48 protein-coding genes and 2 pseudogenes (1 of these 50 cut by a window edge) are annotated in these 57,413 nt (G+C 72.6%); 22 read left to right on the top strand and 28 right to left on the bottom strand.

The window, feature by feature from the left end:
* The 7 genes in view from ABD332_RS01335 to ABD332_RS01305 are tightly spaced (at most 57 nt apart) and all read left to right on the top strand, a layout consistent with a single transcriptional unit that may run on beyond the window.
* On the top strand, nt 1–168 hold the 3' portion of the coding sequence (locus tag ABD332_RS01335) for an aromatic ring-hydroxylating dioxygenase subunit alpha (protein ID WP_344498582.1). The gene continues 1,023 nt to the left of window position 1, outside the view; only the last 168 of its 1,191 coding nucleotides appear in the window; the start codon falls outside the window, past its left edge; its stop codon occupies nt 166–168.
* A complete protein-coding gene (locus ABD332_RS01330) occupies nt 168–893 on the top strand; it encodes a hypothetical protein (protein ID WP_344498580.1) in 726 nt (241 codons plus the stop codon). Before ABD332_RS01335 ends, ABD332_RS01330 begins: the two co-directional genes overlap by 1 nt.
* Nucleotides 890–1,822: a hypothetical protein gene (locus tag ABD332_RS01325; protein WP_344498578.1), complete on the top strand. Its 933-nt coding sequence runs from the start codon at nt 890–892 to the stop codon at nt 1,820–1,822. The genes ABD332_RS01330 and ABD332_RS01325 overlap by 4 nt, the downstream gene beginning before the upstream one ends.
* A complete protein-coding gene (locus ABD332_RS01320; RefSeq protein ID WP_344498576.1) occupies nt 1,819–2,574 on the top strand; it encodes an SDR family oxidoreductase in 756 nt (251 codons plus the stop codon). The genes ABD332_RS01325 and ABD332_RS01320 overlap by 4 nt, the downstream gene beginning before the upstream one ends.
* A complete protein-coding gene (locus ABD332_RS01315; protein WP_344498574.1) occupies nt 2,571–3,188 on the top strand; it encodes a hypothetical protein in 618 nt (205 codons plus the stop codon). Before ABD332_RS01320 ends, ABD332_RS01315 begins: the two co-directional genes overlap by 4 nt.
* Complete coding sequence (locus ABD332_RS01310) at nt 3,185–3,928, top strand: maleate cis-trans isomerase family protein (protein WP_344498572.1); 744 nt, start codon at nt 3,185–3,187, stop codon at nt 3,926–3,928. Before ABD332_RS01315 ends, ABD332_RS01310 begins: the two co-directional genes overlap by 4 nt.
* Nucleotides 3,929–3,985: 57 nt before the next feature.
* Nucleotides 3,986–5,320 (top strand): MFS transporter, encoded by a 1,335-nt coding sequence (locus ABD332_RS01305; protein ID WP_425552128.1) that lies wholly within the window; start codon nt 3,986–3,988, stop codon nt 5,318–5,320.
* A 10-nt stretch (nt 5,321–5,330) separates the two neighbouring features.
* Here the strand turns inward: ABD332_RS01305 and ABD332_RS01300 are convergent, their stop codons facing one another.
* Together ABD332_RS01300 and ABD332_RS01295 are read right to left on the bottom strand one after the other, a co-directional pair.
* The gene (locus tag ABD332_RS01300; RefSeq protein ID WP_425552102.1) at nt 5,331–5,531 is read right to left on the bottom strand and encodes a ferredoxin; all 201 of its coding nucleotides are present in this window, start codon (nt 5,529–5,531) and stop codon (nt 5,331–5,333) included.
* Nucleotides 5,531–6,787: a cytochrome P450 gene (locus ABD332_RS01295; protein WP_344498568.1), complete on the bottom strand. Its 1,257-nt coding sequence runs from the start codon at nt 6,785–6,787 to the stop codon at nt 5,531–5,533. Before ABD332_RS01295 ends, ABD332_RS01300 begins: the two co-directional genes overlap by 1 nt.
* Nucleotides 6,788–6,922: 135 nt before the next feature.
* Here ABD332_RS01295 and ABD332_RS01290 point away from each other — a divergent pair, with 135 nt between their 5' ends.
* The 4 genes from ABD332_RS01290 to ABD332_RS01275 are packed head-to-tail and all read left to right on the top strand — an operon-like array spanning nt 6,923 to nt 9,093.
* Nucleotides 6,923–7,240, top strand: coding sequence for a hypothetical protein (locus tag ABD332_RS01290; protein ID WP_344498566.1), 318 nt, complete (start codon nt 6,923–6,925; stop codon nt 7,238–7,240).
* Nucleotides 7,240–8,166, top strand: a complete 927-nt coding sequence (locus ABD332_RS01285; RefSeq protein WP_344498564.1) for a WXG100 family type VII secretion target — start codon at nt 7,240–7,242, stop codon at nt 8,164–8,166. The genes ABD332_RS01290 and ABD332_RS01285 overlap by 1 nt, the downstream gene beginning before the upstream one ends.
* Nucleotides 8,163–8,510 carry a YbaB/EbfC family nucleoid-associated protein gene (locus ABD332_RS01280; RefSeq protein WP_344498562.1) on the top strand — a complete coding sequence of 116 codons (348 nt, stop codon included), beginning with the start codon at nt 8,163–8,165 and terminating at the stop codon, nt 8,508–8,510. Before ABD332_RS01285 ends, ABD332_RS01280 begins: the two co-directional genes overlap by 4 nt.
* Nucleotides 8,500–9,093 carry a hypothetical protein gene (locus tag ABD332_RS01275; RefSeq protein ID WP_344498560.1) on the top strand — a complete coding sequence of 198 codons (594 nt, stop codon included), beginning with the start codon at nt 8,500–8,502 and terminating at the stop codon, nt 9,091–9,093. The genes ABD332_RS01280 and ABD332_RS01275 overlap by 11 nt, the downstream gene beginning before the upstream one ends.
* A gap of 89 nt (nt 9,094–9,182) precedes the next feature.
* On the opposite strand, the gene ABD332_RS01270 is transcribed toward ABD332_RS01275, so the two are convergent.
* Nucleotides 9,183–10,361, bottom strand: a complete 1,179-nt coding sequence (locus tag ABD332_RS01270; RefSeq protein WP_344498558.1) for a glycosyltransferase — start codon at nt 10,359–10,361, stop codon at nt 9,183–9,185.
* Nucleotides 10,362–10,540: 179 nt separating this feature from the next.
* On the opposite strand from ABD332_RS01270, the gene ABD332_RS01265 reads away from it, so the two are divergent.
* Both ABD332_RS01265 and ABD332_RS01260 read left to right on the top strand, forming a co-directional pair.
* Nucleotides 10,541–11,569 (top strand): AI-2E family transporter, encoded by a 1,029-nt coding sequence (locus tag ABD332_RS01265; protein ID WP_344498556.1) that lies wholly within the window; start codon nt 10,541–10,543, stop codon nt 11,567–11,569.
* 89 nt (nt 11,570–11,658) lie between these two features.
* Entirely contained in the window at nt 11,659–12,177 is a 519-nt protein-coding gene (locus ABD332_RS01260; RefSeq protein WP_344498554.1) for a hypothetical protein, read from the top strand.
* A gap of 195 nt (nt 12,178–12,372) precedes the next feature.
* On the opposite strand, the gene ABD332_RS01255 is transcribed toward ABD332_RS01260, so the two are convergent.
* The 13 genes and pseudogenes from ABD332_RS01255 to ABD332_RS01205 all read right to left on the bottom strand — a co-directional run bounded on the left by ABD332_RS01255 (nt 12,373) and on the right by ABD332_RS01205 (nt 32,126).
* Entirely contained in the window at nt 12,373–13,689 is a 1,317-nt protein-coding gene (locus ABD332_RS01255; RefSeq protein ID WP_344498552.1) for a hypothetical protein, read from the bottom strand.
* Nucleotides 13,690–13,694: 5 nt separating this feature from the next.
* Nucleotides 13,695–14,312: a neocarzinostatin apoprotein domain-containing protein gene (locus tag ABD332_RS01250; RefSeq protein WP_344498550.1), complete on the bottom strand. Its 618-nt coding sequence runs from the start codon at nt 14,310–14,312 to the stop codon at nt 13,695–13,697.
* A gap of 11 nt (nt 14,313–14,323) precedes the next feature.
* Nucleotides 14,324–14,446, bottom strand: coding sequence for an ABC transporter ATP-binding protein C-terminal domain-containing protein (locus ABD332_RS60000; RefSeq protein ID WP_425552127.1), 123 nt, complete (start codon nt 14,444–14,446; stop codon nt 14,324–14,326).
* A 147-nt stretch (nt 14,447–14,593) separates the two neighbouring features.
* Nucleotides 14,594–15,064, bottom strand: a pseudogene (locus ABD332_RS59995) (ATP-binding cassette domain-containing protein); the annotation flags it as partial.
* Nucleotides 15,065–15,328: 264 nt separating this feature from the next.
* A pseudogene (locus ABD332_RS59990) lies at nt 15,329–17,068 on the bottom strand (ABC transporter permease subunit); the annotation flags it as partial.
* Entirely contained in the window at nt 17,065–17,796 is a 732-nt protein-coding gene (locus tag ABD332_RS01240; protein ID WP_344498546.1) for an ABC transporter ATP-binding protein, read from the bottom strand. The pseudogene ABD332_RS59990 and the gene ABD332_RS01240, both read right to left, overlap by 4 nt.
* Nucleotides 17,783–19,150 carry a type 1 periplasmic-binding domain-containing protein gene (locus ABD332_RS01235; RefSeq protein ID WP_344498544.1) on the bottom strand — a complete coding sequence of 456 codons (1,368 nt, stop codon included), beginning with the start codon at nt 19,148–19,150 and terminating at the stop codon, nt 17,783–17,785. Before ABD332_RS01235 ends, ABD332_RS01240 begins: the two co-directional genes overlap by 14 nt.
* The gene (locus tag ABD332_RS01230; RefSeq protein ID WP_344498542.1) at nt 19,137–20,459 is read right to left on the bottom strand and encodes a hypothetical protein; all 1,323 of its coding nucleotides are present in this window, start codon (nt 20,457–20,459) and stop codon (nt 19,137–19,139) included. Before ABD332_RS01230 ends, ABD332_RS01235 begins: the two co-directional genes overlap by 14 nt.
* Nucleotides 20,456–21,430, bottom strand: a complete 975-nt coding sequence (locus tag ABD332_RS01225; protein WP_486303836.1) for a hypothetical protein — start codon at nt 21,428–21,430, stop codon at nt 20,456–20,458. Before ABD332_RS01225 ends, ABD332_RS01230 begins: the two co-directional genes overlap by 4 nt.
* A 62-nt stretch (nt 21,431–21,492) precedes the next feature.
* Complete coding sequence (locus tag ABD332_RS01220; protein WP_344498540.1) at nt 21,493–23,145, bottom strand: hypothetical protein; 1,653 nt, start codon at nt 23,143–23,145, stop codon at nt 21,493–21,495.
* A gap of 432 nt (nt 23,146–23,577) precedes the next feature.
* A complete protein-coding gene (locus ABD332_RS01215; RefSeq protein WP_344498538.1) occupies nt 23,578–24,105 on the bottom strand; it encodes an SMI1/KNR4 family protein in 528 nt (175 codons plus the stop codon).
* Between the two features lie 290 nt (nt 24,106–24,395).
* Nucleotides 24,396–24,986, bottom strand: coding sequence for a hypothetical protein (locus tag ABD332_RS01210; protein ID WP_344498536.1), 591 nt, complete (start codon nt 24,984–24,986; stop codon nt 24,396–24,398).
* Nucleotides 24,987–25,055: 69 nt separating this feature from the next.
* On the bottom strand, nt 25,056–32,126 hold the full coding sequence (locus tag ABD332_RS01205) for a polymorphic toxin-type HINT domain-containing protein (protein ID WP_344498534.1): 7,071 nt from the start codon (nt 32,124–32,126) through the stop codon (nt 25,056–25,058).
* A 424-nt stretch (nt 32,127–32,550) separates the two neighbouring features.
* Between ABD332_RS01205 and ABD332_RS01200 the strand changes: the two genes are divergently transcribed.
* Nucleotides 32,551–36,804, top strand: coding sequence for a ricin-type beta-trefoil lectin domain protein (locus tag ABD332_RS01200; protein ID WP_344498531.1), 4,254 nt, complete (start codon nt 32,551–32,553; stop codon nt 36,802–36,804).
* A 134-nt stretch (nt 36,805–36,938) separates the two neighbouring features.
* On the opposite strand, the gene ABD332_RS01195 is transcribed toward ABD332_RS01200, so the two are convergent.
* The 3 genes from ABD332_RS01195 to ABD332_RS01185 form a co-directional block, all read right to left on the bottom strand.
* Nucleotides 36,939–38,933, bottom strand: coding sequence for a DUF4132 domain-containing protein (locus tag ABD332_RS01195; protein ID WP_344498529.1), 1,995 nt, complete (start codon nt 38,931–38,933; stop codon nt 36,939–36,941).
* A gap of 238 nt (nt 38,934–39,171) precedes the next feature.
* A complete protein-coding gene (locus ABD332_RS01190) occupies nt 39,172–41,934 on the bottom strand; it encodes an FtsX-like permease family protein (RefSeq protein WP_344498527.1) in 2,763 nt (920 codons plus the stop codon).
* A gap of 58 nt (nt 41,935–41,992) precedes the next feature.
* Nucleotides 41,993–42,433, bottom strand: a complete 441-nt coding sequence (locus ABD332_RS01185) for a helix-turn-helix domain-containing protein (RefSeq protein WP_344498525.1) — start codon at nt 42,431–42,433, stop codon at nt 41,993–41,995.
* Nucleotides 42,434–42,506: 73 nt separating this feature from the next.
* Between ABD332_RS01185 and ABD332_RS01180 the strand changes: the two genes are divergently transcribed.
* Nucleotides 42,507–43,328, top strand: a complete 822-nt coding sequence (locus ABD332_RS01180; RefSeq protein ID WP_344498523.1) for a class I SAM-dependent methyltransferase — start codon at nt 42,507–42,509, stop codon at nt 43,326–43,328.
* Between the two features lie 10 nt (nt 43,329–43,338).
* Here the strand turns inward: ABD332_RS01180 and ABD332_RS01175 are convergent, their stop codons facing one another.
* A complete protein-coding gene (locus ABD332_RS01175; protein ID WP_344498521.1) occupies nt 43,339–44,037 on the bottom strand; it encodes a pentapeptide repeat-containing protein in 699 nt (232 codons plus the stop codon).
* Nucleotides 44,034–45,287, bottom strand: coding sequence for a PQQ-dependent sugar dehydrogenase (locus ABD332_RS01170; RefSeq protein WP_344498519.1), 1,254 nt, complete (start codon nt 45,285–45,287; stop codon nt 44,034–44,036). The genes ABD332_RS01175 and ABD332_RS01170 overlap by 4 nt, the downstream gene beginning before the upstream one ends.
* Nucleotides 45,288–45,454: 167 nt before the next feature.
* Here ABD332_RS01170 and ABD332_RS01165 point away from each other — a divergent pair, with 167 nt between their 5' ends.
* Nucleotides 45,455–45,817, top strand: a complete 363-nt coding sequence (locus ABD332_RS01165; RefSeq protein ID WP_344498517.1) for a hypothetical protein — start codon at nt 45,455–45,457, stop codon at nt 45,815–45,817.
* A gap of 74 nt (nt 45,818–45,891) precedes the next feature.
* On the opposite strand, the gene ABD332_RS01160 is transcribed toward ABD332_RS01165, so the two are convergent.
* Both ABD332_RS01160 and ABD332_RS01155 read right to left on the bottom strand, forming a co-directional pair.
* Nucleotides 45,892–46,677, bottom strand: coding sequence for a siderophore-interacting protein (locus ABD332_RS01160; protein ID WP_344498515.1), 786 nt, complete (start codon nt 46,675–46,677; stop codon nt 45,892–45,894).
* Nucleotides 46,674–47,666, bottom strand: coding sequence for an ABC transporter substrate-binding protein (locus tag ABD332_RS01155; protein ID WP_344498513.1), 993 nt, complete (start codon nt 47,664–47,666; stop codon nt 46,674–46,676). Before ABD332_RS01155 ends, ABD332_RS01160 begins: the two co-directional genes overlap by 4 nt.
* Before the next feature lie 111 nt (nt 47,667–47,777).
* On the opposite strand from ABD332_RS01155, the gene ABD332_RS01150 reads away from it, so the two are divergent.
* Genes ABD332_RS01150 through ABD332_RS01140 form a run of 3 tightly spaced genes read left to right on the top strand, consistent with a single transcriptional unit; the run spans nt 47,778 to nt 50,582 of the window.
* On the top strand, nt 47,778–48,755 hold the full coding sequence (locus ABD332_RS01150) for a FecCD family ABC transporter permease (RefSeq protein ID WP_425552100.1): 978 nt from the start codon (nt 47,778–47,780) through the stop codon (nt 48,753–48,755).
* Nucleotides 48,752–49,753: a FecCD family ABC transporter permease gene (locus ABD332_RS01145; protein WP_344498511.1), complete on the top strand. Its 1,002-nt coding sequence runs from the start codon at nt 48,752–48,754 to the stop codon at nt 49,751–49,753. Before ABD332_RS01150 ends, ABD332_RS01145 begins: the two co-directional genes overlap by 4 nt.
* Nucleotides 49,746–50,582, top strand: a complete 837-nt coding sequence (locus ABD332_RS01140; RefSeq protein ID WP_344498509.1) for an ABC transporter ATP-binding protein — start codon at nt 49,746–49,748, stop codon at nt 50,580–50,582. The genes ABD332_RS01145 and ABD332_RS01140 overlap by 8 nt, the downstream gene beginning before the upstream one ends.
* A 196-nt stretch (nt 50,583–50,778) precedes the next feature.
* Here ABD332_RS01140 and ABD332_RS01135 read toward each other — a convergent pair whose 3' ends face one another.
* Complete coding sequence (locus ABD332_RS01135) at nt 50,779–51,249, bottom strand: NUDIX hydrolase (RefSeq protein ID WP_344498507.1); 471 nt, start codon at nt 51,247–51,249, stop codon at nt 50,779–50,781.
* A 54-nt stretch (nt 51,250–51,303) separates the two neighbouring features.
* Between ABD332_RS01135 and ABD332_RS01130 the strand changes: the two genes are divergently transcribed.
* Nucleotides 51,304–52,581, top strand: a complete 1,278-nt coding sequence (locus ABD332_RS01130; protein WP_344498505.1) for an alpha-hydroxy-acid oxidizing protein — start codon at nt 51,304–51,306, stop codon at nt 52,579–52,581.
* Nucleotides 52,582–52,595: 14 nt separating this feature from the next.
* Here the strand turns inward: ABD332_RS01130 and ABD332_RS01125 are convergent, their stop codons facing one another.
* The gene (locus tag ABD332_RS01125; protein WP_344498503.1) at nt 52,596–53,588 is read right to left on the bottom strand and encodes an ADP-ribosylglycohydrolase family protein; all 993 of its coding nucleotides are present in this window, start codon (nt 53,586–53,588) and stop codon (nt 52,596–52,598) included.
* A 24-nt stretch (nt 53,589–53,612) separates the two neighbouring features.
* Nucleotides 53,613–54,197, bottom strand: a complete 585-nt coding sequence (locus ABD332_RS01120) for a hypothetical protein (protein ID WP_344498501.1) — start codon at nt 54,195–54,197, stop codon at nt 53,613–53,615.
* Between the two features lie 203 nt (nt 54,198–54,400).
* On the opposite strand from ABD332_RS01120, the gene ABD332_RS01115 reads away from it, so the two are divergent.
* Nucleotides 54,401–54,604: a cold-shock protein gene (locus ABD332_RS01115; RefSeq protein ID WP_344498499.1), complete on the top strand. Its 204-nt coding sequence runs from the start codon at nt 54,401–54,403 to the stop codon at nt 54,602–54,604.
* Nucleotides 54,605–54,673: 69 nt separating this feature from the next.
* Here the strand turns inward: ABD332_RS01115 and ABD332_RS01110 are convergent, their stop codons facing one another.
* Nucleotides 54,674–55,561 carry a cobalamin-binding protein gene (locus ABD332_RS01110; protein ID WP_344498497.1) on the bottom strand — a complete coding sequence of 296 codons (888 nt, stop codon included), beginning with the start codon at nt 55,559–55,561 and terminating at the stop codon, nt 54,674–54,676.
* 228 nt (nt 55,562–55,789) lie between these two features.
* Between ABD332_RS01110 and ABD332_RS01105 the strand changes: the two genes are divergently transcribed.
* On the top strand, nt 55,790–57,040 hold the full coding sequence (locus ABD332_RS01105) for an acyltransferase family protein (RefSeq protein WP_344498495.1): 1,251 nt from the start codon (nt 55,790–55,792) through the stop codon (nt 57,038–57,040).
* Here ABD332_RS01105 and ABD332_RS01100 read toward each other — a convergent pair.
* Nucleotides 57,012–57,323, bottom strand: a complete 312-nt coding sequence (locus ABD332_RS01100) for an STAS domain-containing protein (RefSeq protein ID WP_344498493.1) — start codon at nt 57,321–57,323, stop codon at nt 57,012–57,014. The two genes, ABD332_RS01105 and ABD332_RS01100, sit on opposite strands and share 29 nt — an antisense overlap.
* Between the last annotated feature and the right edge of the window lie 90 nt (nt 57,324–57,413).

The raw sequence follows: 57,413 nt of genomic DNA, 5'->3' as shown, positions 1-57,413 counted from the left end.
GACCGCATCATGGGCGACGTCCCGCGCCGCGAGGCGACGGTCATCGCCTCCCCCGCCCGCCGGGAGAACCCGGAGCTCGCCCGCGCCTGGGTGCACAAGGCGAAGGGCGAACACCCCACGGTCGCCGAGGCGGAGCGTCTCGGGCAGGCCCACCTGGAGGAACAGTGATGTCACTTCCGTTCGCGCTCGCCACCCGGGTCGTCGACGCGCTGCGGGCCCTGCCCGTCGTCGAGGTCGGCTCGCCCTACCGGGAGCTGCGCTCACCCATGTCCCCGGCGCCCGTGGGCACGATGCGGGTGTGGGAGGGTGACGGCGAGGTCAGCCGGGTGGTCTACGTCGGGCTCGTCGTCCCCCCGATCAACCTCGACAGCCACATGGTGTTCGCGTTCACCGCGCCGAAGTCCGGGATCCCGCACTTCACGCTCGACTCCGTCCACGGCGGCGCCTACTACGCCTACCACCTCGACCTCATCCCCCGGGCCGAGCTGTCCTCCCACCTGTCCTACATGGACACCGCGTACCACCCGCTGACCGGCCTGTACGAGGAGGCGTCGCAGCGCGAAGGGCTCAGCCGCGCGCACATCGGCCCGCGCCAGCACGCGCTGATGTCGCCGTGGATGCTGGTGCACCGCGCCGACGAGGCCGCCTTCCGGGGCATGGACGCGATCGTCGACCAGTACGTGTCGCACTGGCTCGGCCTGGTCGAGGCGGGCCTGCCCGCCGACGTGGTCGCGTCGCTGGGCGACACCGACCTCGCCGCCCGCGACGCCGCCGTACGCGCCAACCTGTTCAGCCCCGCCGTCGACCCGGTCTGGGCGCAGGTCTCCCGCCTGCTCGGCGAGCCCGCCTCCGACGAGATCCGCGAGGTGCTGATGGGCGGGCCGATCGCATGACCGCCCCCGCTGAGCCTTCGGAGTGGCAGCAGCGCATCGCCGGTGAGTGGCACGGGCGGCCCAGCCTCTTCGACGCCGACGGCACCTGGCGCGGCTACGAGGACATCCGCCGCTCGTCGGTCTACGAAGACGGCGTCACCACGTACTACATGGACGGCGGCCTCGAGGGCGGCGGCCCGCTCGCGGGGCGGTTCCGGCTCGGCGCGCCGTTCGCGTTCGGCGTCGTCGACTCCGACGCCGACCGGATCTACACCGGGCCCGACTTCTACGGCACCGGCCAGCCGTACGGCACGTTCGTCGACGCCCACTACTACGGCCCCGGCTGGCAGGTCGACCTGAACACGTGGAACCAGGTGCTCGGCGACGACACCCAGGTCTACTCGTCGATGCTGTACCAGGGCCCGGCGGTCGTCGGCTGCTTCAACGGCGTCTACAAGCGCGGCGTCTCCGCGGCCGAGCTGCGGGAGCATCTCGCCGCCGAGACCCGCAACGGCCCCGTGCCGTTCATCCTCCCCACCAAGCAGGCGGGCGTCTACAGTGGACGCTGCGAGCTGTGGGGCGCCGACCAGAAGCTCGCCGGCCCGGTCGACGTGTCGATCGCGCTCGACCCGGTCGACCTGCTCCGCACCCGCCTCACGGTCACCTGGACCGGCGCGCTGGACCGCTCGTACACCGTGGACTGGCGCCGCGACGGCTTCCGGTCCTTCTACGAGGGGCCGCAGGCGTGGGGCAACGCGGTCGCGTTCGGCCGCGCCAACTACCCCACCGTCCACTTCACCGACGTCGTGAAGGTGACCGGCCGCGAGTTCATGCTCGACGCCGCCCCCGGGATGGGCGCCGGCACCTCGCTCGCGGTGGCCTACCGCGTGTACAGCGGCGCCACTCTCACCGGCATCCTACACGGCGAGCTCTCCTGGAGCGCGGCATGACGGTTGTCGTGGTCACCGGCGGCACCCGGGGCATCGGCCTTGGCCTGGTCCGCTCGTTTCTGGCGCGCGACTGCGACGTCGTCTACTGTGGACGGTCGATTCCGACGCAGGACGTCGACCCACGGTCGCTCGGTGTGCTCGCGGACGTGACGGACCGGGCCGCGGTGCAAAACCTGTGGGACGAGGCCGTCGCCAGGTTCGGCAAGGTCGACATCTGGATCAACAACGCCGGTGTGTCCACGTCGCGGAAACCGTTGTGGGACCTGCCACCGGACGAACTCGACACGGTGATCGACGTCAACCTGCGCGGCCTCGCCCATGCCAGTGCCGTCGTCCTGGCCGCGATGCGCGCGCAGGGACACGGCACGCTCTGGAACATGGAGGGCTTCGGCTCCGGCAACCAGAAGGCGCCCGGCCTGGTCGCCTACGGCGCCACGAAACGGGCCGTCACGTACCTCACCGACGCTCTGGCAAAAGACCTCGGCAAGGACTCCCTGGTCAAGGTCGCGCACCTGTCCCCCGGCATGGTCGTCACCGACCTGCTCTCGCGCGACTACACCCCCGAAGAGTTCGCCAAGGCGAAGAAGATCTTCAACATCCTCGCGGACAAGGTCGAGACGGTCACCCCGTGGCTCGCCGACCGCGTCCTCGCCGGGGTCCCCAACGGCGGCCGGGTCGCCTGGCTCACCACCCCCAAGGCGTTCGCCCGCTTCGCCACCGCCGCCTTCCGCAAGCGGGACCTGTTCGCATGAACGACTACCCCGTCATCCTCGCGGTCGAGGACTTCGTGCCGACGCTGCTCGCCATGTACGGGTTCTGGCTGCTGGCCTCGCTGGGCAAGGCCGTCCCGTGGGGGCGGCTCGGCGCGCTGCTCATCGGAGCCGGCGGCATCGCCAAGTCGGTCTGGAAGCTGCTCGTCGCCGCCTTCGGGGTCGACCTGCCCTGGCTGGAGGCCGCGCTCTTCCCCCTCATGTCCGCGGGTGCCGTCCTGCTGATCTGGGCGCTGCTGCCCACCGCGCCATGGTGGCCCTTCGCCGCGGTGTACGCCGCGGTCACGCTCGGCGCCGCGATCGCCGGCACGATGAAGCCCGTGTTCATCCTCGCCACCGCGGGCGTGACCACGATCAGCGTCATCGGCGCGGTGTACGCCGGGCGGCGGCGGGCCAGGCCGGCCATCGCCCTGTACACGCTCGGCATCGTGCTCGTCACGGCCCTCGTGCCGCTGCGCAACCACCCCGACCACGAGACGCTGCGCCTGCAGTGGATCGAGCAGGGCACGAACACGGCCGCGCAGCTGGCCTTCCTCACCGCGGCGTGGCTCACCGTCCGCGCCTACCGACGCTCCCCCTCCGAGGTGCTCGCATGACCGACGCCCTGGGCTGGCGCCGCAAGTTCGGCGTCATCGCCCCCTCCACCAACACGATCGTCGAACCCGACTTCTACGCCATGGGCGTGCCCGGCGTGACCGCCCACTTCTCCCGCATCCACATCCGCAACCAGGACCTGTCCAGCGACGAGGGCTTCGAGAACCTCCTGGTCCAGATCCGCGCCGAGATCGGCCACGCCTGCGAGCGCGTCCTCACCTGCGAGCCCGACTTCATGGTCATGGGCATGTCCGCGGAGACCTTCTGGGGCGGCGTCGAGGGCAACCGCGAGTTCGTCGCCCAGATCAACGGCATCACCGGGCTGAAGGTCGCCACCGGCGCCGAGGCCTGCGAACGCGCCCTGCACCTCTACGGCGCCCGCCGCATCGGGGTCGTCACCCCGTACCAGCCGATCGGCGACGAGAACGTGGTCCGCTTCTTCTCCGAGCTCGGCTTCGACGTCGTGCGCATCAAGGGCCTGCGCTGCCCGACGGCGGTGTCGATCGCCCATGTCACCGAGGACGAGCTGCGCGCCGCGATCCTGGAGGTCGACGGCCCCGACGTCGACGCCATCGTCCAGTGCGGCACCAACCTCTCCATGGTCCGCCTCGCCGACGAGGCCGAGCGCTGGCTGGGCAAGCCGGTCATCGCCATCAACGCCGCCACCTGGTGGATGGCGCTGCGCGACAACGACATCCCGGACAAAATTCACAACGCCGGATCGCTCCTCCGCAATCACTGAAAATCGCGTGCGGGGCCGCGCCCGGCGCCGTAAGGTGCTCTCCTCGTGGCCCCTGTCATCAGCACCGTCGTCGATAAGGTCCTGCCGGCGCGGCTTGGCAGAGGGTTCCGGTGGCTGGTGGCGTCGTCGTGGACCAGCAACCTCGGCGACGGGATCGCGGTCGCGGCCGGGCCGCTGCTCGTCGCGTCGCTGACGGACAACGCGTTCCTGGTGTCGCTGGCCGCGCTGCTGCGGTGGGCGCCGCCGCTCGTGTTCGGGCTCTACGCAGGGGTGCTGTCCGACCGGCTCGACCGGCGCAGGATCGTCATGGCCGCCGACGGGCTGCGGGCCGTCGTGCTGTGCGTGCTGATCGCGCTGCTCGCCGTCGACCGGCTGCCGGTCGCGGCCGCGCTCGCCGCGCTGGGGCTGCTGACGATCGCCGAGGTGTTCGCCGACAACGCGGCCTCGACCCTCTCCCCGATGCTGGTCGGACGGGACGACCTGGTCCTCGCCAACGCCCGGCTGCAGGCGGGGTACCTGACGCTCAACCAGCTCGTCGGGCCGCCGCTCGGCGCGGTGCTCTTCGCCGCGGGGCTGGTGTGGCCGTTCGCCGCGGAGGCCGTGCTGGTCACCGCCGGGGTGCTGCTGGTGTCCCGGCTCGCTCTGCCCGGCACCACCAGGCCGGCCACGGAGGCGCCCGGCAACGTGCGGCACGCCGTCATGGAGGGGCTGCGCTGGACAGTCCGCCACCCGGCAGTGCGGACCCTGTCGCTGACGATCCTGATCTTCAACGTCACGTTCGGCGCCGCCTGGTCCGTCCTGGTGCTGTACGCGCAGCAGCGCCTCGGCCTCGACGCCGTCGGGTTCGGGCTGTTCACCACGGTCGGCGCCGCCGGCGGACTGCTCGGCACGGGCCTCTACGGCCGGCTGACCCGCCACGTGAGCCTCGGCAACGTGATGCGCGCCGGGCTCATCATCGAGACGCTCACCCACCTCGCGCTCGCCGTGACGACGTCGGCGTGGTTCGCGTCGGCCATCATGTTCGTGTTCGGCGCGCACGCGTTCATCTGGGGCACCACGTCGATCACCGTCCGGCAGCGGGCGGTGCCGGAGCACCTGCAGGGCCGCGTCGGCAGCGTCAACACGATCAGCGTCTTCGGCGGTCTCGTCGCCGGTTCGGTGATCGGCGGCCTCCTGGCGACCCACGTCGGCGTGACGGCACCGTTCTGGTTCGCCTTCGCCGGCTCGGCGCTGTTCGTGGTGCTGCTGTGGCGCGAGCTGACCCGCATCGCCCACGCCGACGAGCGGCACGCACCACCCGAACCTGAGATCGCCCACGCTGACGGGCGGCCCGCCCCGGCTGAGGACGAGCAGCCCACCCCACCCGGGGAAGGACGGCGCGCGACCGCCTGAACCGGGCCGGCTACGACCGGTCGTGGACCTCGATGACGGCCGCCGGGCAGCGGTTCGCGGCCTCGTACACCGACTCCTGGTGCTCCTCCGCGGGGTGCTCGGCGAGCAGGACCACGACCCCGTCGTCGTCGCGCTGGTCGAACACCTCGCCGGCCACCAGGACGCACACCCCCGACCCGATGCACTTGTCCGCGTCCACCGACACCCGCATCACAGGCCCTCCTCGGCCGGCTCGACCTTGTCCCACGTCACGGGCAGCGTCTCCGGCCCGTACACCGACGTCTCCACCTTGAAGCGGATGTCCTCGAGCGGCACCGCGAGCCGCAGCGTCGGGATCCGCCGCGGCAGCGTCGCCAGGACCGTGGTCAGCTCCAGGCGGGCGAGCTGCTGGCCGACGCACTGGTGCGGGCCGTGCCCGAAGCCGAGGTGCGGGCCGGTGGCCCGGCCGATGTCCAGCCGGTCGCCGTCGGGGTGCAGCTCCGCGTCCCGGTTCGCCGACTGGATGGCGACGACGACGTAGTCACCGGCCTTGACCGGCTGCCCGGCGATCGACGTGTCCTCGGTGACCTCGCGCAGCAGCCCCGAGCCGACGCCGAGATACCTGACGAGCTCCTCCGCGGCGGCGCCGGCGAGCGACGGATCCTGCCGCAGCCGCTCCAGCTCCGCGGGGTGCTCCAGCAGCGCGAGGACGCCGTGGCTGATCATGCTGGCCGTCGTGTCGTAGCCGGCGATCAGCATCGCCGCGCTCATCATGACCAGCTCCATGTCGGTGAACGGCCGGTCGGTCTGGTCGCTGCGCACGATCATCCGGCTCAGCACGTCCTCGCCGGGGTTCGCCCGGCGGGTCACCACCGTCATGTACAGGTACTCGAACAGCGGCTGCATGGCCGCGGCGACGTCGCCGGCGCTGGACTTGCCGTCGGAGAGCGCCTCCGCGGCGGTCTTGAACAGGTGCCGGTCCTCCTTGGGGACGCTGAGCAGCTCGGCGATCACGGCGGTCGTCACCGGCCGGGCGAAGTCCGCGTACAGGTCGACCGGCGACGGTGCCGAGGCCAGCGCGTCGAGGCGCTCGTCGACGATCTGCCGGACCAGCGGGCGCAGCTGGTTGATCCGCTTCATGTTGGAGACCTCGGGCGCCATGTGCCGGCGGAAGCGCAGGTGCTCCGCGCCGTCCATGCGCGGGAACTCGCCCTCGCCGACCGGGGTGTCGCCGCCGTAGCCCAGCAGGATGTGCGCGGCGACGCCGGACCGGTTGCTGAAGCGCTGCGGGTCGCCGAGGACCTCCCGCACGTCGGCGTAGCGGCTCACCAGCCACGCCTGCACGCCCGTGGGGCACGCGACGCGGACGACCGGGGTGCCTTCGCGGAGGCTCTCGTACTGCGCGGGCGGGTCGAACGGGCAGCCGCTCGCGGGCGGTAACGGCAGCGGCGGCAGCGCCGCGGACGGATCGTGCTGGACAGCTGTCATCGTGACCCCCGAACGGTGCGGCGCCGGCAACGGCATCCATCTTGGTCGAAGCATCGAGGAAACACCACCCTGTGATCCGGCGGCGGGCGGGATTGATACCCTCGGCCGCATTCCGACGGGGACTGGGGGGACCGGATGGCGGGACAGGACAGCTACGTCGACCCGGCCGAGATGACCGCGTTCGTGGGCAGGACGCACGGCGTCGCGGACCGGTTCGAGACGATGCGCGCCAGCGGCGCCGGCACCGAGGTCGGCCGGATGTCGTTCGGGCTGCTGCCGGCGTCGTTCCAGCTGTGGGACATCTACCAGCAGGTCGCCGAGGCGTGCCGGACCGGCCTGTCCGACGGTTACGAGGCGTTCGAGGAGATCGCCGGCGGCGTCGCCGACGAGCGCGACGCGTACGAGGCCAACGAGGTGGCGAACCTGGACCTCTTCAAGCCGCGGGAGGCCTGATGAGCGCCGTCGCGCTGGAGCGCAACAAGACCTACTTCGAGCAGCTCGTCGCCTGGTGCCCCGAGCCGTTCAAGGGCCTGACGCAGGCGGTGCTGTGGCCGTTCGAGCAGCTGCTGGAGCTGGTCGCCGGCGAGCCCGACGACCTGATGGCGGCGGCCCGGCAGGCGGCGACGACCGGCGACCAGGTCCGCGACGCCGCCGAGCAGCACCGGCAGAACGTGGCGCTGCTGAAGCCGCACTGGCGCGGGCCGGCCAGCGACTCCTTCGGCACCGCGATGGACGACTTCATCGACGCGGTCAAGGATCTCGCCGACGGCTTCGACCAGATGGCGCAGATCCTCGTCGAGGCGGCGAACGCGAGCGTCGAGGCGTTCAACCTCCTGTGCGAGATCATCTTCGAGTTCATCCTGTGGTACCTCGCCGAGCTCATCATCGCCGCGGTCGCGGCCGCCGTGTCGTTCGGCGCGAGCGCCGTCGCGTTCGCGGTGCGGGCCATCGCCCGGCTCGCCGCGACCCTCGGCCGCATGTGGAAGGTGATCGGCCGCTTCGCCGTCGTCCTCGGCCGTCTCGCCACCCGCATCGGCAAGGTGGCGGAGCTGCTGATGAAGTACGCGGCGAAGATGAAGAAGCTGTTCGCCATGAAGCGGCAGTTCTCCCCGTGGAAGAAGGCGCTGTACTCCAGAGCCGGCCTGAACTTCCAGGTGGAGAAGTTCCTCGTGTCGCTGCCAGGGAAGCTGGCGATCAACGCGGCGTCGCCGATCAACATCCCGGGGCTCGGCGGCACGGTGCTCGACGGCGTCGTCGGGTACAACGACCTGCAGGACGGCAAGAAGGACCGCAACTACGTGCACGACGGCACGTACAAGGACGTGACCGGCCGATACGTGAAGCCGGTCCAGGACCTGATCGATCTGGTGGGCATATGACCGAGTACCCGTCCCTCGACCGGCTGGAGGCCCTCGTGCAGGGCCTGGACGCGATGAGCCGGGACCTCGGCGACCGCCTCGGCGCGCTCGCCGGCCAGACCGCGGAAGGGGTCAGCGACTCCGGCCTGGTCCTCGTGAAGGCCACCACCGACGGGGCCGTCACCGACATCCAGCTCGACCCGCGGGCGATGCGCTTCGGCTCGCAGGACCTCGCGGCCGACGTCCTGCAGGCCGTCAAGCGCGCCCAGGACAACGCCGCCGAGCTGTCGAAGGAAGCGGTGAAGGCGCTGCTCGACCCGGTCTCCCGCGCGGGTGACCAGCGGCGGTACCAGGATGAACACTGACCCGTCGCCCGCCGAGGCCTACGCCGAGGCGCTCGCCGAGCTGGCGCCCGGGGAGCGGGTGCTCGCCGCGGTCGTGGCGAAGGCGCCGCTGGGGCTCGGCCCGCCGCTGCCACCGGACGGCGACGACAGTCCGGTGACGGCGGGGTCCGCCGCGGGCGCCGTCGCCGGCGCGATCCTGTCCCCGCCGAAGCCGGGCCAGGGGTTCTTCTGGTGGCTGGTGTTCGGCCGGTCCGCGGCCGGGGCGGCGACGTCCACCGCCGCCGCCTGCCACGCGGCGACCCTGGGCACCGGCGGCCCGCTGCTGCTGGTGGTCACCGACGCCCGCCTGCGCCTGTACGAGCCGCTCGACCAGGCCCACTTCATCGACGAGCCGAAGTACCACACCAGGCCGGCCACCGAGCGGCTGCGCCCGGTGTGGGACGTGCCGCGCGCCGGAGTGCGGTCCGCCCGGGTCGGTTGGCACCGCCTGAACCCGTCCCGGCTGACGGTCGAGTTCACCGACGGCTCGTGGGCGTCGTTCGCCGGCCTGCTCACCATGGGCCGCCGCAAGGCCGCCCCCGTCGTGGCCGCCCTCACCCGCTGACGGCGCGCCCTCAACCGCCGAACGGCTGCGCCCAGCTGCTCGTGGCCGCCCTCAACCACTGACGGCCGCGCAGCTGCTCGTGGCGGCACTCACCCGCTGACGGCCGCCACCAGCAGCCGGGCCGCGGCGGTGGCGCCGTCGGTGGTGACGTCCCAGGCGGTCGCGCCCGCCGTGGCCTCGACGCCGGGCAGGAGCGCCTCGTGCAGCGCCGCGTTCAGGGTGCCCGCGTGCAGGCCGGCGAGCGACGCCGAGGTCCCGACGCCGAGCGCGACCACCCGGGAGGCCCAGTAGAACTGGTCGCTGAACATCGGCACCACCACCTGCGGCACCCCTGCGCGGGCGGCGGCGACGGTGGTGCCCGCCCCGCCGTGGTGCACGGCCACCGCCACCCGCGCGAACAGCGCCTGCTGGTTGACGTCGCCGACGCTGACGCAGTCCGGCCCGTCGTCGACGGGGGCGAGGTCCGCCCAGCCCCGCGCGAGCACGACCCGCCGGCCGTTGGCCCGCGCCGCCTCGACCACGGCACGGCTGGTGTCGGGCGGCAGCGGCATGCTACCGAAGCCCACGTACACCGGCGGGTCGCCGGCGTCGAGAAACGCCGCGAGCTCCGCCGGCAGCGGCGCCGGGTCCCGCAGCAGCCACGCCCCGGTCTGCACGACGTCCAGACCGGCGGGCGCCGGGCCGAGGGTGGCGTCGGCGGCGAGCCACGGCCGGTCGGTCACGTTGTGCCGCAGGACGTCGCCGATCTCCGCGAGCCCGAGCCGGGCCCGGTTGTGGTTGACCCGTTCCAGGGCCCGGGCGTTCCAGGCGGCCGTGGTGGCGGCCCACCGGCGCTCGTTGTCCCCGGGCCGCCCCGGCTCCCACGTCTCACCCGGCGAGGGTGGCGGCGCGAGCTCCGGTGAGGGCAGTGCCACCGGCGCGTAGACGGCGGTCACGTACGGCAGGCCGGCGCGTTCGGCGACGGAGCGGGCCGCGTACTGGTGCGCGTTGGCACCGAGGACGGCGTCGCAGCCCTTGACGGCGGCGGCGAGCGTGTCGAACTGGTCGGTGATCAGGTCCGGCACCGGCGCGGGCGGCTGCCCCGGCGCGGGCCTGCGCATCTCCACGCCCATCGGCACCGCGTCGAACCCGTGACCCGCGACCCACTCCACGAAGTTGGGCGGCACGCACAGGCGGGCGTCGTGCCCGAGCCGGCGGACCTCGAGGGCCAGGGCCAGCACCGGTTGCACGTCGCCGCGCGTCCCTGCCGACGACACCAGCACACGCATGGTCTTCTCCTTCTCCCGTGGCCGCGCGCCGTCCGGCGCCGCGGCCACGAATTCTGCGGCAGCACCCGGGTCTTGCCGCAAGACCCCGTGCGTGTTCTACGTTCCAATGGGGAGGAGACACCCGTGGTGTCATCCTCCGGCAATGGCGTTTCTTCGGCCCGCCCGGGCAGTAGAGCCGCATGCCGCCCATATGGCTGACACGGCTGGGACGGTCCGGCTGGCTGGTCACCGGCGCCGTCGTGGGCGCCGCCGCCCTGATCGTCGGCGTCGGCGTCATCCTTGCGGTCCTCGCACCGGTCCTCATCACCGTGACCATCGCCGCGGCCCTGCAACCGCTCATCGCCCGGCTCCGCAGCCGCGGGGTCCCGGCGACCGCCGCCGCGCTCACCGGTGCGCTGCTGGTGCCGGCGCTGCTCGTGCTCTTCGGTGCCCTGATGTGGCGCACGATCGCCAACGCCGGCGAGGGCTGGGCCGAGGTCGCCGACAGCGCCGGCGCCCACCTGCGCTCGGCGCTCGGCAGCGATCCCCTCGACGCGCTGCTGCGCTCCAAGCAGTGGCGCGAGGCGCTGCTCGGCGCGGGTTCGGCGCTGCTCAACACGGCCGCGCTGCTCGCCCAGGCCGCGGTCGGCGTGCTGCTGGGCGCGTTCCTGCTGTACTACACGTTCAAGGACGGTCCGGCGCTCGTCGACCACCTCGACCGCACGCTGCCGCTGCGGCCCGGCCTGACCCGCCAGATGCTGGACAGCGCCGCGCTGCGGCTGCGCCAGTACGTCCTCGGCACCACCGTCGTCGCGGCCATGGACGCGGCCGTCATCACCCTCGGCGCGGTCGCGCTCGGCCTGCCCCTCATCGGGATGATCGCGCTGGTCACGTTCGTCGCCGCGTACGTGCCCTATCTCGGCGCGTGGGTGTCGGCGGTGTTCGCGGTCGTCGTCGCCCTCGGCGCCGGCGGCGTGCAGGCGGCCGCGTGGATGCTGGTGATCGTGCTGGTGACACAGAACGTCCTGGAGGGTGTGCTGCGCCCGTACGTCTTCGGCCGCGCCCTCGACCTGCACCCGGTCGTGATCCTGGCGGTCACGGTCCTCGGCGGCGCGCTCGCCGGGCTCGTCGGCGTGCTGCTCGCCCCGCCCGTGGCCGCCATCGCCGTCTCCTGGCGGGCGATGCTGCGCCCGCCCCCGGACGCCCACGTGGAGGCCCGACCACCGTGACCACCGCCCGCCGGGCCCACGAACGGTCGCCGGAGGCACTACGCTCGCCGGCATCGGCTGAGTGCTGAGTGCCACGGCGGGGAGGCGCGTTGCGACGAGGGTCGGTCTCCGCGGCGCTCCTGATGGCGCTGGTGGTCGGTGCCGCCTGCGGCATCGGCGAGGCGCTGCAGGATCCGGGGGATCCGGTCGACATGACCGCCGAGACCATCGCCGGCACCTGGCACGCGGGCACCGACCGGTTCATCACGTTCGGCGCGGACGGCACATTCACCGCACTGAACCTGCCGCCGGGCCTGTTCCACAGGTCCCCGTCCGGCGCGGCCGCCGAGCCGATCGACGCGTCCGGCCGGTACGTCCTCGCCTACCAGCCGGCGGCGACGGCGGGGCCGCACGCCTCCGTCAGGCTGATCATCGAGGAACGCACCGGGGCGGACCTCGGCGTCGGCGGTGCCGAGCTGAGCGCGCTGCGACCCGGCGACGGCCAGGTCTACCTGGTCTTCTTCTACGTCGGCGACCAGGGCAACATGACGACCGGCTACCTGCGGTGCGCCGACGCCTGCCCGCCACCCGCGAGCGCGGGTCTCGGCCCCGCTCCGCGGCCCAGCTGACCCTCAGGACAGCTTCAGCGCCTCCGCCTGGGCCATGACGGCGCGGCGGCTGGTGCGGCCGACGCGGCGCCCTCGATCTGGCGTTCGATGAGAAAGCGTTGCACTGTGTGCTCCTTGGCTGGTGCTCCGGCGGGGCGCCGGGGCGATGCGTCAAGCCTCGCCGGCGGCGGCCCCTCGGACATCGGGAGCACCTACCTATTCGAGGACGATCCTGCGGCGGGCCCGTCTGGGGAGCACGACGAGCGCGCCCACCCCGGTAAGCAGCAGCGCCGTGCCCCACAGCAGGATCACCGGCAGGATCCCGCCGTCGCCGGTCTTCGGCAGCGCCTCCCCGGTGACCTCCGACGGGGTCGCCGGCGTCGACTTCACGGTGAACCTCGCGACGATCGTGGTGTCCGCCGGCGACGTCACCGGGTCGCTGCCCTTGTTGCACTCCGTGTCGACCTGCGGGTGGTCGAACAGGATGTCCGCGACCGTGAGGGTGACGACGCCGGGCGTACTGGCGACGAACTGCCCCGTGAGGGTGGCGCCGGGCACGGTCGCCTGCGCCGCGATCGAGCCGTAGGCCGGGCCGGTGAGCTTCACCGTGCCGGACTGGGCGCCGCTGAGCTTCACGGTGGCGGTCGGTTTGAGGTCACCGGCGGCGATCGGCGCCGGGCCGTTCTTGCCGCCGTTGTCGAAGGTGTACGTGACGGTGACGTTGGCGCCGTAGCCCGGGTTCGCCGGTGACATGGTGAGCGTGTGGGTGGCGGTCCAGTCGCGGATCGTGCTGAGCGTCTTGCACTTCATCGTCACCGACGCGGGCCCGAACGTCTCCGCGGGGGTGGCCGCCTCCGTGCTCGACGTCGACGCGCTCGGGCTCGCGGAGGCCGAAGCGGACGCCGAGGCGGAGGGTGACGCGGAGGCGGAGGGTGACGCCGAAGCCGACGGCGACGCCGAGCCGGACGGGCCGGGGGTGACGACGGCGGACGCGGTGACCGGCGTGTCGACCGGCGCCGCCTTGTGGTCGCGGTCGCCGCTCGCCGAGCAGTACGTGGTCGCGGTGGTGTTGGCGAACGCGACCTGCCGCACCACCAGCGTCACCGTGCCGGCCGCCGCCGCCGTGTACGTGCCGGTGGCGCTGATCGGGCCGAGCGGCACCCCGGCCGCCTTCGCCGCCGCCGGGTAGGCGGCCTGGTCGAGGGTGACGGTCCCGGTCTGCGCGCCGCCGAGGGCGACGGTGACCCGCACGGGCACGTCGCCGGCGTTGAGCGGCACCGGGCCGTTGGTCACGCCGGCGACCGCGGCGAGGGTCACCGTCACGGTCTGGCCGGCCGCCGGGCTCGCCGGGGACTGGCTGAGCGTGAACGTGTCCGCCCACGTGGTCGGCGACGTGCCGGTCCCGGCGTCGCTGAAGTACAGCCGGCACCCCAGCGACGCGTCCACCGGCGCCGCGGCGGCCGTCCCGGTGACGACGGCGAGGCCGGCGCCCGCCACGGCGAGTGCCGCGGCGGCCATCGCGATGCGGCGCATGTCGCTCACACCCCTTCCGCGGTGTGCGCGCGACGCCGGCGGGCCGGGAGCACGACGAGGAGCCCGACGCCGAGCGTGAGCAGCGCCGACCCGGCCAGGACGACGACGAACGGCTCGTCGCCGGGGCCGGTCTTCGGCAGTGCCGTCGCCTCGGTCGTGGCCGCGGCGGCGGCCTGGGTGGTCGGCTGGGCGGCGGCGCCGAACGTCAGCTTCACCGAGGCCTTGTTGGCGGCGATCTCGCCCGCGTTGCCGCCGGACGGCAGGATCTGCGCGGCGATCACGCAGGTGCGCTTGGTGCAGTCGAACGTGCCGAACTTCTGCGCCAGCTTCAGCGTGACCGTGGGGATCTTGCCGGACGCGTCGGCGTTGACGAACTGGGAGCCGCCCGCGAGGTTGCAGTCGGTGGGGCCCTTCACCTCCTCGATGCACTGCCCGACGGCGATCTGCTTGAGGTTGGCGGTGAAGCCGCTGCCGCCGACGGTCACCGACACCCCGTCGGTCAGGCCGGTGGTCTTGCTGACGGTGAGCGTCGGCGCGGCCCACGCGGGCGCCGCGCCGAGCGGGACGACAGCGGCGAGCGCCGCGGTGACCAGCACCGCCAGGGATGCGATCCGTCGTTGCATCGAAGGTCTCCTCAGTGGGTTGCGCCGGACCGGTTGACGGCCGCGAGGTCGGTGCCGAGGTAGGAGCGCACGACGGCGGGGTGCGCGCGGACGTCGTCCGGGGTGCCGTCGGCGATGATCCGGCCGCCCTCCATCGCCACCATCCGGGTGGCGAGGCGGGACAGCAGGGGCAGGTCGTGCTCGATGACGAGCAGCGTGGTGCCGAGCTCGCGGTGCACGCGCAGCAGCAGGTCGCCGAGCGCCGCGCCGTCGGCCTGGGAGACGCCCGAGGACGGCTCGTCGAGCAGCAGCAACGCCGGTTCGAGCGCGAGCAGGCAGGTGATCTCGACCATCCGGCGGGTGCCGGTCGACAGGTTCCCGACCAGCGAACCGGCCACCGTGGACAGTCCCATGAGGTCGACCAGCTCGGCGGCCCGCGCGGCCTTGCGCCGCTCGGCGACCGGACCGCCGAGCGCGGAGGTGAGCAGGTGGCTCGGCGCGGTCCGCTCCCCCGCCGTCATCACGGTCTCCAGGACGGTCATCGTGCTGAAGAGCCGGGCGTCCTGGAACGACCGGACGAGGCCGAGCTTCGCGCGGTGCTCGGGGGTGGCGCGGGTGACGTCGCCGCCCGCGAAGGTCACGCTGCCGGCGTCGGGCCGGACGAACCCGGCGAGGATCTCGAACAGCGTGGTCTTGCCGGCGCCGTTGGGCCCGATGATGCCGAGGACCTCCCCGTCGGCGACGTCCAGGTGTACGCCGTTGACCGCCGTCACCCCGCCGAACGCCTTCGTGACGCCCCGCACCACGAGCAGCCGCTCCCCGTCCACCGGTGTGCGCAACGGCACGGTGCGCGCCGGCAGCGCCGGGCCGGCGACCTGCTCCGGCTTCGCCGCGGGTTTCGCGGGCTCGGACCACCGTGCGGCAAGCCGGTCGCGGGCCCGTACCAGCAGACCTCCGAGACCTTGTGGCAGCAGCACGACGACGAGCAGCCACGCGAGGGTGAGCGCCGCCTGCCCGGGGATGCCGAGGTCCACGAAGGACGGGATGCCGACGATGAACAGCGCCCCGAGCAGCGGCCCGCCCAGCAGGCCGATGCCGCCGACGACCGTGACGGCGACGACGTCCACGCTCGCGCTCGCCGGGAAGCTGTTGACGGTGAGCTGCGTCTGGCCGTGGCCGATGACGGCGCCGCCGAGCCCGGCGAGCGCGCCGGCGACCGCGTAGGCCTGGAGCTTGCGCAGCGGCGCGGAGACGGTCAGGGCCCGCGCGGCCTCCTCGTTGTCGCGCAGCGCGGTGAGCAGCCGCCCGAACGCGCCGCGGCGCAGGTTCGCCGTCAGCCAGATCCCGAGGCCGAGCATGAGCAGCGCGAAGAGGTAGTAGTCCTTGGCGACCTCGAGGGTGTAGCCGGCCCAGCGCGGCTTCGGGGTGCTGACGCCGGAGCCGAGCAGCCAGTCGCGGCGCAGCAGGTAGGCGCTGGTGGCGAGGGCGAACGCGAGGGTGGTGACCGCGAGCGCGAGCCCCCGCAGGCGCAGCGCGGGCACCCCGACGGCGGCCGCGGCGAGGGCGGCCGCGGCGCAGCCGGCGACGACGCCGACGAAGAAGTTGCCGGTGTCGGCGCCGACCCGCACGGACACGGCGCCGCCGATGCCGGCGAACGCGAACTGGCCGAGGGACAGCTCGCCCGCGACGCCGGTGACGACGAGGACCGACAGCGCCACGAGCGTGAACCCGGCGACGGTCGTCAGCGCCGACGCGGTCTGGTTGTCCACGAGGTACGCCAGGGCCGCGGCGACCAGGAACCCGGCGGCGGCGACGAGCCGGCCGAGGTGCCGCACCGGCCACGGACCGGTCAGGATCGCGGCGCCGGAGCGGGCCCAGCCGCCGTCGTCGGCGTCGCGGCGGCCGAGCCTCGGCTGGCGCAGCAGCGCGATGAGGACGGTCGCGCCGAGCACCACCTGGACGATGCCGGTGCCGGCGGACCCGGACAGCAGGATCTGTTCGAGGACGCCGATGCCCAGCGACGCCGCGAACGCGACCGGGATCGACGACAGCCGGGCGATGACGGCGCCGGCGAGGCCCTTCAGCAGCAGGTCGGGGCCGAGCGTGTCGATGGACTGGGCGCCCTGGGTGGGTGTGACGAGGATGGCGGAGAACGCCGCGATCCCGCCTGCGATCGCCCACGCGACGGTGGCCATCCGCGGCGCGGCGACGCCGTCGAGCAGCGCCGCGGACGGCTGGTCGGCGGCGGCGCGGATGGCGAGGCCGTGCCGGGACCGCTTCAGGAACAGGGCGAGCCCCGCGAGCAGGATCGGGGTGAGGATCAGCATGGCGGTGAACGCCGGCCCGACCGGGGTCCGCCCGACGGTGAACGACGGCAGGCCCGGCGGCCGGGGGAAGGTGGCGCCGCTGACGCCCTGCCGGTTCACCAGCAGCGACACGACGAGGATGAACTGCGAGAGCCCGAGGGTGGCGATCATGCCGATGACCCGGGACCGGTGCCGCAGCCGCCGGACCACGCCCGCCTCGACCCCGGCGGCGACGCCCGCGGCGACCACCATCGCGGCCGGGAACGCGACCCAGTACGGCATCCCTTCACCGGCGACGAGCCGGCCGAGCACCGCGGCGCCGAAGACGCCGATGGAGCCGTGCGCGAAGTTGACGAACCTGCTCGACCGGTAGGTCAGCACCAGGCCGACGGCGAGCAGCGCGTACGTGAGGCCGGTGAACAACCCCAGCAGGATGCGGTCAGGCCCGAAGTCGTACCCCCAGAGGCTCATGCATGACCGCCGAGCATGAGGGACTGCACGAGGTCGGGCCGGTCGGCGAGGTCGGCGGAGGTGTGTTCGGCGACGATCGTGCCCTTCTCCATGAAGTACGCGCGGTCCACGAGGGACAGCGCGACGTTGACGGACTGCTCCACCACGAGCAGCGCGGTGCCGAGCCGGTTCAGCCGGCGCACCATCTCCAGGAGACCGCCGACGACGACCGGGGCGAGGCCGAGGGAGAACTCGTCGATGAGCAGCACCCGGGGCCGCTGGATGAGCGTCTTGGCGAGCACGAGCATCTGCCGCTCGCCACCGGACAATGTGGACGCCGGCTGGTCGCGCCGCTCGTACAGGCGCGGGAAGACGGCGAAGGCGCCGTCGACCGCCTTGCGCAGGCGGCCGTCGCGGCGGCTGACCGTGTAGCCGTACATGCGGAGGTTCTCCTCCACCGTCAGCGACCCGAACGCCTGCTGACCGACCACCGTGGACAGTCCCAGCCGGACCCGGCGGGCGGCCGGCACGCCGGTGATGTCGCGCCCTTCCAGCAGCACCCGGCCGCCGGCGCCGGGGCGCTGCAGGCCGGCGAGGACCCGCACGAGCGTGGTCTTGCCGACGCCGTTCGGGCCGCAGACGCCGACCATCTCGCCGGCGGCGACGCGGACGTTCACGCCGTACAGCACCTGCACGGGCCCGTAGGAGGCGTCGACGGCGGCGCAGGACAGCGCGTCAGCGGGCCGCAAAGGGCACCTCCTCGCCCTGGTAGGCGAAGCAGCCGCAGCCGCCGTCGTAGGCGAGGGGCCGGTAGCCGTTCGCGGCCGAGAACCGGCCGGGGCCGAGCAGCCCGGCGAACCCGGTCGCGGGGCTGAACCCGGTGCCGAGCGCGCGGGTGGCCTTCGACCACGCGGCCGCGTTGAGGTCGGCGCCGAGGTCGCGGGCGCCGGCCTGCAGCAGCAGCGCCGCGTCGCAGTAGGGGAACGCGACGCGGGCGTTCTCGCGGGTCGCGAACTTCTGCCCGTCGGCCTCGTACACCTTCAGGCAGGCGCGTTCGGCGTCGGTGCCGGGGAACGGGTACGCGCTGTCGGGGACGTCCTGGCTCGGGTTGAAGCCGATGCCGACGGCGCCCTCGAGGCCCTCCTTCGGGATCGTCGCCGGGTTGTTCACCAGGAAGCTCGGGTTGTCGAAGCTGGACAGCGCGTAGCGGGCGGTGAAGCTCTGCGCGGCGGCGACCGTGAGGAAGAACGACGCCATCCGGGCGCCGCCGAGGAAGAACACGCGGTCGACCCCCTTGGCGCGGAAGTCGACGGCGGCCTGGTTGAGCCCGGCGTTCAGGGTGCCGAGGTCGGTGGTGTCGATCCACGCGACCGCCGGTGTGACGTTCAGCCGTTTCAGCTCCGGTACGGCGAGGCGCTCGTACGCGCTGCGGTTGGTGGGCGTGTCGGCGGCGACGACGCCGGCCTTGGTCTTGCCGGCGAAGTACTGCTGCTGTTCGAGGCTGCCGAGGAACGCCCGCACGAACTCGTCGTAGTCCGGGTAGCTGGCGGACCACAGGTACGGTGCGAGCTTCGTGAACGTGGTCTGGTCGTTGGCGACGAGGGTGGCGTCGAGCACGAGCGTGCGGCGAGACGCGTAGCAGGGGCGGGCGTTGCTCTGGAACTGGCCGGTGAGCACGACCGCGAACGCCTTGTCGTCCTGGGTGACCTGGTTGCACAGCCGCTCCTCGGCGGCCGGTGAGTCGTCGGCGGCCTCGTAGTTGCGGTAGACGGCGACCATCTTGCGCCCGGCCACGCCGCCGTTGGCGTTGACCCACGTCTCGAGGGCCTTGACCTGGCGGGCCGGGTCGCCGGCGTCCGCGGTCTTGAAGCCGGTGACGCTCGCGGTGGCCTTGAGGTCGACGCCGACGAACACGACCTTGACGCTGTCCGCGGTCACGCCCGGCCCGGCCCCGGTCACCGGCTGATCGCCGGTGGCGCCACCGCCGTCCAGTGCCCCCGGCATCACCGAGGAGCAGCCGGCGAACGCCACCACGGCGGCGACCGCGGCGGCGCCGGCGCGCAGCGCGAGGGACCAGTCGTGCACCCGCTCACGCACCCACATCAGGGCTCCTCTTCCGCCGGCCGGGCCGGCCCTTCCGGGATGGACGCTGCAGTGCGGCCCGCCAGTCGTCGGCGTCCGCGTGGCCGGCGAGGTAGGCGTCCAGCTCGCCGAGGTCGACGACGGCCGCGCTCCCGCCGGCCTCCGGCACGTCGGATGCCGGGCGGCCGCCCGCGAGGACGGTGTCGAGAGCCGCCAGGTCGACGATCGCGGTGCCGCCGTCGCCGTCCGGCTCGCCGATCAGCTCGCGCAGGGTCGCGGCGCTGATCTGGGCCCGGGCCTTGCGGCGGAGCCGGTTCGCGCCGGGGGCGTCGTCGAACACGAGCACCGCGCCGAGCGCGGGCACCCGTACCAGCGGCGGCAACAGCAACGGGTCGGCGCTCTGCGGCACGAGGGTGTCGCGGTGCCGCCGGGCCTTCAGGCGGCGGTGGACGCCGAGGACGATGAGCGCGACGCCGAACACGTTGAGCGCCAGCAGCCCCCACGGGTACGCGTCGTAGCCGACCGACGCGGCGCCCAGCCCGGCGATGTCGGCGCGGACCTGGTACCGGCCGAACGCCGCGAACGGGATCGTCACCGGCACCCGGTATTCGCGGGTCTCGCCGGGGCGGATCTCGCCGGAGCGCGGCGCCTCCGCCGGGTCGCCGCCGCCCTTGCCGACGCGGACGTTGAGCGGCAGCTCCCGCAGGCTCTGCGCGCCCGGGTTGCGGACCTCGTAGACGAGGGTGCGCTCCGCGCGGGCGCCGAACCACTCCGTCCACGACGGCCGGCCGGTGAGCCGGATCCGCACCACGTCGAGGCGGGCGATGGTGCTCGCCGCGGTCGGCGCCGGGCCGGTCGCGTGGCCGGGGATGTCGAGGGGCACGTCGACGTGCCCGCTGGCGCCGGTGCCGACGAGCGCGACGTGCACGACGCACGGGCACGGGCGGGGTGGGTCGCCGACACGGATGTCGACGCCGAACGTGCCGTCGGCCCGGGCCGGGGTCGCGACCGCCGCGCGCATGTCGCAGGCGCCGGAGCCGGTCATGGCGAGCTCGCCGCAGGTGACGAGCTGCAGCAGCTGCCCGGCGGGCCAGCCGGCGCCGGTGATCCGCAGCGTCGCGCCCGGTTTCGCCGACGGTGCGGCGGCGCTCGCGGTCATGCCGTCGGCGCGCGCCGGCGCGGCCGGCAGCACCGCCAGCAGCAGTCCACAGAGGACGGCGACGGCCCGCGCCGCCGCCGGCGGCACCGTCCGCGGCGGTCCACACAGGACGGCGACGGCCCGAGGCGCCGCCGGCCGCGGTCCACGGAGGACGGTGAGGGTCCGCCTCATCGCACCGTCACCGGTTCGGGCAGTCGCCTGCGGGGCTTGGCGGTCACCGCGGCGGCGCGGCGCCGGCGGTACCAGACGAGCAGCACCAGACCGGCGACGACGACCGCGAGGGTCGGCCACGACACGACCACCGTCGTGTCCTGCGACCGCGCGGAGACGCCGCCGTCGGCGGTCACGGTCACCGAGGTGGTGACGACGTCGAACGGCCACACGCCGCTGAACGTGCCACCGAGCCGGGTCCGCGCGCCGGGCAGCAGGTCGATCTGCGGCGCGCTGCCGTGCTGGGCGATGCGGTGGCCGAACAGCCCGGTGACGCGCACCTCCAGCTTCGGCGGCAGGTGCAGGTTGCCGGTGTTGACCACGTCGTACGTGTAGGAACCGTCGACGGTGGACGGCAGCCACGGGGTCCCGTGCTTCGTCGTCACGTGGTCGACCCGCAGGCCGGGGACGGTCGGCCCGCTGACGCGCAGGTACACGCGGGCGGCCACGGCGCGGCGGACGGTGACGTCGACGCCGTTCTGCTTCGTGGTCGCGCCCGGCTGCTCCTCCATGGCGACGACCCCGCCGACGTGGTCGCCGGGGGTCGCGTTGGTGGGCACGGTGATGACGAAGGGGACGTCCGCCTGCGACTTCGCCGGCACCGTCACGGTCGCGGCGCCGACCTGGGTCCAGGCGCCGATGTCGACTCCGGCGGCGTCCTGGGTACGCAGGCCGAACCCGCCGTCGCGGGGGGTGTTGTACGCGTCGGCGCCGTACAGGCGGAACGTGCGCGGCTGGTCGGCGAGGTTCGTCACCCGGACCGAGTCCTGCACGGAGGTGCCGGGCGGCGACTCGAGGAAGAAGTACAGGCGCGGCGCCGGGCCCGGCTGCGCGGGCGGCGTCGGGTTCACCGACCACTCACCGTTGTCCGCGGCGTGCGCGGGCGCGCCGACGAGGGCGACCGCGAGCACGACCGCGAGCACGCTTGTCAAGGAACGCAACGTCTGTCCTCCCGCTTGGAGGTGGGGGCCCGGCAGGACCCCCACCTCGGCTGCTAGCTCAGCGTGATCGTGAGCGTCGCGGTGTAGCTGCCGGCCAGCTGGTTGGCCGGGATCTGCAGGTCGAGCGCGGCGCCCGCGTCGAAGCCGCCACCCGTGCCGGCCGCGTCGGCCGGGGCCGAGCACAGGGTCGAGCCGTCGACCGCACCCGCGGAGCCCGCCGTCGCCGTCACCGCGTTGGTACTGCCGGCGGCGGCCACACACGTCGGGATCCAGGTGAGGTTCGCCTTCGCGATGCTGCCGCCCGGCGTACCGGTGAAGTCGGTGACCGCACCGACCAGGCTCCAGCCGAAGGTGCTGCCCCGGTAGTCCGTCACGGTGATCGGCGCGAGCGCGCCGGTGCCGTGCTGGACGGTGCCGTTGAGCGTGACGCCGCTCAACGTGACGTTGCCCGAGCCGGTGGTGCGGGACATCGCGAGGTTGCCCGCCGTGACCGTCTGGGACAGGTTGTAGGTGAGGTTGCAGGAGCCCGTGGTGGCCAGGCCGGCCTTCGCCACGCAGGAGTCGGCCGAGGCCGTCCAGGTGGCGACCGCGAACAGGGTGCCCGGCCCGGTGCCCGACGACGCGCCGATGTAGGCGGTGGTCGGGTCGTTCACCGTGAACGAGCCCGTGATCGCGCCGGTCGCGCTCGCCGTCGCCGTGACCGCCGCGTCGGCGGTGGGCGGCGGCGGGGGCGCCCCGGCCTTGTAGCCCCGGATGGAGACGGTGCTGCCCGGGTTCCAGTTGGTGCCGGTCACCGCGACCGCCGTGCCCGCGCCGCCACCACCGGGGGTGATGGAGATGGCCGGTGCGCCGAGGATCGTGATCGGCGTGGTGACGGTGTTGGTGCCGTCGGACACCGACAGCGTCCGCGCCCCGGTCGTGGCGCCGGCGGGGACGACGAGCGTCCCGGTGCCCGCACCCGTGGCGTCGGTGGTGCCGGCGCCGCTGCCTTCAGCGGTGCCACCGCCGCCCGCGTTCTTCAGCGACGCGCTCAGGGTCGCGCTTGGAGCCAGCCCGGTCACGGAGAAGTTGATGGTGTTTCCCGCCCGCGCAGCGCTCGTGACGCTCTGCCCGGTGACCGAGGTGATGCTGGTGCCGCCGCCGAACACGCTGTAGTTCTCGACGATCGTGCTCGCCGCCGGGGCGGCTTTGTGGTCCCGGTCGCCCGGGCCAGAGCAGTACGTCTTGGCGGTCGCGTTGTTGAACACGGCCTGCGTGACGGTGAGCGAGGCGGCCCCGGCCGTGCCGGCGACGTACGTGCCGGTCGCGGTGATGGAGCCGAGCGGCGCACCCGCGGCCGCCGGGGCGGTCGGGTAGGTGGCCATGTTGAGCGTGACGGTCCCCGACTGGGAGCCGCCGAGCGCCAACTTGATGACGACAGGCACGTCACCCGCGTTCAGCGGGACCGGACCGTTGTTCGGCCCGGCGACCGCCGTGAAGGTGACGGTGACGGTCTGCCCGGGCGACGGCGTGGCCGGCGTCTGGGTGAGCCCGAACGTGTCGTTCCACGTCGTCGGCGAGCTGCCCGTGCCGGCGTCGCTGAAGTACAGCCGACAGCCGAGCGAGTTCGCCGCAGGCCCGTACGCTCCGGCAGGCGCGCCGCCGAGCGCGATGGCAGCGGTGAGGCCCAGTGCCCCAGCCGCCACCACCTTGGAGGGATTCTTCATCGAATCGCCTGCTTCCTCTCTGGTGTTTGCTCCGGCGACTGCCCCACCGCCTTCAGTCCCCGTTTCGCAGAGTGGAACGATGTTTCATCGGTGGTAACGTAAATAAACGCAGCCCGAACCCTCGTTGTCAACCGTCCGGACAGCCGCTGTTCGCGTCCCACGATGCGGGACGACGGCACGGGGAGCGGCGCTTTTGGGATCGGCACCACCCACGCGACAGCGCGTCCGCATGGGCTCACGCAGGCGACCGGCAACTGCACCGCGACCCGGCGCCCTGGGATCCACCGGGCCTTGCGCTGGATGGCGGCGGTCCTCACGCAGGGTGCGGCATCACATCGTCGATGTCGATGCCCGCGGTCCAGCAGTGCGCCGACAGCACGGTGCTGCCGGAGGTACACCCCCGGCAGCACCGACTCGCACAACGACCGATGGTCAGACGTCCACCGGATCGCCAGTCGCTACGAACGCCCTCACGGCGACGAGAAGTCGCCGCAGGAAGCCTTGCAGATCGGACGCCACCAGGCGTGGCTGCTCGAAGCTGCTGGAATGGATTCCGTCCTCGACGAGGCCCGGCGGCAGATAGAAGATCTGACCGGTCTCCCGAGCCATGCTGTATTGCTGCCCACCCCCGGTTGATCCGAATGTGACAACGTGCCCGACTTCCGCTGGACGCACCAGCGTCGGCAGCGCCCAGTCACCAGGAACAGCGATCCTGGTGACTGGGTAGATCCGATACCCGTTCCCGAAGTCGATCAGGCAAACTTCGCCGATCTCTGCGTAGAAGTCCCGCAATGACGACGGAAGCGTCGCGCTGAACTCAGCATCGACCGTCGACGGTTCGGGCTCCGCGACGTAATTGCCGCCTTCGTCGAACGGGTAACCGAAGCGTTGTTCGAAGTCGGCGGACAACGCAGCGATTTCGCGTCGGACCGCCGCCTTCCACCCCGCAATGTCGTCCATGGCCGGCTACCCCCTCCAGAAGTGATGGCCGAATTCAACATCGATCGCCCAGGCAAACATCTCGATCGTGAATCTGGAGGCGTTGGGGGTGGTGCGCCGGAACTCGGTGAGTGGGCCATGGAGGACTACGACGAGGACGCGCCGCGGCAGGTCGTCGACGACTCCAACTACCAGCGCCCGCTGACTCTCACCGAGCCTCCCGGCACCGTCACCTGGTGCGACAGCCACGACGGTCGCGGGTCCCGGCCGTTTCGGGATCGCCGCACGCGGCGACGACGGTGCTGTCTGGGCTACCGGTCCGGGAGGCCGGCGAGGTGATCCAGCCAGCGCCGGACCGCCCGCAGGTCGGCCGGGCTGGACCTCGGGTCGTCGAGGATCCAGCCCGTGGCCTGCCGGGACCGCTGCATCCGCTGTACGTCGGGCACGAGGACCCCGCCGATGGACCTCTGCCACAGGTCGCCGCGCACGGCCACGTCGCCGTCACGCGACAGCATGACGAAGACCGGCCGGCCGCGGCCGAGGCCGAGGATGCCCGCCGAGCCTTCGCCGACGACATCCCAGTCGTCGGTCAGCGCCACCTCGGCCCACCAGCGCGTGCCGTAGGCGCTGTCCTCGCTCAGGTCGACGGCGACGAGGAACCGCCGGTCCTCGGGCGTGAAGAGGCCGTGGCCGCAGCACATCTCGTGCCAGGCGGCGTTGCCCCGCTCGACCAGGTCCGGCGCGTCGTCCGGGATCTCGAACCAGCGCCGGCCCGGAAACTCGGAGGCGTTCGTCGCCGCGGCGGCGACCGCGGGCGGGATGTAGGGGTGCCCAGGGTCGGCGACGGTGATGAACTCCAGGCCGGCACGACCGAACTCCGTGCTCAGGTCGCGCATCCCCATGCTCCGATCGTCGTCCTGCGCGGGACCGGCGTGGGATGCGGTCCGCGCACCCCACGCCGGTCAACCACCTTACGGAACGGACGTCACCACAGGTGCCGTCGCCCACGGATACTGATAGACCTTCGAATAGTCGTGCACGCCGTGCTGATCGAGGCCGACCCAGGCGAGCGCCCCGTCGGACCGGCGCCTGACCACCCGGAACTGGCTGCCGTCCCCGAGATCGTAGATCGGTTCACCGCCGAAACCACGCCCGAAGTGCCCCGCCGGCAGATTGTGCCCGCCGAAGTTGTCCCGGGTCTGGTTGGGGTTGCGGCGCTGCGGGTACGTCGGGTCGGTCATGATGCGCCGGACGATCTCATGGATGGCGGGCGGCACCTGGAAGTACGACCGGTTCTGCTTGAAGTGCCCCTTCCACTGGTCACTCCGGGCCTTGACGTTCTTCGGCGAGTAGGGGTCGTCGGCCGCGTAGTTGTCGTTGTCCTCGTCCTTGGGGCAGTTGTGCACGAGCACCGGGGACGCACCGGCGAGCACGTAGTACGTGTGCATCCGGGCGACGGTGAGGTCGTGCATGTACTTCGCGCCGGTCCACACCACGGACGCGCTGACCGTGGCCGTCGAGCCGTCGGGCGCGACCAGCAGATCGCCGGACGCCAGCTCCCCCGCGTGCTCCCACCGCTCGTGGGATTCGTTCCAGAACGGGTGGTTGGCGGTCGTCTGCAGGGTGGCCTTGCCGCCCTCGCCGTCCACCACGTCGAGGGTGGCGAACTCCGCGTCGAGGTTGCGGTGCAGCGCCTCGACGACCTGGGCGCGCGTCTCTCCGGTCTCCGGATCGGTCGCGAGGACCTCGTCGCCGACCTGGATGTCCTTGATGGCCTTGACGGTGCCGTCGGCCATCAGGACCCTGGTCTCCGGATCGAAGCTGTGCTTGCAGCTGTCGCCGTCGCCGCCCGAGTTCTGGTCGCCGGACTTGCCGTCCCCGCCGGAGTTGTTCCCGTCGCCACCGTCGCCGGTCTTGTCGCCGGACTTGGTGGTGTCACCGGAGTTGCCCGAGTCGCCGCTCGACGACCCGTCGCCGTCCGAACTGTTGCCGTTGCCGTTACCGTCGCGGTTGTGTGACGGTCCGGTGTCGATGCCGGGGATCTTGACGTTGAACTTCTCGGCGAGCTTCTTGGCGAGGGCGGCGCCGCGGGCGCTCAACCCCGCGCCGCCGGACAAGGCGGTGATCAGCATCTCGCCGGCGAGCTCGCCGATGGTCACGCCGCAGTCGTAGGCGGTGGCGTCGCCGCCGACGCACGAGGCGATCTGGTCGCAGATGCCGCTGATCGCGCAGGCCCAGCCCATGACGAAGTTGCCGGTCTTCTTCTCCCACTTCTTCGCCTCGCCCTTGAGGCCGTTCCACGCTCCCTTCGGGTCCCTGAGCATCTTGAGGATGCCGAAGAACGCTTCCCAGAACTTGAGGCTGTTCCAGAGGCCGCTCAGGAAGCCCTTGAAGAAGTCGCCGACGCCCTTCAGTCCGCTCGGGTCCGAGAGCGTGGTCGGGTTGTTGCTCGCGTACGCGTAGCCGTGCATCTGCTGCGGATCGTTGAAGTCGACGAGCGGGTCGAGGGAGATGAACCTGCCCGTGTTCGGGTCGTACTCGCGGGCACCGAGGTGGACCAGGCCGGTGGGGTCCGCAGTGCCGCCGACGAAGCCCTTCTTGTTCGGCCACGACACCGCCGCGCCACGGGCCTCGCCGTACGGGGTCTGGCGGCGGCGGGTCACGGTCTGGGCCGCGTCGCCGCTGATCGCGACATTGCCCGTGCCCTGCTGGTCGCCGCAGAGCCAGGCGATGCCGCTGCCGGTCCGCTGCCCCACGACCTGACCGTTGAACGAGTAGAAGCGGGTCGTCGTCAGCGTCGAGGCGCCGGTGAGCTTGATCTCCATGTTGCCGACGTAGAGCGTGGCGCCGGTGCTGTCCTTGGCGAGCAGCCGGTTGCCGGCGCCGTCGTAGACGTAGGACGTGGTGCCGGTCGGGTCGGTCACCGAGGTGAGGCGCCCCTCGGCGTCCCACTGCAGGTTCTGCTGCCCGTTCGGGCCGGGCCGCGACGTCGTGTTACCGGTCTTGTCGTACTCGTACGTCGAGGTCTTGAGGACCTGCCCGGTTGAGTTCTTGAGCGTGGAACCCTTCAACAGGTGCGGCTGCGTCCCGGCGACGCCCTGGTTGGGGTAGGTGTAGTCGGTGGTCTGCAGCCCGGTCGGGGTGAGGTGGTCGATCTCCTTCAGCCTGGAACCGGTGCGCCCTTTGGGGTCGGCGGCGGCGCCGAAGTCCCACTCCTGCCAGTACGGCGCCGGGCCACCCATCGTCGTCGACGCGGGCGAGGTCGAGCAGTCACCGCTCTGCGGCGTCCACGCCTGCTTCAACCGGCGGGCGTGGTCGTACTCGAAGCACTGCGTGTCCCGCTGGCCGTTGAGCGGGTTGTCGTCGATCTTGATCAGGTTGCCGGCGGGGTCGTACTTGTACTCCGCGTCCGCGACGTACGCGGAGCCGACCGACTTGAGGACCGCCTGCCGCTTCACCTGGTGCGTGACGTCGTCGTACTCGGTCTTGCTCTGCACGAACGGCGCACCCGTCAGCGCCGTCGAACGGATCACCGAGCTCGACTCGCCGAACTCCGTGTAGGTGGCGTCGGTGACGTAGTGGGTCACGTCGCCGTAGTTCGTGGTCAACGCCTTCGGCAGACCGTACGTGCTGTCGTACTCGTACGTCAGCGTCTCCCCGGCGAGGTTGCCGGCGGCCGGGAACGTGACGGTGTTCAGGTCGCCGTTGACCTTGTACGTGTTCCGCACGGCGAACGAGGTGCCGAGGACGCCCTCGCTCTGCGGAAGGGTGACCCTGGTCTGCGTCGGCCGGTACAGCGCGTCAGCGGTGACCAGCTCTGTCTTGTACTCGTTCGTGCCGACGAACCGGGACACCGACTTCGTCAGGCCCTTCGCCGGCAGGTCGTACACCGTCTGCACGCGCAGCGGCCCGGTCTCGCTGCCGTCACGGATCGAGGTGGGCCGGTCGAGGTCGTCGTAGGTGTACGCCAGAACCCGGTTCTCGGCGTCCTTCACCTGCACCAGCTGGTCCGAGGTGTTGTACGTGTACTCGGTGGCGCCCCGGTCCGGGTCCGTGGACTTCTTCGTGCGACCCAGCTCGTCGAACTCGTACGACCACACGTTGCCGGAGGCGTCGGTGATCTTCTCGACCTGCCCGGTCTTGTTGTAGCTGTAGGAGATCTCGTCGTAGGTGCCGGTCGGGGTGCCGCCGTGGTACTGCCGCAGCTTGGTCGTCTGCCCGCGGCTGTCGGTGAACGTGGCGCCGGCCGTCCCGCCGAGCGGCGGGGTGACCGTGGTGTAGTCGCCGTAGTACTTGGTGACCGTGCTCCACTTGTAGACGTTCTCCGAGTACAGCGCGGCCTCGATCGGCCGGCCCGCCGTGTCGAAGTCGATGCGGCTCTGCGCCGGCACGTCCAGGTCGGCGGGCTGGTGCAGGGTGAGCCCGGCCGTGCCGGTCGTGTCGTAGGCCGCGTTGCTCTTCCACACCCGGCCGAACGAGTCGTAGAAGTTGGTGTCGGCGATGATCCTGCCCCCACCGACCGCCTTCGCCTGCTTCTGGCGCGGTCGCAGCAGCCCGTCGTACAGCTCGAACAGCGACTGGTAGTTGCCGTTCGCGTCCTGGCTGAGGGTCTCGACCGCGTTCACCGAGGTCTTGCTGATCGTGTACCGGTATTCCACGCTCGGCGTGTTCAGGTTGCTGGCCTGGAGCCGGTCGGCGTTCCACACCTTGGTGCGGCGGCCGAGCGCGTCGTACTGCGCCGAGGTGACGCGGCTGTTGACGTCGGACTCGCTGAGCACCTCGCCGTGCGCCGGGTCGATGACGACCGTCGTGGTCCACAGCTTGGGGTTCGTGGTGGTCATCCCGACGAGCGGGCCGCCCGTCGCCGGCGAGTAGTCGGTCTTCGACAGCCGGCCGGCGATGTCGGTCGACTCCGTGGTGCGGCCGTGCGGGTCGTGCTTGTACGTGCCGACCGTCTGGAACTGGACGTTGCCGCCGTTCCAGGCGCTCATCCGCTCGATCTTCGTGACCAGACCCGTCGTCGGCGTCGCGCCGTAGGCCAGGTTGTCGTACGTGTACCGCAGGTCCGAGATCACCTGGTCCGCGGCGGACGGCCCGCCGGCGGTGCAGTCACCGGCCCAGGTCCGGACCCGCTTCGCCGAGCGCAGCACCCATACGTTCGGGTCGGTGTTGGGCAGGTACTCGTGCACCGTGCACTTGTCGTCGTCTGGGTCCGCCGGGTCGCCGAGATCCTTGATCTTCAGCGGGACGCCCTGCTGGTCGTTCTCGGTGACCGTCTCGAAGCGGCGCCACTGCCCGCCGCTGATCAGCGCGCGGGTCGCGGTCTTCTCGCTGCCCGTATAGCGGGACTCGGTGACAACGCCGTTGATCGTCCGGCTCGCGGCGGGGGTCGTCGACCGCCACGGGGTCGTCACCGTGCCGGCGTTGACCGCCCCGTCCAGATAGACGAGCTGCTCACGAACCATGCCCGCGAACTGCTCGTAGTCCGGGAACGGACCACCCTCCAGGCCGGTGACGTTCACCGTTCTGGTGCCGGAGGCGGTCTTGTCGCCGTGCATGCCGCGGAAGTACTGCGCCCGCAGCACCTGCTGCTTCGGGCCTTCCCCGAACTTCGTCTTGACGTACGGATACCCGCGCCATTGACCCCACGTCTTGTACTTGGCCTGGACGAGGCCGTCCTCACCGTCCCAGTGCCACAGGGGCAGGTTCTCGGGGTTCTCGTACTCGTAGAACGTCTTGGTGGCGCTGCCACCGGCAGTCAGGTCGATCTGCTGCACCGAGTCGACCACGTACTTGTGGAAGTAGTCGGTACGCGGCTGGGTGTACCCCTGCGGGACCCACTTCACCGGGTAGCAGCGCAGGGTGTTGCTGTCCAGGGCATTCGAATTCGGCAGCCGGACGGGGTTGGTGCAGTCCGGGTCGCTGTAGTCGACGGCGATCTCCGCACCCGCCTCGGTGCGGATGGACGTGATGCGCCACCAGTTCATCGCCGGCGCGAAGTCCGACCACACCGCGTCGACGCGGTTCGGCAGCTGGATGCCCTCGAACGTGACCTCGGGCAGCGTGATGGTGGCGCCGTTCAGCCCCTTGTGGGTGATGCCTTCCAGCCACAGACCGGCTCGGGTGCCGTCACCGGGGTCCGGGAACGACTGCCGCAGGTTCCACTGGTCGACGTCCTGGTATCCGCTGCCCTTCCGCACCTTCGTGGTGACGCTCGTGAGCCGCTTGCTGCTCCAGAACGTCGGCGCCGACTGCCAGCACGTCCCGCTCGAGGCGCAGTTCTGGTCCCACGGCGTGTCCGGCCAGTTCGTCTTGTCCTTGGTGCCACAGTTCGCCGTCACGCACCGGTCCGACACACCGAAGTGCACCTGCGCCGGCGCGGCTGTCCCCGTGTACGCCGAATCGGTCCGCACACCGTTGACGACGGTGCGGTTGTCGGTGCCGTAGTCGATCCGGACGGGGTAGGCGTCGCGGTGGTAGACGACCGGCGAGTTCTCCTGCTTGTTCTTCGCGTAGTAGTTCGTGTCCCGCGCGTACCACAGCGATGCGGTGTTGCCGTAGATGTCCTCGATGTAGTCGAGGTTCCACCGGTACGCCTGGGTGCAGAACGACGCCGCGAACGTGGATGCCTTGCACGGCTCCGTCGCGTGGTTGCCCGCGACCGGCACCGCCTGCACCGAGTTCGTCTCCGCCTTGTTCGCCGTCCAACCCGGCAACCGGTTCCGACCGAAGAAGTACTTCGTCCCGTCCGCCGCGGTGACCTTCCAGTACTCACCGTTGTCGTCACCGTTGGTGTTGGCCCCGCCGATCACCTTCTCGATCCGCGACCCGTCGTCCTGGACCGGGTGCCACAGACCGCTGCCGTCCTTCAGCAGCTCACCGCCGCCGCCGTTGAGCGACATCACCGCGTTGTCGGTGGCCCAGCACATGTCTCCGGTGTCTTCGGTGTTGTTCGCCTTGCTGCCCTTGTCGTCGGCCTTGTCATCCGCGCAGCCGACGTACCGGCGCTCGATGAAGCCCGTGTCGTAGGAGAAGCCCTCACCGATCCAGCCCGGCTGGTTGTTCGAGGCCGCCTGCCGGCCGTCCACCGACTGCGACGAGTAGCTCAGACCCACCGTCGGCCCGGGACCACCCACCGCCGGGGGCACCCGCATCGGGTACGACCACGAGAAGCCACCGGCCGAGCCACCCTGCGACCACGTCGACGACGGGGCAAGGGTTGTCGCACCGAAGTCACCAGCTCCGCCGGACGGCCCCGCGGCGAGAGCCACCATGACGTTGCCCGACGTCAGCTTCGACGCCGCCGCGGTCGTCACCGGCGCCGGCAGCGTCACCTCACCGGTCACCGTCTTGGTCTTCACGTTGTTGTCCGACTTCACCGGCACCGCCCGGCACGCCGCGTCCTCGGGGCGGGTCTGGTGGCACTCCGGGATGACCAGGAGCCGCAGCCGGCTCGACCAGTCCGCACCGAACGCCGACTCGAACGCGCCGTAGCTGGCCTCCAGCTTCACGACGCCGGTGCTCGCGGCCGCGTCGGTCCGCGCGACCCGGAACATCACGCCCTGCACACCCGCCGCGCGGACCTCGTCCTGCGACAGCGTCTGCACCCGGACCTGCTCAGGCCCCTTCGCGCCGGCCACCACCCGCAGCGGCGCACCAGGCACCGACACCGACGTCTCCGCCGGCGACGCGCTACCGGACGCCCGCAGCTGTGACCGCGCCGCGGCGATGTTCACGTCCGCGGTCGCGGCCGCCGGCCACTGCACCGAGCCGACCGTCGCGCGACGCGCCGCCGCCGACGCGGTGCCCGGCTGCGGCTGCTTCACCGCCACCGTGCCACCCGGCACATCCTTGAACCGCTGCGCCGCCTCAGGCTTCGTCACCTTCGGCGCCGCCTGCACCGGCGGCACCACCAGACAGTTGGCGGCGAGCGCCAGGATCGCCGACGCGGCGACCGTACGCGTCACGCGGCCGAACAGCCGGCGGGACCGGCCTGGCAGCAATGGCAGGCCGGGCGGCCCGAAGACACCGGTCAAGGACACAATTCCTCCGCAGCAATGCGTAAGTGGCCACCGTCGAGACACGACGGCAGCCGAACATCGTCAAGAAACAGAAGATGAAGAAGAAGGATCCAGCCGGCCTACGCCGGTACGCCGACCATCTGCGGAATCATGTCGGCCACTGCCTTCTGCGCAGCGCGCAGCCACCACTGAACATGTAAAGCCTCCCCGTTAGGCCCATGCAGTCGCACCGGGATCGATACCCGAGCAGCCTGCAATTTAGGGGTCGCATTCACCGAAGTCAAGGCATCATGAGGCGTTCATGACGGCACTCACCGCCAATCCGGACATACCTCCGACGGCGTGCCGACATCGCGCGCATCGATTGACACGGCCACTGGCCTCCCCCTAGGTTTCGCTCACTTTCACTTCGCGGGGGCTAACAGTGATCAGACCTCATCCTGCCGTGCGTCGACACGGCTCCTCCAAACTCGCCATGGTGGCGTCGCTCGCGGTCGCCTCGGTCGGCACCGCGGTCGCGCTCACGGTCGGTGCGCCGGCCGGCGCCGAACCGGCGCCCGCACCGACGGGTCAACCGGCCACGAACCAGCAGGCGTCCGAGAACACCGCGATCAGGCAGGCGGTCGAGAGCGGCCGCACCATCGAGGTGGCGAACTCCCGGTCCGAGATGGCCCGCACGATGGCCACGCCGCGCGGCACGCTGGTGCGGGAGAGCTACTCCGTGCCGCACTGGACCAAGAAGGACGGCGCCTGGCGGGAGATCGACCTGTCGCTGCGCAAGGACGGCGCCACGCTCGCACCCGTCGCCTCGGTGGCCGACGTACGGTTCTCCGCCGGCGGCACCGAACCCCTCGTCACCCTCAACGGTGCGGGCGGCGCGCTCAAGCTGACCTGGCCGTCGAAGCTGCCGGCGCCTCGCATCGAGGGCGACACGGCGGTGTACGAGTCGGTGCTGCCGGACATCGACCTCCAGGTGCAGTCCACAGTGGAGGGCTTCGGCTACTCGCTGATCGTCAAGACCAGGCAGGCCGCGGCGAACCCGGCCCTCGCCAAGCTCAAGTTCGGCCTCACCAGCACCGGCTGGACGCTGCGCAACAAGCCGGGCGGCGGCTACGAGACCCGCGACAGCACCGGCAAGACCACCGCGTCGGCCGGGCCGGCGCTCATGTGGGACTCCGCCGGCGTGCCCAGCGCGCAGCGGTCCCTCGCGGCGGCGCGTACCGCGGGCAAGAACTCCGTGCTGCGGCACGTGCCCGACGACTCCCGCAAGGCCGACCTCCCCACCACGGTGGAGGACGGCTCGCTCGTCATCGTCCCCGACGCCGCGATGCTCGCCGACCCGAACGTCGCATACCCCGTGGTCATCGACCCGTGGACCGGCGTCGGCCGCGCCCGCTGGGGCTACACCGACTCCACCAACGCCAACCGCGACGACGGCATCGTCCGCGTCGGGCAGAACACCGACGGGTCCGGCACCTTCCGGTCGTTCTTCGCGTTCGACCTGACGTGGCTGCCGGGCAAGCAGATCCGCAACGCCAAGTTCGTCACGATGATGACGCACTCGTGGGCGTGCACCGCGACGCCGGTCAGCCTGTACCGCACCGGCGACCTCACCGGATCCGGTAGGCAGGCCTGGTCGGGCCCGGCCCTGAACCTGTTCGTCGAGACGAAGTCGGGCAACGCCCACAAGCCCTCGACCGGCGCCGGCTGCGCCAACGACCCTCAGCCCAACATGTACATGGAGTTCTCCAACCAGACCCTGGTGAACGACGTCATCAACTTCGGGCAGGGCCGGGGCAGCTACACCCTGGGCCTGTCCGCCCGCGACAGCGACGGCACCGACGAGACGGCCAGCAACCGCTGGAAGAAGTTCGACCAGGCGCAGACCGCCATGTCGGTCGAGTACAACAGCCTGCCGAACACCCCGGTCGCCTCGGCTCTGACCACGCACACCGACTTCACCGCCGCGGGGCAGGCCTGCGTCACCGGCACCGGCCGGCCGATCGTGCGGTCCACCGCGCCGTGGCTCAAGGCCAACATCTCCGACCCCGACGGCGACCAGAGCGGCCAGCTGTCCGCGTCGTTCGCCCTTGAGCAGTGGAACGGCACCACCTGGACCGCCATCAGCGGCTGGCCCAAGACCGACACCGGGGTCCCGTCGGGCACCCTCGCCGACATGGCCGTCCCGGCCGGCACGCTGACCGGGTCGATGGCCCGCTGGCAGGTGCGGGTCAGCGACGGCCTCGGCGGCAACTCCAACTGGTCGCCGTGGTGCGAGTTCTCCATCGACACCACCCCGCCGGGCGTCAAACCGACCGTGGCGGCATTCGACGGCCTGTACGTGGAGACGCCGCCCAACGACGTCCACCGCGGCTCGGTCGGCCGCAGCGGCCAGTTCACGTTCGGCACCAACGGCGAGACCGACATCGCCGACTACGAGTACCAGCTCGACGGCGACGCCAAGACCTACGTCGCCGCCTCCGCCACTGACGGCACGGCGACCGTCTGGGTCACCCCGACCCACGTCGGCGAGAACGTGCTGACCGTCCGCTCCCGCGACGCGGCCCAGAACGCGTCGCCGCCCAAGGACTACCGGTTCCTCGTCAACTCCCACTCCGACCCCAAGACCTGGAAGCTCGACGAGGGCACCGGCACCACGCTCGCCACCAGCCCGGCCGGCGGCCCGACGGCCACCGTCACCGGCGGCGCGACCTGGACCGACGGGCGGATCCTCGGCACCCACGCCGTCAACGGCAAGGACAGCGCCCTGCACTTCGACGGCGTCGACGACATCGCCGTCGCACCCGGCCCGATCATCAACACGACGAGGAGCTTCGGCGCGGCCGCGTGGGTCCGGCTCACCGGCGGCACCTCGAACGCGCGCACCGTGCTGTGCGTGGAGGGCGGGATGACCTGCGGCATCGCCATCCAGTACCTGCCGGCGCCGACGAACCGGTGGGCGCTGACCGTGTACTCCACCGACCTCGTCGACGCGGCCCCCCGCTACGCCACCGCACCCACCGCACCGGTCTTCGGCCAGTGGACGCATGTCGCGGTGTCGTGGGACGTGGGCATGAAGATGATGAAGCTCTACGTCAACGGCGTCGTCGCCGGCCAGCTCAGCCGCCCGTCCAACTGGAACGCCGTCGGCGTGCTGGACATCGGCGGCGGCAAGTACGCCGGCGTGCGCCAGCCGAGCTTCGAGGGCGACATCGGCGACGTTCGGGTCTACGACCGGGCGATCGACCCGTTCGTCGACATCAAGCCGGCGGTCACCCCCGTCGTCACCGGCGAGTGGGCGATGGAGGACTACGACGAGGACGCGCCCCGGCAGGTCGTCGACGACTCCAACTTCCAGCGCCCCCTGACCCTCACCGAGCCTCCCGGCACCGTCACCTGGTGCGACAGCCACGCCAGCACCGGCCTCTGCTTCGACGGCCTGTCCGGCGCCGCCACCGCACCCGCCGTTGTACGCACCGACCAGTCGTACACGGTCTCCGGCTGGGCCCGGATCACCGACACCAGCGTGTCCCGCACCGTCTTCTCCCAGCAGGGCACCCGCGGTGCCGGATTCACCGTCCGGTACGACAAGACCGTCAACCGCTGGTCGTTCGTGGCGGCGGGCAGCGACGCCGACGCACCCGCGATCTACAAGGTGAACTCGACCGCCGCGCCGGTGCTCAACACCTTCACGTTCCTGGAGGCCGTCTACGACGCGCCGGCCGGGAAGATCCGGTTCTACGTCAACGATCAACTGCAGGGCGAGACGTACTACACGGCGAACTGGAACGCCGCCGGCACGTTCAACGTCGGCCGGACCCTCCAGGCCGGCGCGGCCGCCGAGTTCTTCGCCGGCGACGTCGACGAGGTCCGGGTGCACACCGGCGCCATGCACTCCACCAACGGCGCCGTGCCGAACAACACGCTGATGATGTTCCGCTCGGGCGTCACCGGCAAGTGCATGGACAACCCGTTCGGCGCCAGCACCGATGGCAACCGCATCCAGTCGTTCGGCTGCAACGGTGGCTCCGACTCGCAGCTGTGGACGATGCCCGGCGACGGCACCATCCGCATCGCGGGCAAGTGCCTCGACGTCAACAACGCCGGCACGACACCGGGCACGTACGTGCACCTGTGGACGTGCCACGGCCTGGCCGCGCAGCAGTGGGAGGTCGGCCCGTTCAACTCGCTGCGCAACCCCAACTCGGGGCTGTGCCTGGACGTCCCGAACTCCAGCACCGCCAACGAGACCAAGCTGCAGGTGTGGACGTGCAACGGCGGCGCCGCCCAGAGCTGGACGCCGCAGTGGACCGGCATCGGCGTGATCCGCTCCGGGGTGCCCGGCAAGTGCGTCGACAACTACCAGGGCACGGGGGCCAACGGCAACCTGATCAGCTCCTGGGACTGCAACGGTGGCGCGCACTCGCAGATCTGGGCCGTCATGGGAGACGGCACCATCCGGATCAGGGGCATGTGCCTGGACATCATCGGCTACGGCACCGCCGCCGGCTCGAAGATCCACCTCTACACCTGCAACATGACGGCCAACCAGATCTGGGAGCTCGGCCCCAACAACTCCATCCGCAACCCGGTCTCGGGCCGCTGCCTGGACCTGCCGAACCAGAACACGGCCAACGGGACCCAGCTGTGGATCTGGGACTGCAACGGAGGCCGCGCCCAGGAGTGGTTCGTCTCGTGACCTCCTGACGCCTGCCCTACAGCAAGAACCAGGAGTGGCTGGTGCCGTAACCCACCTCACCATCGCGACGGGGACCCGCAACCGCGGGTCCCCGTCGCCGTACTACAGGGCGATGCCCCGCTTGCGGTAGGCGATCACGTCGAGGAAGTCGATGAAGTGACTTCCTGCAGATCATGGATGAGCTCCGACACGGCGACTGGGTCGATCGCGCCGAAGCCGGGGACGAGCTTGCCGTCGGCGTGGGTGGGCAGCCACACGTTGCCGAGGGTCTGCTGCTGTTCGGCGGTGACGTCGCCGATGAACATGCCGGGGTCGAGGTCGATCGAGGCGACGAGGCCGCCGGGCAGGTCACGCTCCAGCGTGCACAGCATGCCGCCGTCGCCGACCTCGCCCATCCGCCAGCCGCGGCGCACCAGCCCGAGGAGCCGTCCGACGTGGACGGTGCGGCCGTCCTGCCGGTCGAGGCTGTGGGCGGTGCGCTCGTCGTCGGTCAGCACGTGGACGTCGCGACCCAGCTGCGCGAACGGCTGCAGGACCTCGTAGTCGGCGAACACCTCCGCCCACGCCGCCAACCGGTCGCCGAGCCGGAGCGGGTGCGCGAGCCACACCGTTGCGGTCGCGGTGACGACGATCGGCTCGTCTTCCAAGTCGGCGTACGTGCGGTCCTCGGCCACCCGGAAGCACGCCTCGCCGCCGTCGGGGCCCTCGGACGTCACCCAGAGCAGCCGGCGCGCGACGTGCCACAGCAGCGGATGTCCCACCAGGTACCGGTGGAACTCCGCACTGCTCCACCGGCGCTGGTCGGCCATGGCGCGCTCGAGGCGGCGGATCTGGTCGGCCGCCACGGTCCGCACGTCCTTCTTCAACCCGAGGAACCGCTGGTACGCGGCGGGCGCGGCGACCGGGTCGTCCTTCACTCCGGGCCTGGGCAGCGCGGCGCGGCGGGTACCGGCGGCGTCGGTGACAAAGGGCATGAGGCGCTCGTCGAAGCCGACGACGAACCGACGCGGCCCGTAGTCGAGGCTGAGGCTGCCGTCGGTGTCGAGACCGAGGTCGGGCACGAGGCGGTCCGCGAGCTGCTCCAGGGTGAGACCGGTGTCCCGGGCCAGGGTCTCCAGCCGCTCCTTGGCGAGCCGGCGGGTGCTGTGCTTGGAGGCTTTGTCGGCGACACCCTGGATATGCATGAGCGCCACGTCGGTGCCGATCGCGGTGAGCACGTCGAGGCCGCGTGCGGCCCGGGTGTGGTCGCCGTGACCGGGCCAGGAGCGGATCAGCGGACTGAGCCTGCGGGCCGTCTCGTCGTCGCCGATGAGGCCCTGCATGTCGAGCGCCCATCGGCCGACCGACGGACAGTTGGCGTCGACCCAGCGCAGCAGGAGGGCCCGGCCGAAGGCGGCCAGCGAGACGGGGTCGCAGACGTCCTTCACGATCTCCAGACCCGCATACGGCAGGGCGGGCTGGGACAGCGAGAGCATGGTGACCACGTGCCGCGCCGACTCGACCGGCAGGGTCCGCACGCCGTCCCGCAGCCGGATCGTCGGCAGCGTCGGCACGCCGACCCAGCGCGGGATCTTCGGCAACGTCGAGGGAAGCAGCTCGAGCGGGTCCGTGTCGAGCATCGCCCGGATCGCGGCGCCGGCCGCCGAACCGTAGTTGTCGGCGGCGGTGAGCACCAGATCCCGGTGACCGTCCGTGGCGAGCGCCAGCAGTGCGTGCCCGGCGAGTTCGCGGCGCGGGCCGGGCTCCTCCAGGGCCGGCGGCACGAGATCGCGGGCGGCGGCGGCCGGGTGGCGGGACAGCCACTGCCGCGCGAGGTCGCGGGTCCACGCCGACCGGGACTTCACCCGCAGTTCCATCATCAGGTCAGCCAGCTCCGGGCCGGTGAACGGCAGCAGCCGCAGCGTCGTCTCGGTGACCATCTCCCGCGACAACGCGACGAGGTCCGGCACGGCGTGCAGCGCGTCGGCTCCCGGCGTGCCGTCGGACGCCAGCGGCGCGGAGCGGGTCAGTCCGGGCACCACGACCGGCTCGCGGCGGCGGGACCACGGCGGGGTGACGAGCACATCCGGCAGCCCGTCGTGCCCAGTGGTCGCCGGGTCGGTCGGCGGCGGCAGGTCCGTCGTGGTCACGCAGTCACCTCACGCAGGTCAAGGATGAGCGGCTCATCGTCACCCATGCCGCCGATTTCGACAAACGTCTGCTACCTCGGCGCCGCGGCACACCACGACCTGCCGCAGGTCGACATGGCCCCGGCGGCCGGCCGCCGTACATCGTGGAGGCAGGCGACCGGATCACGTCCGCCGGTGCCTGGGTCGTCGCCCACCTCGCGGCGCGGCGCGGTGGGCGGGGTGGGGGCGGGGGTGGGGGTCAGGCCTCCTCGGCGAGGAGGGCGGCGGTCGGTAGGCGCTGCAGGAGGGCGGCGGGGATCAGGGCGGCGCAGGTGGCCAGCAGGGCGCCGGCGGCGACGGCCGAGCCGGCGGTCGTGAGCAGGGCGGGGCTCAGGTCGCCGACGAGCCAGGCGGCGGCGGTCACGCCCACGGCGGCGCCCGCGAGGCCGCCGAGGAGGCCGATGCCGAGGCCCTCGGCGGCGACGAGGCGGGCGAGGGCGGCCGGGGTCCAGCCGGTGGCGCGGAGGGTGGCGAGCTCGGCGGCGCGGTCGCGGATGTTCAGGTAGAGGACGTCGGCGACGGCCAGGACGCCGAGCAGGATCGTCGCCGCGACCGCGATCGTGTCGACGGTCCTGACGCGCAGGGAGACCGCGTCGCCGAGGAGGGTGCCGACGATCGCGCCGTGGAAGGCGAAGGTGATGGCGCCGAGGACGGTGGCGGCGGTGATGCCGATGGCGAGGGCGCCGCCGGCGAGGGCGGTGCGGCCGGGGACGCGGACCAGGTTGAGCAGGCCCATGGTGACCGGGCCGCGGGGGCGGCCGGCGCGGCGCGGGCGGGTGACGGCGGGGCGCAGGCCGGCGGCGGGGCGGCCGCGGGCGGCGGCCAGGGCCGGCAGCAGACCGGCGAGCAGGGACAGCCCGACGGCGGTCGGCAGCGCCAGCAGGGCCTGCGTCCAGCTGGTGCGGACGTCCAGCAGCCCGCCGAGCGGGCCGGTGAGGGCGAGGGCGCCGAGGCCCGCGACCGTCCCGATGACGAAGACCTCCCCGAGGACCGCGGCGAAGATCCGATGGGCGGGCCAGCCGAGCGCGGCCAGGGTGGCGAGCTCGGCGCGCCGGTCGCGGACGCCGGCGGCGACGGCGTTGGCGAGGAAGAGCGCGCAGACCACCAGGACGAGGACGAACAGGACGGCGCTCTTGCGGTCGATCGCGGTGATGATGCTCGCCGCGACGCCCTTCCTCACCCAGTGCTCGGTGACGCGCAGCTCGGGCCGCTGGTACTTGCCGGCGGCGAGGGTAACGGTCTGCGGGGAGGGCGAGGAGCCGTACGTGATGTCGACGTCCAGGCCGGTGCGGGCGGAGATCTCCTCCGCGACGACGCGGACCCGCTCCCGGGAGGTGGCGGAGAAGCCGTGCACGCCGGCCACGCGGACCCGGATGGCGCTCAGCGGCGCGGCCTTGTCGGTGCCGATGGTGTCGGTGAGGATGCCCGGCAGCGCCGCGATGCTGGTCAGCAGCATCGGTGGGGACGACAGGTACCCGCCCGGGTTGCCGCCGGGGGCGAGCGGGCGGTCGCCGAGCAGGCCGCGGGTGGCCTGGTCGGCGCCGACGACCAGGGGTGGTTCGTAGGTCTCCATCGGCACGCGGCTGAGCGGGTTGAACGTGGTGAGCCGGGCCGGGTCGAACGTGCCGACGACGCCGAAGTCCGCCGTCGTCATCTCGCCGTTCGCGCGCACCGACACGTTCTTCACCGTGCGGAACGAGGTGTCGTCGAGCTGCCACGGCGCGGGGAAGCCCGAGGAGTACGGCAGGACGTACGCGGCCGCGTTGTCGGGCACGGGAACGGCGGTGAGGCTGCCGTCCGGAGCCGGCGCGTAGGAGACGCCGCCGATCTGCAGGAGCCACTCATGGCTGTAGAGGAGGCCGAGGCCGAGGCCGGTGCCGACGGTGTGCTGGTAGGCGGCGTCGGCGTCCAGCACGTCGTCGCGCACGTGGGTCGTGGGTGCGGCGGTCATCGCGGCCAGCATCGACTGCGACGTCCCGGCGGGCAGGGCTGGCAGCGGTGCGTGCGAGATGCTGACGGCGGTGGTGGTGTCGGCGTACCGGCGCGACGACGCCAGCACGGGCACGACCATGCGCTGCTCGGAGGTGCCGGGAATGGCGGTCGCCTGCGCCGGCGTGTTGGCGAGGAACGTGCCCTGCGTGGCGCCGCGCAGCCCGACGAGCCGGTCTTCGGCGTCGGGGTCGACGGCCGCGACGAGCATCGGCTCGTGCCACGTCAGGGAGATGCTGAGCCGCTGCTGCGGCTCGGTGTCGTACAGCGTCTCGAACCGGCCGTCGGGGCGCCGCCGGAACGCGAAGACGGACTGGTTGGTGGCGTCGGTGACCTGGCCCTGCTCGACCAACGGGCACACCTGCCGGCCCTCCTCGAGCAGGCCCGGGGTGCCGTGGCACAGCTGCTGCCACGGCATCGTCTGGCCGCCCGAGAACTGCAGCAGCTCCTCGTTGCGGCCGAGCCGCGGCCACGAGACGTCGTGCGTGGTGACGTACACCCAGGCGGGGGTCGCCGGTGTACGGCTGAGCCCGCGGTCCGCCAGCAGCGTGCGGTCGACCCGGATGACCTGCCGGTCCAGCTTGGGGTCGACGAGGTCGGTGAGGTCGACCGGCGCGACGACGGCGGCGTTGAGCGACCCGGCCATCGCGATCGGCGCGGCGACGTCGATGCCGGGCACCGAGCGGACCTTCGCCCAGTCGTCCATGGTGAGCCCGCCGTAGATGCCGGACACCGCGTTGGGCCGCAGCAGCGCGCGGTCGCCTTCGAGCGGCAGCCGGCTGCCCTTCGGCCTGACGAGGATGTCGTACGCCGCCCGCACGTTGGCGTCCACGGTGCCGGTGACCTCCAGCCGCGCGGTGGCGGTGGCGCCGGTCAGCACGGTGAAGCCGGTGGTGGCGGTGAGCACCCCGACGAGGAGCGCCACCGCCCGTCCCGCCCGCCCCCGAAGATGTGCCCAGACGAATCGGATCACCCGCACACACTGACCTATACATTGTGACAATGCAAGCCCCCGCGGGGCGCCGGCGGACTTACCGGCGCGGCCGGCCGCCTGCCGGCGGGTGGTCGCCCGCGGCGAGCTCGCCGGCCTCGGCGGCGCGGATGATGCGGCGGAAGGTGGGGCACTCCATGTGCGTGGGGGCAGGGCAGGCCGCCGCGTGGCGGAGGGAGTCGCGCAGGACGGTGAGCCTGCCGATCGTCGCGTCCAGGTCGTCGGCCTTCGCGGCGAGCACGGCGCGGTCGATGCGGGGGCTGCCGTCGGGGGCGAACATGAGCGCGATCTCGTCCAGGGAGAAGCCCGCGGTGCGCCCGAGCGCGATCAGCGCGAGCCGCTGCAGCACGCCCGGATCGAACTGGCGGCGCAGGCCGGCCCGGCCGACCGAGGCGATCAGGCCCTTCTCCTCGTAGTAGCGCAGGGTCGAGGCGGGCAGCCCCGAGCGGCGCGCCACCTCGGCGATGTCCAGGTTCGTCATCGGCTTGACCTCAAGTCGGCTTGAAGTGAAACCGTCCCATCCGGTCACCGTTCATGGCAAGGGGGAGCTGAGCATGGAAGCGCAGACGGCACTGTGGAACGGCCGCGCCGGGCAGGCGTGGGTCTCGGCGCAGGCGATGCTGGACGAGGTGTTTCGGCCGTTCGAGGACCTGCTGGTCGCGGCGGTCCGCGGCGGCAGCGTGCTCGACGTCGGCTGTGGCACCGGCGGCACGACCGTCGCCGCCGCCCGGAAGGTCGGCCCGGGCGGCCGCTGCGTCGGCGTCGACATCGCCGGGCCGATGGTCGCGGCGGCGCGGGAGCGGGCCGGACGCGAGGGGGTGCCGGCCGACTTCGTCCAGGCGGACGCGCAGGAGCACGACTTCGGGGCGGCGGCGTTCGACACGGTCATCTCCAGGTTCGGCGTCATGTTCTTCGCCGACGCCGTCCGCGCCTTCACCAACCTGCGCCGCGCCGCCGCCCCGGGCGCGGTCCTGCGCGCCGTCACCTGGCGCGGCGTCGAGGAGAACCCGTTCATGACGACGGCGGAGCGGGCCGCGGCGCCGCTGCTGCCGTCGCTGCCGGTCCGCCGGCCGGACGCGCCGGGGCAGTTCGCGTTCGCCGACCCGGCGAAGGTGCGGGGCATCCTGCGCGACGCCGGCTGGACCTCGGTCGACATCCGCCCCCTCGACGTGCCGTGCGCCTTCCCGGAGGCGTCGCTCGTGCCGTACTTCACCCGGCTCGGCCCGCTCGGCCTGGTCCTGGGCGACGTCGCCGAGCCCGCCCGGACCGGGATCGTCGAGACCGTCCGCGCCGCGTTCGCCCCGTTCGTGCACGGCGACGAGGTCCGCTTCACCGCCGCCTGCTGGCAGGTCGACGCGCACGCCCCGGCGGCCTGACGGCCGCTCGTCACTTCGGGGTGAGGTGACCGGCGCAGGACTCGCGCCGGTCGCCGCCGGACTTCGTGCCGTCGGGGCAGACCACGTTCACCCACGTGACATTGTCGAGGTCGGCGTCGTCGAGGCGGGCGCCGCGCAGGTCCGTGTCGGCCAGGAGGGCGCCGGACAGGTCCGCGCCCCGGACGTCCGCACCGCCGAAGTCGGACCGGCGGAACTCGGTCTGCCGCAGGTGCGCGTCGCGCAGCACGGCGCCGCGCAGGCCGGTGTCGGCGAACGTGCTGCCGTTCCAGGTGGTGCGGCGCAGGTCGGCGCGGCCGAGCTCGACGCCGGTGAGGGTGGCGTCGCGGACGTCGGCGCCGGTGAGGTCCGCGCCGGTCAGGTCGACGTTCTCCATCGACACCGTTCGCAGGTTCGCCTCGTGCAGGTTGCTGCCGCTGAGGTTCGCCTCGCGGACGAATCCGTCCACAGTGGACCGCTCCAGGTCGGCGCAGCGCAGCTGCCGCTGGGACAGTTCGGCATCGTTGACCGTGCGTCGTGGCATCGAGACCGCGCCGGCTGCCGCGCACCGCCGTCCATGGGTCTCGCTGTCCCGCGTCTGTACGACCAGCAGCACGCTGAGCAGGACGGCGCAGAGCAGGAAGCCCGCCGCGACGCGTCGCGGCCGGTGCCGCACCGCGTGTCGCAGCTTCGCCAGGCCACCGACGTTCACCGCGGGCCCGGCGTGACGAGCGGGCGCAGGGCCAGGCGGAGGATGCGGTCGTCGTCGGCGGTCGGTCCGCCGGGGTTGCGGCCGTCACGGTTGGACGTGGTCATCCAGACGCTGCCGTCGGGCGCCCTGACGGCGGTGCGCAGCCGGCCGTACTTCGTCGCGAGGGCCTCCACGGGCTTGTTCGGCACCCCGCCGCCGGGCCGCCACCGGATGCCCCACGCGTCCGGCCCGCCGCCCTCGGGTGGCCGGCTGCCGGCCTCCTTCTGCAGGCTGCGGTCGAGGCCGACGAGGTACACGCGCTGCCCCCGCAGGCAGGTGACGACGGCGGTGTCGCCGACCACGGCCACGTCGGCGCTGACCCCGACCTCCGGGTGCCACGTCACGACCGGGTTGATGTACTTCGGGTTGGTGCCCATGCCCTCCACGAGCGGCCAGCCGTAGTTTCCGCCGGGCACGATGATGTTCAGCTCGTCCCAGACCGCCTCGCCGATCTCGGTCTCGTACATCGTGCCGTCGGCGGCCCAGTCCAGGCCCTCCGGGTTGCGGTGGCCGTAGGACCAGACGAGCGAGCCGCGGAACGGGTTGCCGGGCGGTGGCTTGCCGTCGGTCGTCATCCGCAGGATCTTCCCGCCGAGGTCGTCGAGCTGCTGCGCCGCATCGGTCCTCGACGCCTCCCCGGTGGTCGCGTACAGGTACCCGTCGGGGCCGAACTCGAGCCGCCCGCCGTTGTGGATGCCGCCGCGCGGGATGCCGGTGACGATCGGCTTCGGCCGCTCACCGAACTTCAGCCTGGCGACCCGGTTGTCGACGGCGGTGGTGTAGTAGATGTAGACCGTCTGGTCGACGGCGAACCTTGGCGACGCGGCGATCCCGAGCAGCCCGCCCTCGTTGTCCGACACCGCCTCGCTGATCTTCGTCACCGGCGTGACGGTCAGCGAGCCGTTGGCCGCCCTGCCCGGGCCGATCCGCAGGATCCGCAGTGTCCGCCGCTCGGTGACGAGGGCGCTGCCGTCGGGCAGGAACGTCAGGCCCCACGGGACGTCGAGGTGCCGCGCGATCGTGGTGACGGCGACCTTGGCGTCGCCGCTCGCCGACGGGTCGATCGGGCCGTGACCGAAGTCGGTCGGGTCGGTGACGCCCGGCGCCGCGTTCTTGGGCGGTGGCTTCGCCGGGGCGTCGGACGTGCAGCCGGTGGCGACGCCCAGCAGCAGGCAGAGCGCGACGGCCCCCGCGCGGACGGGTGTACCCATGGACCGGCCTCCGCTCGCGCAGCCGAACATCGTCTCCCTGCACGATCACGAATCCGTGCCTTCTCCGGCGTCACCCACGGCGGGGGAACGTCACCGGGCGTTTGACCTCGTGTCGGGGCGGGCACAAGGCCGTGGAGTCGAGCACCCGTACCGTTGAGGGAGACCAGATGAGACTGCTGACATTGGCCGCCGGGCTCGCCACCGGTTACGTGCTGGGCACCCGTGCCGGCCGCGGCAAGTACGAGCAGATCGTCGAGGGCGCCCGGCAGCTGCGTGCCAACCCGACCTTCGCGCAGGCGCAGGAGACGGCGAAGAAGCTCGCCTCGTCGCCGCCGCCCACCGCCTCTATCACGCCACCCGCGGCGTCGCCCGCGATGTCGTCCGCCACTTCACCCGCGATGTCGTCCGCCGCGTCGTCCACCGCCACGACGCCGTCGGCCCGGGCCGCCTCGAACGGCGCCGCCGCGAAGCCCAAGGCCCCGCGCGGCACCCCCGGTCAGGGCACGCCGGGCGCGGACCCGCTGAAGTAACCGCCCCGAACGATCCGAACGGTCCCGGCTGCGACTGGCCGGGACCGTTCGCGTGCAAACGGGTCGCCGGGGGCTCAGGCGGCCTCGGCGATGAGGTCGTCCTCGGTGGCGCCGCGGCGCCAGTACCCGGTGAACATGACCCGGCGGCGGTCGATGCCGCGCTCGTGGACCAGGTGCCGGCGCACGGACCGCACGACGCCGGACTCGCCCGCCACCCACGCGTACGGGGTGCCCGCTGGCAGGTCCGCGGCGCGGACCGCGTCCAGGACGCCGCCGCCGACCAGCCAGGTCAGCTCGGCGCCTTCGGGGCGGGGCAGGTCCCGTACATCGGCGGCGTCATGCACCTCGATCCAGGCCCGGACCGGCATGGACGTGCCGACCCACGCGAGGATGCCGGCGAGCGCCGGCAGGGCCGTCTCGTCGCCGGTGAGCAGCACCCAGTCGGTGTCCTGCGGCGGGCGGAAGTCGACGCCGCCGTTGTCGGCGACGGTCGGGGCGAGCACGACGGCGCGGTCGCCGGGGCGCGCGTGCCGGGCCCAGGCCGACGCGGGGCCGGCGGTGACCGTGTCGTGCACGGCGAAGTCGACGTCGAACTCGTCGCCGCGCTGCTCCCGCACGGTGTAGGTGCGCATGACGGCCCGCGTCGCGGGGTCGGCCGCGCGCCATCGCGGGTACCAGTCCTCGCCCCTGGGCACGACCGCCGCCCGCTGGTGCGGCTGCGGCAGGAACAGCTTGAACCGCTGGTCCCGGCCGCCGCTGGTGAACGCCGCCAGGTCGGCGCCGCCGAACACCAGCCGCACCGCCGACGGCGACAGCAGCTCCTTGCGCAGCACCGTCACGTCGAAGAAGTCGAACGTCACCCGGTGACCTTCTTCGCGCTCGTCAGGGCCTTCGCGAGGGCCTCCAGGGGGCCGGCGCAGCCGGCGTGGCTGAAGCGCGGCTCGCTGAGCCACGGCACGACCTGGCCGGCCTTGACCGCGGGCAGCGCCGCCCAGGTCGGCTTCGCGGCGAGGTCCTTGGGCTGCAACGCCGAGGTGCGGCTGTCGAGGAGGATCACGTCGGCCTTGTACCGGTCGGCGTTCTCCCAGCTGAGGTTCTCGAAGAAGCCGCCGGTCACGTTCTCCGGCGTGATCACGTCGACGCCGAGCTCCCGGTAGTGGCCGAGGTCCGCGTACGCCTTGGGCGTCGACGCGTAGAGCAGGTCGGGGCTCGCGGAGGCGGCGAGCACCTTGAGGCCGCCGTTGCTCTTGACCGCCGCCTTCACGGCCTCGCCGGCCGCCTCGAAGCGGGCCTTGGCGTCCACGACCGGCTTCGCGGACTGGTCGGCGCCCAGGGCTGCGGCGAGGGCGGAGTACCGCTGGATCACCTGCGGCAGGCTGACCCCGCCCGAGACGGTGATGCCGACACTCGGGGCGAGCGCGAGGATCTTGTCCTTGCTGTCGTCGGGCACGTACCACAGCGCGTTCGGCTCGTACATGTTCGTGACCAGCAGGTCCGGGTTGAGCGAGGCGTACTTCTCGATGTTGAACTCGCCCCACGCGTTGCCGAGCGAGGTGAGCCGGGCGACGTCGAGGTCACCGGCGAGCGGGTCCTTGCCGCCGTCGGCGCTCTTCGACGGGCCGAACGTGCCGAGCACCTGCGCGTCGACGCCGAAGTCGCGCAGCGCGGCGGCCGAGCCGACGTAGGCGACGACCCGGGTGGGCCGTTTGCCGGCGCTCGCCTTGGTGCCACGGTCGTCGGTGAACTCCCACGCCGCCGCTTCCGCTCCGCTGGTGCCGTCTCCGCAAGCGGCGAGCAGGGCGCCGAGGCCGAGGCCGCCGGCCGCGGTCAGGAAATGGCGTCGGTTCATGGGTGCACCTTCCGTTGACTTCAGGTTTTGACTTCGGTTTTGACTCCAGCGTCGAGCAGCGATTAGGTTAGCCTCACCTAAGTTGATCGTGTCAAGTCCGGGGGTTCGTGCGTGCAGGTCCACAGAGGGCGCTGGCTGCTGGTGTTCGTGGCCGTCCTCGCCCTTGCCGTCGTCGCGAGCCTCGCGGTCGGCGCGCGCTCGCTCGCCCCGCCGGACGTCTGGCACGGGCTGATCGACCCGTCCGATCCCGCTGCCACGGTCGTCCGCCGGCTGCGGCTGCCACGAAGCGGCCTCGGGCTGCTCGTCGGGGTCGCCCTCGGCCTCGCCGGCGCGCTCATGCAGGCGCTGACCCGCAACCCGCTCGCCGACCCCGGCCTGCTCGGCGTCAACGCGGGCGCCTCCGCCGCCGTCGTCTCCGCGATCAGCTTCCTCGGCGTCACCGGCCTGTCCGGGTACATCTGGTTCGCGTTCGCGGGCGCCGCCGTCGTCACCGTCGTCGTCTGGGCCGTCGCCGGCGGGGCCACCGCGACCCCCGCCGGCCTCGCACTGTCCGGCACAGCCGTCACCGCCGTCCTCTACGCCTACGTCGCGGCGGTCCAGCTGCTGGACACCGCCTCCCTCGACCGGATGCGCTTCTGGACCGCGGGGTCCCTCGCCGCGGCGTCACCCGGCACGGCGAGGCTGATCCTGCCGTTCGTCGCCGCCGGTGTACTGGTGACCGCGGCGCTCGCCCGCACCCTGAACGTGATGGCGCTCGGCGACGACACCGCGCGTGCCCTCGGCACCGACCCGGCCCGCGTCCGCGCGGTGGCCGCCGTCGCCGTCGTCCTGCTCTGCGGCGCGGCGACCGCGGCGTGCGGCCCGATCGTGTTCCTCGGCCTGATGGTGCCGCACCTGGTCCGCCCGCTGACGGGGCCCGACCTGCGGTGGCTGCTGGCCTTCTGCGCGGTCCTCGCCCCCGCTCTGCTGCTCGGCGCCGACGTCGTCGGCCGGATCGTGTCCCGCCCCGGCGAGCTGCAGGTCGGCGTGGTCACCGCCGTCGTGGGCGGCGGCTTCTTCCTCGCCGTGGTCCGCCGGCGGCGGGCATGAGCGTCGTCGTCCGGACCCGCTGGGCCGCCGGCGGGTTCGCGGTCGTGGCGGTCGTCCTCGCGCTGTACGCGGTCGGCAGCGGCGACTACCCGATGAGCATCCCCGCGGTGCTGCGCACGCTGACCGGCGGAGGCTCGGCCGCGGAGGCGTTCATCGTCACCGAGATCCGGCTGCCGCGGGTCGTCACCGGCCTGTTCACCGGCGCGGCGCTCGCCCTGTCCGGCGCGGTCTTCCAGTCCGTCGTCCGCAACCCGCTCGGCAGCCCCGACGTGCTCGGCTTCACCCAGGGCTCGTCGACCGGCGCGCTGCTCGCCATCGTGGTCGTCGGCGGGGGCACCGCCACCGTCGCGGGCGGCGCGGTCCTCGGCGGCCTCGCCACGGGCGCCGCCATCCACCTGCTCGCCTGGCGCGCCGGCGGGTACGGCAACCGCCTCGTCCTCATCGGCATCGGCGTCGCCGGCATCCTCACCGGCGTCATCAGCTACCTGCTGACCCGCGCCCAGATCATCGACGCCGCCCGCGCCGTCCTCTGGCTCACCGGCAGCCTCGACGGCCGCGGCTGGGGCAACGCCCTCGTCGTCGGCGCCGCCGTCTGCGTCGCCGGACCCGCCGTCCTGGCCTGCGGCCGGCCGCTGCGCGCCCTGGAGCTCGGCGACGACCCCGCCACCGCGCTCGGCGTCCGGGTCGGCGCGGTCCGCTTCGGCGCTCTCACCGGCGCGGTCCTGCTCGCCGCCGCCGCGGCCGCGGCGGCCGGACCGGTCGCGTTCGTGGCGCTGACCGCACCCCAGCTGGCCCGCCGACTGACCCGCGCCCCCGGCCCGAACCTGCTGCCGTCCCTCTTCCTGGGCGCCGCCCTGCTGACCGCCGCCGACGTCGCCGGCCAGCGGGCCGTCCCCGACCACCAGATCCCCGCGGGCGTGGTGACCGGCCTGCTCGGCGGCGGCTACCTGATCTGGCTCCTGGCCCAGAGCCAGATCAGGAGCGCCCGCCGTGCCTGACCGGCTCGCCGCCGAGGCCGTGACCCTCGGCTACGACGCCCGCACCATCGCCGAGGGGCTGACGGTGCGCGTCCCCGACCACTCGTTCACGGTGATCGTCGGGCCCAACGCCTGCGGCAAGTCGACGCTGCTGCGGGCCCTGGCCAGGACGCTGCGCCCCAGGACCGGCGCGGTGCTGCTCGACGGGCACGACATCCGCACCCGGCCGACCCGCGAGGTCGCCCGGACCCTCGGGCTGCTGTCACAGTCGGCGACCGCCCCCGCCGGCATCACCGTCGCCGACCTCGTGGCCCACGGGCGCTACCCGCACCAGGGCCCCCTCGCCCCCTGGACCGCCGCCGACCGGCACGCGGTCCGCGACGCGATGGACGCGACCGGCACGACCGCCCTGGCGTCGACCCAGGTCGACGAGCTGTCCGGCGGCCAGCGGCAGCGGGTGTGGATCGCGACGGCCCTGGCGCAGGACACGCCGATGCTGCTGCTCGACGAGCCGACCACGTACCTCGACGTCACCCACCAGATCGAGGTCCTCGAGCTGTGCGCCCGGCTGCACCGGGACCGCGGCCGCACCCTCGTCGCGGTGCTGCACGACCTGCACCTCTCGGCCCGCTACGCGACGCACCTGGTCGCCATGCGCGCCGGCCGGGTCGTCGCCGAGGGGTCGCCGGCTCAGGTGGTGACGGCGCCGATCGTCGAAGCGGTCTTCGGCCTGACCTGCCGCGTCATGCCCGACCCGGAGACGGGGACTCCCATGGTGATCCCGCGCGCTCCCGCCGGATCCGGCGGACCTGCCGCTCGACCCGCAGCTCCCGCAGCGCCGTCACCGTAGCGACCCCGGCGACGGACCCGACGAACCACACGAACGGCGCGGCGACCACCGCGGCGGCGACAGACAACAGCACGACATCCCTCTCGGCCGGAAGCAACCCATGATGCCTGCCGCACATTGCGCTCAGGTTGCGACCCGGTCAGCCCCCGGGCGCCGGCCGGGTCAGGGCCGGGACGCCGGCCGGGTCAGGGCCGCGTCACGGCTGGGGCGCCGACCACGGGCCGTCCGGGGCCAGGGCCACCAGGACCTCCAGCAGCTCCGGCGGCTGGAGCTCGTCCGGCAGCGACGCCAGGTCCGACCAGAGAACCCACGCGTGCGAGTCGAGCGTCACCTGCTCGTGGGGCAGCAGACCCGTCCGGACCAGCGGCGGCCGCTCGGCGTCGAACCGGGCGAGGAAGAACTGCTCGGTCCCGACGTACCGCGTGCCCTTCCACCACGAGTCGCGGGACACCGGCACCCAGCGCTCCCGCACGAGCCCCGCGTCGAGCCCCGTCTCCTCGGCCAGCTCCCGCCGCGCCGCCTCGAACGGGGTCTCGCCGGGGTCGATGCCACCGCCGGGCGGCTCCCACAGCCACCTGCCGTCGGAAGGGTCCCGCCACCGCAGCAGCAGCACCCGGTCGGCGGCGTCCAGGCAGATGACCCGCGCGGCGGGCCGGTGCTTCGTCACGCCCCGACCGTAGCCCCTTTGCCGGCCGCCGTGCGTTGAGGAAGATTGGCCGCCATGACCAGTACCCCCGGCCCGGGCCGGCTCAGGCAGAACGCCATCTACCGTGCCGGCGTGCTCGGGCGCGCGCCGGACGTGCCGACCGACGCCGACGAGCTGGAGCGGCGGGCGCATCGGGCGATGTCGCGGAAGGCGTGGGCGTACGTGGCGGGCGGCGCGGGCGGTGGCGCCACCATGCGGCACAACCGGGCCGCGTTCGAGCGGTGGCGGATCGTGCCGCGGATGCTGCACGGCGCCACCGCGCGGGACCTGACCACCACGGTGGCCGGCACGCCGCTGCGCGCGCCGCTGCTGCTCGCCCCGGTCGGCGCGGGCGCGCTCGTGACGCCCGGCAGCGACGTCCGTATCGCGGAGGGCGCGGCCGCGGCGGGCGTGCCGTACATCTTCTCCAGCCAGGGCTGCGACCCGATGGAGCGCACCGCGGCCGGCATGGGCGACACCCCGTTCTGGTATCAGCTGTACTGGTCGACGGACGAGCGGCTCGTCGACTCGATGATCGGGCGCGCGGAGGACTGCGGCGCCCGCGCGCTCGTCGTCACGCTCGACACGACGTTGCTCGGCTGGCGGCCGCAGGACCTCAACCTGGGCTCGCTGCCGTTCGCGCGGGGGCTGGGGATCGCCCAGTACACCTCGGACCCGCGCTTCATGGAGATCGTCCGCGAGCGCATGACCGCACCCGCCGGCAAGCCGCAGGTCACGCTCGGCGCGCTGCGGACGCTGTGGTCGATGGCGCGCAACCACCCCGGCGGTACGGTCGCCAACCTGCGCTCCAGGGAGCCGCGGGCCGCCGTCGAGACCTTCCTCGACATCTACTCCAACCCGGGCCTGAGCTGGCGGCACGTGGAGACGCTGCGCCGCCGCACGAAGCTGCCGATCCTGCTCAAGGGCATCCTGCACCCCGACGACGCCAGGACCGCGGTCGCGGCCGGGGTCGACGGCATCATCGTGTCCAACCACGGCGGCCGGCAGGTCGACCACACGGTCGCCGCCCTCGACGCGCTGGTCGCCGTCCGCGACGCCGTCGGACCCGACGCGACCGTCCTGTTCGACAGCGGCATCCGCTCCGGCGCGGACGTGTTCGTCGCGCTCGCCCTCGGCGCCGACGCGTGCCTGCTCGGGCGGCCGCACATCTACGGGCTCGCGATCGCCGGTGCGGATGGCGTACGGCAGGTCGCGGAGAACGTCGTCGCCGAGCTGGACCTGACGATGGCCCTCACCGGCGTCCCGGACGTCGCCGCCATCACCCGCGCACAGCTGCGGGAACACACCCGGTAGCCGGTGCGGGCGGGTCAGTCCCAGACCCGGCCGAGGGCGGCGAGGCCGGTGGCGTATTCGATGCGGGACAGCCACGGCAGCGGCCACGCCGTCATGCCCAGCGACGCGCCCAGGAAGGCGCCGGCGAGGCAGGCGATCGAGTCCGAGTCGCCGGAGGTGGTGGCGGCCCGGGCGAGGGCGGTCACCGGGTCGTCCGCATGGCGGATCGCGCACAGCAGGCCGGTGGCCAGGGCCTCTTCGGCGATCCAGCCCGCCCCGGTGGCCGCGCACGGGTCGCCGCCGTCGTCGGGGCCCGCCAGGGCGTCGTCGAGGCGGTCGAGCACGTCGAGGCACTCGTCCCAGCCGCGGCTGATGAACTGCTCCGGCGAGCTCACCGACGGCTGCTGCCAGAGGGTGCCGAGCCAGTCCGACCGGTAGGTGGTCCGCTGCGACTCGCACCGGTCGCGCAGCGCGGCGGGCAGCTCCGCGACGGCGGCTCCGTCGCGGAGCAGGCGGACGGCGAGCGCGGTGAGCTCGCTGGCGGCGAGGGCCGTCGGATGGCCGTGGGTCATGGCGGCCTGTAGCTGGGCGACGCCCGCGAGGGTGTCCAGGTCGTAGGTGGGGACGAGCCCGACGGGCGCGACGCGCATGTTGGCGCCGCAGCCCTTGGAGCCGGCGACGGTCGCCTCGGTCCACGGCACGCCGCGGGCGAGCCCGCCGCACGCCCGCAGGCACGTCATGCCGGGCGCGCGGTTGTTGTCGGGGCTGTGCGCCCACTCCACGAAGCGGGCCCGCAGCGGCGGCTCGAGCGCGGCGGCGGTGGTGGCGGGAGCGTCCAGCAGCGCCCAGCCGACCGCGAGCGTCATCTGCGTGTCGTCGGTGACGAGCGCCGGGTCGCCCTCCAGGTCGCGGGGTCCGCCGGGACCGTAGCGCGCGACGATCGCGTCGACCGTCATGAACTCGGTGGGTTTGCCGAGGGCGTCGCCGTACGCGAGACCGAAGAGACACCCGGAGGCCGTGGTCGACATGGGAGGGATCGTACGGAACACGCGTCAGAACGGGGGCAGGGCCTTGAAGCGTTCGTCGAGGCGGATGCTCGGCAGCAGCCGGCGCAGCATCGCCCGGGTCGCGGTCAGCGGGTGGTGCGGGAACTCGGCGTCGTACTGCTCGTCGTCGGCGTGGAGGGTGGGCAGGCCGCCGGTGGCGTCCGGGGCGAACGGCGACGGCTTGTTCATCCCGTCGGGGCCGAGCTTCGTGAAGACGAGCGCCTCCCGGACGCCGGTCGTGCCGGACTCCGCCGCCTGTAGCTTCAGCACGGTGCTGCAGGTGGCCCGCGGGATCGTGTAGGAGCCGAGGAACACCAGGCCGTGGCCCTGGGGATGGCGGATCTTCACCACCTGCCGCAGCGCGGGCACGCCGTCGACCGGCTCGACGGCCGCGTCGATGAGCCCGCCGCCGGCCGCCGCGGTCCGCCGGGCCGTGCCGGCGAACAGCGCGGCTGGGTCGTGCAGTGGGGCCGGCAGGTCGGGGCGCAGGTTGAAGAAGTGCAGCGTCATCACCGGACCCTGCTCGTGCTGCCAGGCGTACTGGTCCATTTGCTGGAAGCCTGTGAGGTCCAAATGGGTGATCGCGCTCATAGAAGTTCACCCTAATGGGCTACCAGGTGACCCCGAAATACGGTGAATAGCCCGTTTTGTGGCTCATACCACCAGGGGATTCGGGTGACCAGCACGGCTGCCCGGCTGTCTCTGCGGGGGAAAGAGCAGTACCGTAGGTCCCGGCGAGGTCTTCACTGCCGGCAACGATGGCCGGTAGGACTCGTCTGTTTCAGGAGGAACGTGTGGCTAGCGGTACCGTGAAGTGGTTCAACTCCGAAAAGGGCTTCGGCTTCATCCAGCAGGACGACGGCGGCGCGGACGTCTTCGTGCACTACTCGGCCATCGCGAGCTCCGGCTACCGCGAGCTGACCGAGGGCCAGAAGGTCGAGTACGACGTCACGCAGGGTCAGAAGGGCCCGCAGGCGGACAACGTCCGCGGCATCTGATCTTCATGCTCCTGCTGCGGAAGCCGCGCACCTGCCGGTGACCGCTTGCAAGACGGGCCCGTGCGACGCTCATTGAATGGGCGTGGCGCGGGCCCATCGCCATTCCGGCGGGCACACTTCCGGGTGCAGCAGTGCCGCCAGGGCCTCCACCCCGTCGACGAGCCTCGGGCCGGGCCGCACCACGATGCCGTCGGCGTCGATCGCCCACACCGCGGCGTCCGGGAAGCGCGGCGCGACGAGCCGGGCCTGCTCGGCGGCGCCGTCGAGGTGGAACCCGCACGGCGACACCACGACCACGTCCGGCCCCGCCGCGGTCAGCGCGTCCCAGGTCGTCGCCTGTGACCGCGCGCCGGGATGCGCCGCGACCGGCTCCCCACCGGCGGCCGTGACCAGGTCCGGCACCCAGTGGCCGGCGGTGAACGGCGGGTCGACCCACTCCACGACCAGCACCCGCGGCCGGGGCCGCCCGGCGACCGCCGCGGCGACCGCGTCCAGCCGCGCCCGCAGGTCCGCGACCAGCCGGTCCGCCCGGTCCGGCACCCCGGCGCGGGCGCCGACCGCCTCGATCGTGCCGAGCACCTCGGCGAGGGAGTGCGGGTCCAGCGACAGCACGTCGGCGCGGCAGCCGAGGTGCTCCAGGGCGTCGGACACGTGCCCCGACGGCAGCGCGCACACCCGGCACAGGTCCTGCGTCAGGATCAGCTCCGGGTCGAGCGCGGCCAGTGCGCCGGCGTGCAGCGTGTAGAGGTCCTCGCCCGCGGCGAACCGCTCCCGCACATACGCGTCGATCTCCGCCGGCGCCATCCCGCGGGTGTCGCGCCCGCCGACGACCACGGTCTTGCCGGTCCGCGCGGCCGGCGGCTCATCGCACTCGAACGTCACGCCGACCAGGTCGTCGCCGAGCCCCAGCGCGTAGACGATCTCCGTCGCGGACGGCAGCAACGACACCAGGCGCACGCCGGCCAGCCTAACGGGTGAGTGAACGGACGCCGGGATTCACCCGTCGACACTTCACCGTGCTGCCGCCCCGCATTCACACTGCGTCACGAGATCGTTGGGATAGCCTCGTCGAGGACGCGGAGCCCGCGTCCACTCCCCCCGTGAAATCCGCGATTGTCTCGAGGTCTGACGCTGGCCCGCCCGGCCCGCGTCCTGACCCGTCGCGCCTGCGCGAGGGAGAGGTATGTGTTGACGCGAGTCCGGCCGCGGCACGGGCGCAGGCCCGCGACGCTCGAGCAGTTATATGCGGGACGGGACAACGGGATCGGCGCGATCCGGCTGGGCCTGGCGGTCGTCGTCGTGTTCACGCACGGCACGTCGCTCGGCTTCGGCTGGGAGGACCTCGGCGAGTCGCTGTTCCGTGGACAGACCAACACCGGCACCCTCGCGGTGTTCGGCTTCTTCGTGCTGTCGGGGCTGCTCATCACGCGCAGCGCGGCGCGCACGACGATCGGCCGGTTCGTGTGGCACCGGATGCTGCGCATCCTGCCGGCGCTGTGGGTGTGCCTGCTCGTGACGGCGTTCGTGGTCGCGCCGCTCGTCGCGTTGCACGAATGGGGGACGCTCAAAGGGTTCTGGTCCGGGCCGAAGGGGCCGCTGCAGTACGTCACCGGCAACTGGTTCACCGGCGTCCGCCAGTACGGCATCCATGACCTGCTCGGCGCGTCCACCCCCTGGGGGCGGCAGTCCGGCGGCAGCGTGTTCGACGGTGCGTTGTGGTCGCTGGTGTACGAGGTGCTCTGCTACGGGCTGGCCGGGGCGCTCGCCGTCACCGCGGTCCTGCACCGCAGGCGGTGGCTGGTCGTGTGCCTCGCCGTCGCGCTGTACGGCGTCGTCGTCACCGACCAGATCCAGGGCCGCCCGCTGACGGGGCCGCCGACCCCGCACTACGGCCAGGTGCACCTGCCGCTGCTGGGCGAGGTGTCGTTCCACTGGCTCATGTACCTGGGGTTCCTGTTCCTCGCCGGCGCGGTGATGGAGCTGTACCGCGACCGGGTCGTCATCCACGACGGCGCCGGGTTCGCCGCCCTCGCCGCCCTCGCCGGGTCGCTGCTGTTCGGCGGCTTCTTCGTAATCGGGTTCCCGGCCCTGGTGTACACGCTGATCTGGGCGTCCGTGCGGCTGCCGGCCGGGCTGCGGTGGATCGGCCGGCGCAACGACTACTCGTACGGCGTCTACATCTACGGGTTCATCGGCCAACAGGTCTTCGCCGGCCTCGGCTGGAACCGGTGGGGGTACGTGCCCTACATCGCGATGTCCCTGGCCGCCGCGTTCGGCGCCGCCGCGCTGTCGTGGCACCTGGTCGAGCGGCGCGTGCTCGCGTTCAAGGACTGGACGCCGCGCCGTGCGCGCCCCGTCGCGAAGGTGCCGGTCCAGGCCGCGGGCCCGGTCGCCGTCGCGGACGTCCCTATTGCGGTGGGAGCCCGAACAGACTGATCAGCCCAGCGGTGCGCAGCGTGCGCAGCAGCACCGCCGACGGGTTCTCCAGCACCAGCCGCGAGCCGGCCTGCTCGGCCTGCCGGTGCGCCGCCACCAGGGCACCGATGCCGCTGGAGTCGATGAACGTGACGAGGCGCAGGTCGAGGTGCAGCGTGCCCGGCGGCGGCCGCAACGACCGCTCGACGCACTGGCGGAACCGGTCCGTGGCCCCGTAGTCGAGATCGCCACGGGCCACGATGACGACGCCGCCACCGATGCGGCCTTGCACGTGCAGGCTCATGTCCACCGAGAAACCGTCCCAACTCCGGATCGGTGAACCCTATCGACCCTGCTCAGCGGCGGTTCGTTGCCATCCGGCAAGCGAAGCTGC

Source organism: Dactylosporangium maewongense (genome assembly GCF_039531485.1).
GTDB lineage: Bacteria > Actinomycetota > Actinomycetes > Mycobacteriales > Micromonosporaceae > Dactylosporangium > Dactylosporangium maewongense.
The sequence above is the reverse complement of the archived record's forward strand: the minus strand, read 5'-3'. Positions and strand labels throughout refer to the sequence as shown.

Coding starts and splice junctions, on each gene's coding strand:
- ABD332_RS01330 (WP_344498580.1), top strand. CDS start 168: ATGTCACTTCCGTTCGCGCTCGCCACCCGGGTCGTCGACGCGCTGCGG.
- ABD332_RS01325 (WP_344498578.1), top strand. CDS start 890: ATGACCGCCCCCGCTGAGCCTTCGGAGTGGCAGCAGCGCATCGCCGGT.
- ABD332_RS01320 (WP_344498576.1), top strand. CDS start 1,819: ATGACGGTTGTCGTGGTCACCGGCGGCACCCGGGGCATCGGCCTTGGC.
- ABD332_RS01315 (WP_344498574.1), top strand. CDS start 2,571: ATGAACGACTACCCCGTCATCCTCGCGGTCGAGGACTTCGTGCCGACG.
- ABD332_RS01310 (WP_344498572.1), top strand. CDS start 3,185: ATGACCGACGCCCTGGGCTGGCGCCGCAAGTTCGGCGTCATCGCCCCC.
- ABD332_RS01300 (WP_425552102.1), bottom strand. CDS start 5,531: ATGCGGGTGTCGGTGGACGCGGACAAGTGCATCGGGTCGGGGGTGTGC.
- ABD332_RS01295 (WP_344498568.1), bottom strand. CDS start 6,787: ATGACAGCTGTCCAGCACGATCCGTCCGCGGCGCTGCCGCCGCTGCCG.
- ABD332_RS01290 (WP_344498566.1), top strand. CDS start 6,923: ATGGCGGGACAGGACAGCTACGTCGACCCGGCCGAGATGACCGCGTTC.
- ABD332_RS01285 (WP_344498564.1), top strand. CDS start 7,240: ATGAGCGCCGTCGCGCTGGAGCGCAACAAGACCTACTTCGAGCAGCTC.
- ABD332_RS01280 (WP_344498562.1), top strand. CDS start 8,163: ATGACCGAGTACCCGTCCCTCGACCGGCTGGAGGCCCTCGTGCAGGGC.
- ABD332_RS01275 (WP_344498560.1), top strand. CDS start 8,500: ATGAACACTGACCCGTCGCCCGCCGAGGCCTACGCCGAGGCGCTCGCC.
- ABD332_RS01270 (WP_344498558.1), bottom strand. CDS start 10,361: ATGCGTGTGCTGGTGTCGTCGGCAGGGACGCGCGGCGACGTGCAACCG.
- ABD332_RS01265 (WP_344498556.1), top strand. CDS start 10,541: ATGCCGCCCATATGGCTGACACGGCTGGGACGGTCCGGCTGGCTGGTC.
- ABD332_RS01255 (WP_344498552.1), bottom strand. CDS start 13,689: ATGCGCCGCATCGCGATGGCCGCCGCGGCACTCGCCGTGGCGGGCGCC.
- ABD332_RS01250 (WP_344498550.1), bottom strand. CDS start 14,312: ATGCAACGACGGATCGCATCCCTGGCGGTGCTGGTCACCGCGGCGCTC.
- ABD332_RS60000 (WP_425552127.1), bottom strand. CDS start 14,446: ATGGAGGGCGGCCGGATCATCGCCGACGGCACCCCGGACGACGTCCGC.
- ABD332_RS01235 (WP_344498544.1), bottom strand. CDS start 19,150: ATGTGGGTGCGTGAGCGGGTGCACGACTGGTCCCTCGCGCTGCGCGCC.
- ABD332_RS01230 (WP_344498542.1), bottom strand. CDS start 20,459: ATGAGGCGGACCCTCACCGTCCTCCGTGGACCGCGGCCGGCGGCGCCT.
- ABD332_RS01220 (WP_344498540.1), bottom strand. CDS start 23,145: ATGAAGAATCCCTCCAAGGTGGTGGCGGCTGGGGCACTGGGCCTCACC.
- ABD332_RS01215 (WP_344498538.1), bottom strand. CDS start 24,105: ATGGACGACATTGCGGGGTGGAAGGCGGCGGTCCGACGCGAAATCGCT.
- ABD332_RS01210 (WP_344498536.1), bottom strand. CDS start 24,986: ATGGGGATGCGCGACCTGAGCACGGAGTTCGGTCGTGCCGGCCTGGAG.
- ABD332_RS01185 (WP_344498525.1), bottom strand. CDS start 42,433: ATGACGAACCTGGACATCGCCGAGGTGGCGCGCCGCTCGGGGCTGCCC.
- ABD332_RS01180 (WP_344498523.1), top strand. CDS start 42,507: ATGGAAGCGCAGACGGCACTGTGGAACGGCCGCGCCGGGCAGGCGTGG.
- ABD332_RS01170 (WP_344498519.1), bottom strand. CDS start 45,287: ATGGGTACACCCGTCCGCGCGGGGGCCGTCGCGCTCTGCCTGCTGCTG.
- ABD332_RS01165 (WP_344498517.1), top strand. CDS start 45,455: ATGAGACTGCTGACATTGGCCGCCGGGCTCGCCACCGGTTACGTGCTG.
- ABD332_RS01155 (WP_344498513.1), bottom strand. CDS start 47,666: ATGAACCGACGCCATTTCCTGACCGCGGCCGGCGGCCTCGGCCTCGGC.
- ABD332_RS01145 (WP_344498511.1), top strand. CDS start 48,752: ATGAGCGTCGTCGTCCGGACCCGCTGGGCCGCCGGCGGGTTCGCGGTC.
- ABD332_RS01130 (WP_344498505.1), top strand. CDS start 51,304: ATGACCAGTACCCCCGGCCCGGGCCGGCTCAGGCAGAACGCCATCTAC.
- ABD332_RS01125 (WP_344498503.1), bottom strand. CDS start 53,588: ATGTCGACCACGGCCTCCGGGTGTCTCTTCGGTCTCGCGTACGGCGAC.
- ABD332_RS01120 (WP_344498501.1), bottom strand. CDS start 54,197: ATGAGCGCGATCACCCATTTGGACCTCACAGGCTTCCAGCAAATGGAC.
- ABD332_RS01100 (WP_344498493.1), bottom strand. CDS start 57,323: ATGAGCCTGCACGTGCAAGGCCGCATCGGTGGCGGCGTCGTCATCGTG.